This is a genomic window from Planococcus sp. S3-L1 (assembly GCF_030063085.1).
Lineage (GTDB): Bacteria > Bacillota > Bacilli > Bacillales_A > Planococcaceae > Planococcus > Planococcus kocurii.
On the sequence record NZ_JASISN010000002.1, the window covers coordinates 288,358 to 346,028 of the forward strand.

Here is a 57,671-nt window from a genome sequence, read left to right on the forward strand (position 1 = left end):
GCACAATATCCCGCTCCTTTCGTAATTGAAGCTATCGGTGAACCTGAAGTACTGACAGCATCGATGGAATTGACTGGCGGAATTATGGATCAACTGCTCAATGACAACATTATCGTCACATTGGATGAAGGGCAGGTTATTAAAATGGCCGCTTTGCTGACAGAATCGTGAATAAGGGGAGAGTTAGATGAAAAAAAGAATTCTTACCCGATTTACAGTGATTATGTTTGTAATCGGCTTAATGACTGCTATGCAATACAACACGATTAATGAACCTGATGCCCGAGATACGCGAGATGTATGGGAAGTAAGACAAGAACTGTCGAGAGAAAAGCAACTTCACTCACAACTGCTATCAGAAATCAGCACGTTAGATGAGACGTTGAACAAATATGATGTGGACACAAACGCCAGCCCCGAACAAGCTTTGCGGGAAACTGCAGGGGAATTGAGAAATGCAGCTGGTTTAACGGAGACTACGGGACCGGGAATAGAAATTCTCGTTGAACCTTCAATGGAAGCGGTTGCGTTGGGCTTCGAAATAGAAGGGATCTCGCCGGATTTGCTTATTCGGCTAGTCAATGAAATTAATCGTTACAACGGTTTGTATGTTTCAATCGACAATAAGCGAATTATTAATACGACAGCAATACGAGATATAAATGGTCAAACGACGGTTAACGCGAAACCGATAGAACTGCCTCCGTTTTCCATAAAAATAATTTCTGAGTCTATGGAAGACTCAGAAAAGCTGTATAATCATTTATTGTCTTCACGTATTTTAGATGATTTTTATATCGATAATCTAACACTGACCGTTTCGGCTCCTAAAAAAGATCTAATCATCGAAGCGTATGATGAAGTGATAGACACCAAATATTTACAGTCAACAGAGGAGGAATAGCGATGTGGCTGTCCATTTTAGGTTTAATACTTGGTATATCGCTCGGGCTATTGACAGATATCCATATTCCACCTGAATATGCTAACTATTTGTCGATTGCCGTACTGGCATCGCTCGACACATTATTTGGTGGAATTCGTGCCCACTTGCAACAAGTGTACGATGACAAAGTATTTGTTTCAGGATTCTTTTTCAATATCGTCCTTGCAGCAGGTCTTGCTTTTCTTGGTGTTCATTTAGGTGTAGATTTATACTTGGCTGCTATTTTTGCATTCGGTGTTCGACTATTTCAAAACATTGCGGTCATCCGCCGCATTATTTTAGCAAAATGGGCTGAAAAAAAGGCAGTTAGAGAAACAATTTAAACAATTGAAGGAAATTTTTTTAAGTTTCGCGATTTTCTTAGACAAGGTGCACGATTTGCAATAGAATATAAGTACAGCAGTTTAATAAGGAGGTGCCACGAATTGAGTCAATCAGAATTATACGTTAGTCTAGATATCGGTTCGTCATCCATTAAAGTTTTAATTGGAGAAATGGCCAACAATTCACTGAATGTTATTGGCGTTGGAAATGTGAAATCTAATGGAATTAAAAAAGGTGCGATTGTTGACATAGATGCAACGGTGCAATCCATTAAAAAAGCGGTTGATCAAGCAGAACGCATGATCGGTAAGTCAATCCATGAAGTGGTATTAGGAATTCCGGCTAACAAAGCGGTGCTACAGCCTGTTAAAGGAATTGTGGCAGTTAACAGCGAGAATCGGGAAATTACCGATGACGACCTAGATCGTGTATTGGAAGCGGCTCAAGTTATGTCGATTCCACCAGAGCGGGAACTAGTAAACATCATTCCTGAACAATACATCGTTGATCATTTGGGTGAAATCAAAGATCCTCGAGGCATGATTGGTATCCGCCTTGAAATGGATGGTACAATGGTGACAACTTCAAAAACAATTTTACACAATGTACTTCGTTGTGTAGAAAGAGCGGGACTTGAAATCCGCGATATTTATGTACAACCACTTGCAGCAGGAAATTATGCATTGACTGAAGACGAGAAAAATCATGGCACAGCATGTATTGACATCGGTGGAGGATCTACTTCTATTTCCATCTTCCAAGACGGCCACTTGACCGCTTCTTCTGTTATTCCAGTTGGAGGCGACCACGTAACAAAAGATTTGTCCATTATTTTGAAGACACCGACAGATCAAGCTGAAAAAATTAAACTCGAGTATGGCCATGCATTTTTTGAAGATGCTTCAGAAGACGAAGTATTTGAGGTTCCTGTTATTGGATCGGATTCAACAGAACAATATAACCAAAAATACATATCTGAAATAATCGGAGTTCGCCTGGAAGAGCTTTTCGAACTGATTTTAGATGAATTTTATCGTTTGGGCGTTCAAGACCTGCCAGGAGGAGTTGTTTTAACTGGTGGTATGGCTAAATTGGATGGACTTCCAGAACTTGCTCGAAATATTTTGCAAACTCGAGTTCGTCTATTCACACCAGAATTTATCGGCGTACGTGAACCACAGTACACGACAGCGGTTGGTCTAATTCAATATGCATACATGGAAGATGTCTTTTATGGCCGTATTGGAAATGGTGGGGCTGTTGCGGGAACTGCGAAAGTTGAGCACCAAGAAGTGCAGCAACCTAAAAAACAAAAGCAACCAAAGCAAAATTCTGAAGGTGTCGTAACCAAAGCTAAAAAGATGTTTGATCGATTCTTTGAATAAAATCAATGTTGCATCTAGCTTGCAACTATAAAAGCTAAGCAATTTTAGGAGGAAAAAGAATGTTGGAATTTGATACAAATATTGATGCACTGGCCGTAATTAAAGTTATTGGTGTTGGTGGCGGAGGAAACAACGCTGTAAACCGCATGATCGAACATGGAGTACAAGGTGTAGAATTTATTGCAGTAAATACAGATGCTCAAGCTTTGAACCTTTCAAAAGCAGAAGTACGTCTTCAAATCGGAGGGAAATTGACACGCGGACTTGGTGCCGGTGCTAACCCAGATGTGGGGAAAAAAGCTGCAGAAGAAAGCAAAGAGCAAATCGAAGAAGCTTTGCGCGGAGCGGATATGGTATTCGTAACAGCAGGAATGGGCGGCGGAACTGGTACTGGAGCAGCACCAGTTATTGCTGGAATTGCTAAAGAACTTGGCGCTTTAACAGTTGGTGTTGTTACTCGCCCATTTACTTTTGAAGGCCGCAAGCGTTCTACTCAAGCAATCGGCGGTATTTCTTCTATGAAAGAATCTGTTGATACATTGATCGTTATCCCGAATGACCGCTTACTTGAAATCGTTGACAAAAACACACCAATGCTGGAAGCATTCCGTGAAGCGGATAATGTTCTTCGTCAAGGTGTATCGGGTATTTCTGATTTGATCGCCGTTCCTGGATTGATCAACTTAGATTTCGCCGATGTTAAAACAATTATGTCGAATAAAGGTTCTGCATTAATGGGAATCGGTGTATCTTCAGGGGAAAACCGTGCTTCTGAAGCAGCTAAAAAAGCTGTCTCAAGTCCGTTACTTGAAGTTTCAGTTGACGGTGCTAAAGGTGTCTTGATGAATATTACAGGTGGATCTAATCTTAGCCTTTATGAAGTTCAAGAAGCAGCTGATATTGTTGCATCAGCTTCTGATGAAGAAGTAAACATGATTTTCGGTTCTGTTATTAACGATAACTTAAAAGATGAAATCATCGTGACAGTTATTGCGACTGGATTTAACGAAGAGCAACTTCAACCAAGAACACCAAGAGGATCTGGATTGAATTCAAGCCGTGTGCAGTCGATTCAACAACAGACTCCAGCGCCTTCAATTCGTGATGCGCGTCGCGAAGATCAACGCCGTGACGAGCAACGTCGTGAAGAACAACCACCTTACTACAACCAAGAGCCTCAAAGACAAGAAAAACAAAGCGACGATGCACTAGACATCCCGACTTTCTTACGCAATCGTCAAAAGAGACGTTAATCCAAACAGCTGCCGTTGGGCAGCTGTTTTTTTTAGGAAAGAGCTTAATTGATAAATCAGCTGAAACTTGGTACAATGTAGGGGACTTCTATAGAAAAGTTGTGAATATATGAAACCTATTGAACCCGTCTTTAAAGAAATTACCGGACAGTTAAATGCTATTAAAGATAATATACAAATTATTGCTGTGACTAAACAAGTGGATGTGAAACGTACGGAAGAAGCAGTTCACGCTGGAATCCTCCATTTGGGTGAAAATCGCCCAGAAGGATTGGCATCGAAACTTGAAGCAATTGAAGAAGATGTATGTTGGCATTATATCGGCAATTTGCAAACACGAAAAGTAAAAGAAGTTATTAACGAAATTGATTATTTGCATTCTTTGGACCGCTCTAGTTTAGCGAAAGAAATCCAAAAACGTGCAAGTCGCCAAGTGAAATGTTTTGTCCAAATTAACGTATCTGGTGAAGAGTCAAAAAGTGGAATTGATCCTGCAAACGCAATTGATTTTATTGAATCTCTAAAAGACTTCGATAAAATTCAAGTAGTTGGATTGATGACGATGGCGCCAAATACTACAGACGAACAAATTATTCGCGAAGCATTTAAAGGATTAAAATTACTCCAACTCCAAGTATCAGAGAAACACTGGACCCACGCACCGTGTACAGAATGTTCCATGGGCATGTCCAATGATTACTTAATCGCTGCTCAAGAAGGAGCAACTTTTGTCCGAATTGGAACAGCGTTAGTCGGGTCGGAAAGTGAGGCAAAGCGATGAGTATGAAAAACAAATTTAAAAATTTCTTTTACTTAGATGAGTATGAAGAAGAGCAAGTGCACGAACAACCTATGACACAGCAAAAGTCAGCTCCACGTTACGAAAAACCAGCTGCGATGCAAGAACCGAAAAAAGCACCGAAAGAGCGGCGCCAGAAAGTAGAGGAGACCATTGTGCCTAATTTAGTTAGTTTACAAAGTGCTTCAAAATCTTCAAAAGTTAGCTTGGCAGAACCTAGAGTTTATGCAGAAGCACAAGATATAGCGGAAAGTCTAAAAAACAAACAGGCTGTCGTTGTTAATCTCCAACGCATTGAAAAAGATCAAGGTCTACGAATCATCGACTTTTTGAGTGGGACAGTTTACGCTCTTGGTGGAGATATTCAACGTATTGGAACGGATATTTTCTTATGCGTACCAGACACTGTAGAAGTGGATGGCGCCATTTCAGATTATTACTACGACGAGCAACAATAAGAAAGGTGCCTTAAAATAATATGATAATTTTTGTTAATTTATTACTCTCGGCGATTAATATCTATTTCTATATTCTAATTGTTAGTGTATTCATGAGTTGGGTACCGAGCATAAAAGAATCTAGCTTTGGACAAATGATTTCTAAAATTACGGATCCTTATTTGGATATATTCAGACGCTTTATCCCGCCAATCGGTATGATCGACATCTCACCAATTGTTGCGATATTCACTTTGAGTTTAGCTAGTCAAGGCATCATCGTGTTATTTAATTATTTAGCCTAACCCTAAACCTCACGTGATGTGAGGTTTTTTTCTTAAAAACCAATCACATGTGAAGGAGCATTCGTATGGAAGAGATATTTCAACATTTTAGAAAAGAAGAACAGCAGTTTATCGAACAAGCTTCGGGCTGGCTACGGGAAGTTGAAGACCGTTATTCACCAAGATTGACTGATTTTCTCGATCCGCGACAGCGCTTTATTGTTGAAGCAGTCATCGGATCGAGCGACGTGAAAATGATGACGTCTGGCGTTTTTAAAAATGCAGAAAGACAACGAGTGTTACTGTATCCTTCTTATTTTGAACCACAACAGGAAGATTTTAATATTACTGTTTTTGAATTGAAGTATCCATCGAAATTTGTCAACTTGCGTCATCCTGATATATTAGGATCATTAATGTCATTGGGGCTTGACCGCAGTAAATTTGGAGACATTCGCATAGATAACGAACGTGTTCAACTTGCAGTTATGAATGAAATCAGTCCTTATATGCAAAGTAATTTTGTTAGTGCAGCAAAAGTGAAAGTTCAGTTAAACGAAATAACAAACGAAAAAGAATTAATCGAGACGAGCGAAGAATGGATTGAAGAATCGTATACGGTCAGTTCCATGAGATTGGATACGGTAATGAGTTCGGTTTATCACATTTCTCGCCAGAAAGCATCGGCGTTAATCCACGGTGGAAAAGTGAAAGTCAACTGGACTTTGCAAGAGCAGCCGTCATTCGAACTGCACGAATCGGATATGATCTCTTCAAGAGGCTTTGGTCGTGTTCGGTTGATTATGATCGAAGGCCGCACCAAGAAGGATAAGGTTCGACTACAGATTGGCCGCTTAGAAGCAAAAAACTAGACGGTTCGGAAAAAATACGAAATAATACTGAAATTTAGCGCCATGAACTGTATAATAGGAAGATAACATGACAAGTTAAGGAGAGGTTTACTCAATGCCATTATCCCCGTTAGATATACATAACAAAGAATTCAGCCGGGCGTTCCGTGGATATCAAGAAGACGAAGTAAATGAATTTTTGGAACAAATTATGAGAGATTATGAAATTTTGTTAAAAGATAAGGCAACTTTAGAAGAACGGTTACGCACAACCGACGAACGAGTTGGCCATTTCAATACAATCGAGTCAACCTTACAAAAATCAATTTTCGTCGCTCAAGAAGCTTCGGAAGAAGTTCGACGCAACTCTCAGAAAGAAGCAGAGTTGATTGTCAAGGAAGCTGAAAAAAATGCTGATCGTATTGTTAACGAGTCGTTGACAAAAGCACGTCGCATTGCTACTGAAATTGAAGAATTGAAAAAACAATCTCGTATCTTTAAAAATCGTTTCAAAATGCTCGTTGAAGCTCAATTAGATTTAATTGAAACAGATGATTGGGAAACCTTATTAGAATACGATATCGACACACAGAATTTAGAGAAGATTGAGAAGGATAAAGAAGAGTCGAACTCTTGACTCTGAGACTTTCTACTTCTATAATTACGACATACAAAAAAACGCGCTGATAGAGACAGTAGGCTATGTAGGATGATTTAGCGAGTCAGGGACAGTGAGAGCCTGATACGACCTCATAGATGAAAATCACTCTTGAGCAGAATTGGTGAACAACAGTACCCAATTCCGTCTACGCCACGTTACGGTGATCGAGTGGCAGCTATCGAGCTGCAACAAGGGTGGTACCGCGAGTTTAAGCTTCTCGTCCCTTTACCAGGGATGGGGGCTTTTTATTATGCCTATAGGAGGAATGGAAATGGAATACAAAGATACGTTATTAATGCCGAAAACAGATTTTCCGATGCGTGGTAATTTGCCGAACCGGGAACCAGAGATGCAACAAAAATGGGAACAGATGGACATTTACAAGAAAGTGCTAGACCGCACAAAAGGTCGTCCATTCTTCATTCTTCATGACGGACCTCCGTACGCGAACGGCGATTTGCATATGGGTCACGCATTAAACAAAGTACTAAAAGATATGGTCGTTCGTTCTCGTTCAATGATGGGCTTTCATGCACCATACGTTCCGGGCTGGGATACGCACGGATTACCGATTGAACAAGCTTTAACAAACAAAGGCGTTAATCGGAAAGAAATGTCGTTAGCGGAATTCCGCAAGCTATGTGAAGAATATGCTTACCAACAAATCGATAACCAGCGCTCTCAATTCAAACGTATCGGTGTTCGTGGCGATTGGGAAAATCCATATGTCACATTAAAACCAGCATACGAAGCACGTCAAATTGAAGTGTTTGGTAAAATGGCCAACAAAGGCTATATCTATAAAGGATTGAAACCGGTTTATTGGTCTCCATCAAGTGAATCGTCACTTGCTGAAGCAGAAATCGAGTATCATGATAAAAAATCTCCTTCAATCTATGTATCTTTCCCAGTCACTGACGGTAAAGGCGTATTGGCTGAAGGCACAAACTTCGTAATCTGGACGACAACTCCTTGGACAATCCCAGCTAACCTTGGTATTTCTGTACACGCTAAGTTGGATTACGCGGAAGTTTCCGTAAATGGTTCTCTTTATATTGTGGCACAAGAGTTATTAAAAGAAGTGGCTGAGGAATTAGAATGGGTAGACTACGAAGTTGTTCGCTTAGTGCAGGGAGCTGAACTAGAGCATATCCTAACAAAACACCCGTTATATGACCGTACTTCTTTGGTTATGCTCGGAGAACACGTTACGACAGATTCAGGTACTGGTTGCGTTCACACAGCTCCTGGTCACGGTGAAGATGACTTCTTAATCGGTAAGAAATACGGATTGGATGTTCTTTGTCCAGTTGATGAACGTGGAGTCATGACAGACGAAGCGCCTGGGTTTGAAGGCGAGTTTTATGAAAAAGCGAATAAGTCGATCACAGAAGCACTTGATCATGCAGGCGCTCTTGAAAAAATTTCGTTTATTACACACTCGTATCCGCATGACTGGCGGACGAAAAAGCCAGTAATTTATCGGGCGACAGCTCAGTGGTTCGTATCGATCGATGCATTCCGTGACCAAATCTTAAAAGCGATCAAAGAAACTTCGTTCACTCCAGCATGGGGCGAAACGCGTCTTTACAATATGCTACGTGACCGTGGAGATTGGAATATCTCACGTCAACGCGTATGGGGCGTTCCAATTCCTGTGTTTTACGCTGAAAATGGAGATCCCATCATTACAGAAGAAACAATTGCCCACGTGGCTAAGTTGTTCCGCGAAAACGGATCGAACATTTGGTTTGAGCGTTCAGCAGCAGAGTTATTGCCGTCAGGATTCACGCATCCAAGTAGCCCGAATGGCTTGTTCACTAGAGAAACGGATATTATGGATGTTTGGTTTGATTCTGGATCTTCTCACCAAGGTGTTCTTGTGGAGCGAGAAGACTTGCACTATCCGGCTGATCTTTACCTAGAAGGATCCGACCAATACCGCGGTTGGTTCAACTCTTCACTAACAACGAGTGTTGCGATCAATGGTATCGCACCATACAAAGGTATCTTGAGCCACGGCTTTACGCTTGATGGCAACGGCCGCAAAATGAGTAAGTCGCTCGGGAATGTTATTGTTCCTGCAAAAGTTATGAACCAGATGGGAGCGGATATTCTGCGCCTTTGGGTGGCTTCTGTAGATTACACGGCGGACGTTCGTGTTTCCGATGAAAACTTTAAGCAAGTATCGGAAGTATACCGAAAAATCCGTAATACACTGAAATTCCTTCATGGAAATTTAGTTGATTTTAATGAAAAAGAGCATCGTGTCGCATTTGAAGATATGCGTGAAATGGATCAATACATGGTGATGAAATTGCAGAAAATGATAGAAACAGTACGGAAGTCATATGAAACGTATGAGTTCTCAACAATCTACCATGCGTTGAACAATTACTGTGCGAACGATTTAAGCTCGTTTTACTTAGATGTAGCGAAAGATGTTGTTTATATCGAACGTGCAGATCATCCTCATCGTCGTGCGATGCAGACGGTTATGTTTGATTCACTGATGGCGATTTTGAAACTGTCTTCACCAATCATTCCACATACGGCAGATGAATTATGGTCTTACCTAAGCTTTGTAGAAGAAGAAAGTGTTCAATTAACTGACTTCCCAGAAGCTGTTTCCAATCCAGCATTTGAAGGATTGAATGAGAAATGGAGCCGTTTCATGGATGTTCGCGATGATGTCTTAAAAGCATTAGAAGAAGCGCGTGCAGCTAAAACAATCGGTAAATCATTAGAAGCAAAAGTGACAGTTTATGGTGATGAAGAACTTGCGAACTTATTAGCTTCTACTGACGAAAATCTTGCTCAATTATTCATTGTATCGAAATATGAATACGGTGGAACGCAAGAACAAGCACCAGAACATGCAGTGAAATTGAACGAAGTTTCTGTTACAGTTCAAAAAGCTGAAGGTGAAAAATGTGAACGTTGCTGGACAATTTCTGAGGAAATTGGTCAAAGTGAAGCACACCCAACCTTGTGTCTTCGCTGTGCAAGTGTTGTAGAAACGCAGTTTGCTTAATCGAAACTACCGCTAAAAAAGAAAGGGTTTAGAGAGCTGGAATTCGGCTTCTCTAGACCCTTTACTTTTTCCCCTTACATTGTGTTAAAATAGATTGACTGATGAATTGACGGAGGATATGGATGTTTATTTATTATGGAATCGCATTAGTAATCATTGCATTAGATCAATGGACAAAATGGTTGGTCCTTAAAAATATGGAATTGGGTGAAAGGATTTCAGTAATTGATCCTTATCTCGGCTGGTTGTCGCACCGTAATCGCGGCGCTGCTTGGGGCATGCTCGAGGGACAGATGTGGCTGTTTGCCGTCATTACCGTGGCAGTTGTTATCGGAATTCTTTACTATTTTCATAAACATGCAAAAGGGCAACCATTGTTCCAGCTTAGTTTAATGGTTCTTTTGGGTGGAGCGATCGGTAATTTTATCGACCGCATGCTACGCGGGGAAGTTGTCGATTTTGTAGATGTGCTAATTCCCGTGGTCAATTATGATTTCCCGATATTTAATGTTGCAGATGCTGCATTAACGATTGGTGTCGTGTTGATGATTATTTTTATTATTTATGACGAAAAACAACAAAAGAAAAAGGTGTCTTAATGGAAGAATTAACGATTGAAATTACCGAAGAAATGACAGGCGAACGGGTAGACAAAGCTGTGTCATCAATAGATGAAGACTGGTCACGTTCACAGATTAGCAATTGGGTCAAAGAAGGCGCCGTAAAAGTTAACGGCATTAAAGTAAAACCGAATTACAAAGTTCGTTTGCAGGATGTTATCGTTGTCACACCGCCTGAACTTGAAGAATTAGATGTAGTTCCCGAAGATCTTAATTTGGAAATTGTCTATGAAGATGAAGACGTCCTCGTAGTTAACAAACCAAAAGGAATGGTCGTACATCCGGCTCCGGGACACGCTAAAGGCACATTGGTTAATGGCTTAATGCACCACTGTACAGATTTGTCAGGAATCAATGGTGTAGTGCGTCCGGGGATTGTCCATAGAATTGATAAAGATACATCTGGCCTGTTGATGGTGGCCAAAAATGACGCTTCCCATACGTCATTAGTTGATCAATTAGTGAAAAAGACGGTTACGCGTAAATATGTAGCGCTCGTACATGGTCACATTCCTCACGATAAAGGAACGATTCAAGCACCGATTGCTCGTGATCCAAAAGAACGCCAAAACATGGCAATCGTGGATAAAGGAAAACATGCCGTAACACATTTCCGAGTTTTGGAACGTTTTGGTGATTTTACATTAGTAGAATGCCGCCTAGAAACAGGCAGAACGCACCAAATTCGTGTGCACATGAAATACATTGGCTACCCGCTTGTTGGAGATCCAAAGTACGGACCGAAGAAAACAATGGATGTTGGCGGTCAAGCACTTCATGCGGAGGTTATCGGTTTTGATCATCCGAAAACGAACGAATACATGGAGTTCTCTGTAGAGCCACCAGCTGAATTTGCAGAACTTCTAGAATCTCTTCGCGACAAGGATTGACAAAAGGGACCTTCTTTCTTTATACTTAAAAAAACGAATCGAATAATGAACACCTTTAAAAACAGTCCAGAGAGGCTGAAAAGGTATTTACGCAAGCCGGAAGTCTGTCTTCCGTGCTGAATTTTTCTGCGCATCTATCCTCTTGCCTCTCTGGCAAGAGGTTTTTTATTTGCAAAAAAGGAGCGGATCTTATGGTGGAAAAAGCAGATATTTTAGATGAACAGGCAATTAGCCGGGCAATTACACGTATTGCACATGAAATTATCGAACGCAATAAAGGCATCGATGATTGTATATTAGTTGGTATCAAAACGCGCGGTGCATTTATCGCAAAGCGACTGGCCGAAAAAATCGAAAAAATCGAAGGGCGTCCCATTATGAAAGGCGAACTTGATATTACGCTTTATCGAGATGACTTGAGCATCAAAACAAAAAACCAAGAACCGTTAGTTCAACAAGTTGATATTAAACACAGCATACTCGATAAAAAAGTCATCTTAGTAGATGATGTGCTCTATACAGGACGCACTGTACGCGCAGCTATGGATGCCGTTATGGACCTAGGACGACCGGCACAAATTCAACTAGCAGTATTGATTGACCGAGGACATCGTGAATTGCCAATACGCGCGGACTTTGTCGGAAAAAACATTCCAACTTCAAGTGATGAACGAATCATTGTTCAAATGGTTGAAAGCGATCAAGTGGACCGCGTTGCCATTCACGAATAAAGAGTCGGAAACAAAGGAGAATGGAAATTGAGTGAAGCAATTTTAGACGTACAAGATAAACCAAAAACTGGACAATGGATCTCGCTAAGCTTGCAGCACATGTTCGCGATGTTTGGCGCAACAATATTGGTACCGCAATTGGTTGGCTTAAGTCCAGCTATCGCATTGTTAACAAGTGGAATTGCAACAATCATCTTTATCCTCATCACACAATTTAAAGTACCGGCATATCTCGGATCTTCATTCGCTTTTATCTTGCCGATTACCATTGCTACGAAAACTGGCGGGATTGGCTCAGCAATGATTGGCGCCATGTTTGTTTCATTGGTCTACGCAATCGTCGCGTTGATCATTTGGAAAACAGGCTATCACTGGTTGATGAAATTACTTCCACCGATTGTTGTAGGGCCGGTTATCATTGTCATCGGACTGGCTTTATCGGGAACAGCAGTAAATATGGCCATGACCATTCCAGTAGGGAATGCTTCAGAATATAGCTTGCTGCATTTTTCGGCAGCTATTGTTACGCTGCTAACCGCTATCATTTGTAACATTTATTTTAAGAATATCATTTCATTGATGCCAATTTTGATCGGTATTATCGTAGGGTATGGCTACTCAGCTGCCATTGGCATTATTGACTACGGCGTCATTGCTGACGCGAAATGGTTCGCAGTACCAGAATTCTTAATTCCTGGAGTGGATTACTCTTTTCAAGTAACACCAACCTTGTTGTTCGTCATGGTCCCAATTGCCATCGTCACGATTTCTGAACATATCGGTCATCAACTGGTACTAGGCAAGATTGTCAATCGAAATTACATAAAAGACCCAGGCTTACATCGGTCGATACTAGGTGATGGGATTGGAACCTTCATCTCTTCACTAGTTGGCGGCCCGCCAAAGACGACATACGGTGAGAATATTGGGGTACTCGCAATTACGAAAGTGTTTTCAGTCTATGTCATCTTTGGAGCGGCAGTGTTTGCCATCGTCTTTTCGTTCTTTGGCAAATTGATGGCCGTCATCGAGACAATTCCAACGGCTGTTCTAGGCGGAATTTCGATCTTATTGTTCGGTATTATCGCATCTTCTGGTTTGCGTATGCTAGTAGATAACAACATCGACTTTGGCAACAACCGAAATTTAGTGATTTCTTCAGTTATCTTGGTTATCGGGATTGGCGGAGCTAAAATTGAATTTAGTGAAACATTCTCAATCGAAGGAATGGCGCTCGCTGCCATTGTTGGTGTCATTTTGAACTTAGTGCTACCCGGAATGAACAAAGAAGAAGTAGACGACGGAACTGAATAATTACCTTTTAATGAATGTCCAGAGAGGCATGGAAAGGGTTGAAGAATGGGTAAACACTACCCTTTTTTCCTCACACCTTCCTGCCTCTGGGAAGGTGTTTTTTTGTCTGACGAATGAGAGGAGGAGTCAATTTTGCCAAACTTACTATCTATGAACAACTTAGAAAATGACACGATTATGAGTTTGCTTAAGCGTGCTGGAGAATTTCAGCAAGGCAAGAGAGCGCCAATTGATGGCACGGTCGTCAACTTGTTTTTCGAACCAAGCACAAGAACAAAAATGAGTTTTGAAATGGCAGAGCATCATATGGGACTCGCTGTACTACCTTTTGAAACAGCTTTTTCTAGCATCTTAAAAGGTGAAACACTTTACGATACAGTAAAAACGATGGAAGCAATTGGCGTAGGTGCAGTCATTATACGTCATGAAGAAGAAGAGTATTATCAACAACTAGAAGGATGCGACGTTGCTATCATCAATGGTGGAGATGGCTCAGGTCAACATCCAACACAATCTCTTTTAGACTTAATGACCATATATCAAGAGTTTGGACGGATCGAAGGCATTCATATCACCATCGTTGGAGACATTGCTCATAGCCGTGTCGCAAAATCAAATGCAGCGGCACTCAAACAATTAGGAGCAAAAGTGAGTTTTGTGTGCCCGGCGGACTGGAGCGGAGAGTACGAATCTTCCGAGCATTTGGATGACTTTATTGAAACTACAGATGTTGTCATGATGCTTCGCGTTCAGCATGAACGGCATGCAGTATCAGCTCTTTTCTCGAAAGAAAATTACCATGAGCAATATGGCTTAACGATCGAACGCGAAAAGAAAATGAAGGATGGTGCCATTATTATGCATCCTGCGCCAATCAACCGCGGCGTCGAAATTGCAGATTGCTTAGTCGAATGTGAACGTTCACGAATTTTTAAACAAATGGCAAACGGAGTTTTTATTCGGATGGCAGTACTTGAATACGCATTGAAAGGGAGAGATTAACTTGAATTTATTCATTAAAAACGTAAACATGCTGCAAAATGGAGAATTAACCCCTACAACTATTCGTATTAAAGAAGGCAAAATTAAAGAAATCGGTAAAGAGTTACAAGCGGATAATGAGACCCAAATTGACGGCAAAGGCCGGATGATTGCACCAGGATTTGTTGATGTCCATGTTCATTTGCGTGAACCCGGTGGTGAGCAGAAAGAAACCATCGAAAGTGGAACACATTCGGCAGCAAAAGGTGGCTACACCACAATTTGTGCGATGCCAAACACGCGTCCTGTTCCGGATACGAAAGAAAATCTGCAGCTAGTCAACGGATTGATTGAAAAAAATGCGCTTATCCGAGTTTTGCCGTACGCGTCAATCACCATCAGAGAAGCAGGAAAAGAACGTACAAACTTACAAGAACTAAAAGAGAACGGTGCTTTTGCTTTTACGGATGATGGTGTCGGCATTCAAGAAGCGGGAATGATGTACGAAACGATGCAAGAAGCAGCGGAAATTGACATGGCAGTCGTTGCACATTGCGAAGACAATAGCTTGATTTACGATGGGGTCATGCACGAAGGCAAACGCAGTAGAGAACTTGGGCTTAAAGGGATTCCAGCAATTGCGGAATCGGTGCATATTGCACGCGACATTTTACTAGCAGAAGCAGCAGGCGCACATTATCACGTTTGCCACGTCAGCACAAAAGAATCAGTTCGCGTCATTCGCGACGCAAAACGTGCAGGAGTGCGCGTAACAGCTGAAGTTACACCTCATCATTTGCTCTTAACAGAAGATGATATTCCATCGGACGATGCCAATTACAAAATGAATCCACCACTACGTGCAAAAGAAGATTGGCAAGCGTTACACGAAGGCTTGCTTGATGGCACGCTAGACTTTATCGCGACAGACCATGCACCGCACACGGAAGCAGAAAAAACAAATGGCATGAATGGTTCGATGTTTGGAATCGTCGGTTTTGAAACAGCATTTCCACTGCTCTATAGCAACTTTGTCAAAACCGGCACATGGACGTTACAACAACTAATCGACTGGTTGACGATTAAACCGAGCGAAACGTTCAACTTGCCATATGGCACTTTAGAAATTGGGCAAACAGCGGATCTCGTATTATTAGATCTTGAAAAAGAACAACCAATTCAAGTAGAAGAATTTTTATCAAAAGGTAAAAACACACCATTTAATGGTTGGAATTGTACAGGGTGGCCAGTAACAACCATCTTTGGTGGCGAAATCGTATGGCAGGAGGAGAAAAATTAATGAAACGTTATTTAATTTTAGAAGACGGTACGGTATTTGAAGGAACAGCATTCGGAAGCGATAGTGCTTCTGTTGGGGAAATCGTTTTTAATACGAGTATGACGGGTTATCAGGAAATTTTATCGGATCCTTCTTACTGCGGACAAATTGTCACGATGACTTACCCACTAATCGGCAACTATGGCATTAATAGCGACGATTTCGAATCGATTGAACCCGCAGTAAAAGGCATGGTCGTTCGGGAACTTGCTGAGTTCCCTTCCAACTTCAGAAATAATTCAACCTTGGACGAGTTATTTAAAACGAAAGATATTCCTGGAATTTCAGGTATTGATACACGAAAACTGACGCGTTTGATTCGTTCAAAAGGTGCCATCAAAGGTGTCTTAACAGCAGCAGGTGAAGAGGTTCAATTAGCAGCAGTCGTGAAGACGCTTCAAGAAACGATTTTGCCAAGCGACCAAGTGGCGCAAGTTTCAACAGCACGTCCTTATCCAAGCCCTGGTCGTGGCAAACGGGTTGTATTAATTGACTACGGCATGAAGCATGGCATTTTGCGTGAGCTTAATAATCGCGATTGCGACGTCATTGTCGTTCCTTATAACACGACATCAAAAGAAATTCTTGCTTGGGGACCTGACGGCGTTATGCTATCAAACGGCCCTGGAGATCCAAAAGATGTAGAGGAATGTGTAGAAGTGGTACGTGAACTACTTGGTCAAGTTCCAATCTTCGGCATCTGCCTAGGACACCAATTATTCGCAAGAGCTTGCGGTGCGGACACCTTCAAATTGAAATTCGGTCATCGCGGAGGAAATCATCCAGTACGCGACTTAGTTACAGGGAAAATCGAAATCACATCACAAAACCATGGCTACGCTGTGGATGAAGATACTTTGCAAGGAACTCGCCTAAAAGTAACGCATAGCGCATTAAACGATGGTACGAACGAAGGCTTGGCACACTTAGATTACCCAGCATTCACAGTTCAATACCACCCAGAATCATCACCCGGACCAGAAGACTCCAACTACTTATTTGATCGCTTTATTGATGTTATGAACGCAACTCGAAAGGAGCAACAACATGCCTAAAAGACAAGATATTCAAAGTATACTCGTAATCGGATCAGGACCCATCGTAATCGGACAAGCAGCAGAGTTTGACTATGCAGGAACACAAGCGTGTCTTGCGTTAAAAGAAGAAGGCTATCGTGTAATATTAATCAACTCTAATCCCGCAACCATTATGACAGATACAGAAATTGCGGATAAAGTATACATCGAACCGCTTACACTAGAATTTGTTAGCCGAATCTTACGTAAAGAACGCCCCGATGCACTGCTTCCGACACTTGGAGGCCAAACAGGACTGAACATGGCGATTGAACTGGATGAGTCAGGTATTTTAGATGAGTTGAATATTGAAATTTTAGGTACCAAGCTTGAAGCCATCCATAAAGCAGAAGACCGTGACTTGTTCCGAACGTTGATGAACGAACTTGGCGAACCGGTTCCAGATTCAGATATTATTCACAACATGACAGAAGCTGAAAATTTCGTTGACCGTGTGGGTTATCCAGTGATCGTTCGTCCAGCCTTTACACTAGGTGGAACGGGCGGAGGCATTTGCGAGAATTATGATCAACTGAAAGAAATTGTAGCAAGTGGTTTGAAATACAGCCCGGTTACACAATGTTTACTAGAAAAATCAATTGCGGGCTTTAAAGAAATTGAATATGAAGTGATGCGCGATAAAAACGATACGGCGATAGTCGTTTGTAACATGGAAAACATTGATCCAGTTGGCATCCATACAGGTGATTCCATCGTTGTCGCACCAAGCCAAACTTTATCCGACCGCGAATATCAAATGCTGCGCAATGTATCTTTGAAGATTATTCGCGCCTTGAAAATTGAAGGTGGCTGCAACGTACAGTTGGCATTAGATCCATTTAGCTTTAACTACTACATCATTGAAGTAAATCCGCGGGTTAGTCGATCTTCTGCACTAGCATCAAAAGCAACAGGTTATCCAATAGCGAAACTAGCTGCAAAAATTGCTGTCGGTTTAACTTTGGATGAAATGATGAACCCCGTTACTGGACGCACATATGCTGCATTTGAGCCGGCACTTGATTATGTGGTAACGAAAATTCCACGCTGGCCGTTTGATAAATTCGAATCTGCTAAACGCAATTTAGGAACGCAAATGAAAGCAACCGGCGAAGTTATGGCGATGGGTCGTACATTTGAAGAGTCTATTTTAAAAGCTGTCCGTTCATTAGAAACAGGGCAATTCCACTTAGAGCTAAAAAATGCGGATAGCATGAGTGATGAATGGATTCAAAAACGTATTTGTCGAGCGGGAGATGAGCGTTTGTTCTTTATCGGCGAAGCACTTCGCCGCGGTGTATCAATCGAAACCATTAACGAATGGAGCCAAATCGATTTATTCTTCTTGAAGAAATTCGAAAACATCGTAAAATACGAAGAAGATTTGAAAAACGCAGCGTTTGACTACGACGTAGCAAAACGTGCCAAACGTTTAGGCTTTGCAGACCGGACAATCGCCAAACTTTGGAACACAACAGAGCAGCAAGTGTATAACTGGCGCAAAGAACAAAAATTAATGCCGGTCTACAAAATGGTCGATACATGTGCGGCAGAGTTTGAATCGGAAACGCCTTATTTTTACGGCACATATGAAGATGAAAATGAATCAGTAAAAACAGACAAAGAGTCGGTCATCGTTCTCGGTTCAGGCCCAATCCGTATCGGTCAAGGCGTTGAATTCGACTATGCGACGGTGCACTCTGTATGGGCGATTAAAGAAGCGGGTTACGAAGCGATAATCGTCAACAATAATCCGGAAACCGTTTCAACCGATTTCTCGATTTCCGATAAATTGTATTTTGAACCGCTGACAATCGAAGATGTTATGCACATTGTCGATCTGGAGCAGCCAAAAGGAGTTGTCGTTCAATTCGGCGGACAGACGGCCATTAACTTAGCTGAAAAACTTGAGCAAAACGGTGTTAAAATTTTAGGAACTTCACTAGAAGATACAGACAGAGCAGAAAATCGCAATAAATTCGAAGCAGCTTTGCACGAAATCGGCATTCCACAACCTTTAGGAAAAACGGCTGTCAATGCAGACGAAGCCATCATTATCGCTGCGGACATTGGTTATCCGGTACTCGTTCGTCCTTCGTATGTACTTGGAGGACGCGCAATGGAAATCGTCTACAACGAAGAAGACTTGAAATACTACATGGAACACGCAGTAGAAGCAAGTCCAGAACATCCGGTACTCGTTGATCGTTACTTAACAGGAATCGAAATTGAAGTAGATGCCATTTCAGACGGTGAACATGTCTTAATTCCAGGGATTATGGAACATATTGAACGCGCAGGCGTTCACTCAGGTGACTCGATCGCAGTTTACCCAACACAAAACATTTCAACAGAATTACTTGATACACTCGTTGATTACACCACACGATTAGCAAAAGGATTGAACATCATCGGCTTATTGAACATCCAGTATGTTATCTCGAAAGGCGAAGTCTTTGTGATTGAAGTCAATCCAAGATCAAGTCGTACAGTGCCATTCATGAGTAAAATTACATCAATTCCAATGGCTAATATTGCGACAAAAGCAATTTTAGGGCAAAGCATCGTTGACCAAGGCTTTACACCAGGACTTGCACCAATTTCAAAAGGAGTATTCGTCAAAGTACCGGTCTTCTCTTTTGCTAAGCTACGCCGTGTTGACATTACACTCGGACCAGAAATGAAATCTACCGGAGAAGTCATGGGCAAAGACACGACACTTGAAAAAGCCTTGTATAAAGGACTAGCAGCAGCAGGTATGGAAGTGAAAGATCACGGTACGGTGTTATTAACAGTCGCGGATAAAGACAAAGAAGAAGCAATTGGTTTAGCTAAACGCTTTAAAGCAATCGGCTACCAAATCATGGCGACTGGCGGAACGGCAAAAGCTTTTGAAGAAGCAGGAATTGTTGTAGTACCTGTCGGCAAAATTGGTTCAGAAGGAAAAACCTTACTCGATGCGATTCAAAATGGCGATACGCAAATTGTCATCAATACATTGACGAGAGGCAAACAGCCAGAACGTGACGGCTTCCGCATTCGTCGTGAATCGGTTGAAAATGGCATTCCTTGCCTAACTTCACTAGACACGGCAGAAGCGATGCTACGTGTCATCGAATCAATGACCTTCTCAGCGGAGGAAATGGGGGCAGGTATATGATCAAACAAGAACGTATGCAAATTATCAAGCAGCAGCAAATCGCCCATCATATTTTTGAACTAACTGTAAAAGGGGTTCTTGCCATTGAAATGGCAGAGCCTGGACAATTTGTCCATATTCGTGTGGCCGATAGTTTTGAACCGTTGTTGCGGCGCCCAATTTCAGTGGCTTCGATCGATCTAGAAGCTTCGCAATTCACAATGATTTACCGAGCAGAAGGACGCGGTACACAGTTATTGGCTGAAAAAAGAGCCGGTGATACCTTAGACGTACTCGGACCACTCGGACATGGCTTTCCAGTAGAAGAAGCTGTGAAAAAAGCGTATTTAATTGGCGGAGGAATCGGTGTTCCACCGCTATATGAACTCGCCAAACAGTTAAACGCGCGCGGTATCGAAACTGTCCATATCCTCGGATTTGAAAGCAAACAAGCCGTTTTCTACGAAGAAAAATTTCGTGGACTTGGCGATACGCATATTGCGACAGTGGATGGATCTCATGGTACGCAAGGGTTTGTCACGCATATCTTAAATGAATTACCAACTGATTTTGATACGTATTATAGCTGTGGCCCAACGGCGATGCTTGAAGCGGTGCAATGGGCTTATCCACAGAAAAAAGGATTTTTGTCTTATGAACAGCGCATGGGTTGTGGCATTGGAGCTTGCTTCGCTTGCGTTTGCCGGACAACGAAAAGTGAAACGGATTACATCAAAGTATGTTCAGATGGGCCGGTATTTCCAGCAGGAGTGGTGATTTCATGATTGATTTAACAGTTAAACTTCCAGGACTCAACTTAAAAAACCCAATCATGCCAGCTTCTGGCTGTTTCGGTTTTGGTAAAGAGTATGCGCAATTATACGATTTGTCGCAGCTTGGCGCTATCATGATTAAAGCAACGACCGTTGAAATGCGTCTTGGTAATCCGACTCCGCGAGTTGCAGAAACAGCATCGGGTATGCTAAACGCTATCGGTTTACAAAATCCTGGCCTTGAAAAAGTAGCCGGTCAAGAATTACCATGGTTAGAAAAGTACGACGTGCCGATCATTGCCAATGTAGCAGGAACGACGACAGAAGACTATGTCGAAGTCGCGAAAGCTATTTCACAAGCACCAAATGTTCATGCACTGGAAATCAATATTTCGTGTCCAAACGTTAAGCAAGGCGGCATCACGTTCGGTACCGATCCAGACGTAGCACGTGAATTAACACGTGCTGTAAAAGAAGTGTCTGCTGTGCCGGTTTATATTAAATTGTCGCCGAACGTGACGAATATCGTGTCAATCGCCAAAGCAGTCGAAGAAGGTGGTGCGGATGGCATTACGATGATTAATACATTACTCGGCATGCGCATGGATACGAAAACTGGACGTCCGATTATCGCCAATATTACAGGTGGCTTGTCAGGCCCAGCTATTAAACCGGTCGCATTGCGGATGATTTATGAAGTTAGCCAGCATACTAAGCTGCCAATTATCGGTATGGGTGGGGTAACAAATGTGGACGATGTCATCGACTTTTTATCAGCCGGCGCGAGCGCTGTAGCGGTCGGAACAGCCAATTTCGTCAATCCGTTTGTGTGCCCAGAAATCATCGCTCAACTACCCGAACGCTTGCATGAACTTGGATTTGATTCAGTCGAACAACTTGTCGGAAGGAGCCACCGTCTGTGAGTAAACCCATTATTGCTTTAGATTTTGCATCAAAACAACAAGTAGAAGAATTTTTAATGCAGTTTTCTGAGCCGCTTTTTGTCAAAGTAGGCATGGAGCTTTATTACCAAGAAGGGCCTGAGCTAATTCGTTACATCAAATCGCTCGGTCATGAAATTTTCTTAGACTTGAAACTACACGATATTCCTAATACCGTTGAATCTGCTATGCGTGGCTTGTCTAAACTTGGGGTGGACATGGTCAATGTTCATGCTGCAGGAGGATTTGAAATGATGAAAGCAGCTAAACGTGGACTAGCGGATAGTGATACAAAACTGATTGCTGTGACACAATTGACTTCAACTAGTGAAGAACAGATGCACGAAGATCAATTGATTTATGTCAGCCTGGAAGAATCCGTATTGCATTACGCAAAACGTGCGATGCAAGCAGGATTAGACGGTGTGGTTTGTTCCGTACTAGAAGCACAAGCTATAGGAGATGCATGCGGACAAGAATTTTTGCGTGTCACACCAGGCATTCGACCGGCAGGCGTTTTAGCAAACGATCAAAAACGCATCGCGACTCCAGCGCAAGCGCGTGAAAAAGGTTCTAGTCATATTGTGGTCGGTCGAGCCATTACAAAAGCTGACAACCCATCAGAAAGTTACAGCCAGATTGCAACAGAATGGAGTGGACAATAATGAAGTTAAAAGTAGCAAATCATTTACTATCTATTGGTGCAGTCGAATTGCGTCCGCAAGATCCTTTTACTTGGGCATCAGGCGTTAAGTCACCGATTTACTGTGATAACCGATTGACAATGTCTTACCCAAAAGTACGCAAAGACATTGCTGCCAGTCTAGCAGAAACCATTAACGAATATTATCCTGACTGTGAAGTGGTTGCAGGAACTGCCACTGCAGGTATTCCGCATGCGGCTTGGGTTAGTGATATACTCGAACTGCCAATGGTTTACGTACGTTCGAAAGCGAAAGAACACGGTCAAACAAATATGATTGAAGGCAAAATCGAAAAAGGTCAAAAAGTAGTGGTCGTAGAAGATTTGATTTCTAAAGGTGGTTCTGTTTTGCAAGCAGCACAAGCGTTAGAAGCAGCAGGCTTTGACGTACTTGGAATCGTGGCGATTTTCACTTACGATTTACCGCAATCCATCGAGGCCATCACAGGAGCAGGTTACACGTTCCACACGTTAACGGATTTCCCAGCGCTTGTTGAACAGGCGTTGAGTACGGGTGCTATTAGTGAAGACGAACTGCCGATGCTTGCAGATTGGCATGAAAAGTTAAAAGCAGGAACTTTGTAAAGCCGGCCAATTGGTCGGTTTTTTTCTATGTTGAAATTGTTGACATAAATGAGTAAACTGATTACACTATAAACAACTAGTTGGTAATGCAAGGTAGTTATTTTTTTGAAACACTATCTTGTATTGCCGAGTACCGAAGGGAGAGACTGATATGGCTCTTAGAAGCCAATTGCTAAAAGGGGTTTTAGAAGCTTGTGTAATGGCTGTAGTGGAAGAGCAACCGATCTATGGCTATGAACTTTCGCAAAAGCTACAAAGAATTGGGTTGCCGGACATTAGTGATGGCACTATTTATCCCGTGTTACTTCGGCTGCAGAAAAATGGCTTTATCCGCGGTGAAATGAGACCTTCTGCAACCGGGCCGAATCGCAAGTATTATTTTTTGACCGAGGAAGGAAAAGTGGAGCTAGAGCAAATGGCTTTTGAGTGGCTGCAAATTGCCGAGCCGGTCAGTCAATTACTGAAAAGGGGTGGACACGATGAGAGGAACGATTAAACTGATTAAGGAGAATAACGATAAAAGAGAGCTTTTAACTTCTGAAAACGAGAAAGTCTATGAAGATTTATTGCTGTATATACGAACAGATCTTCGAGTTGATGAGCGTGCAGCAGAAGAGCTGTTGATGGATTTATTAGATCACATAATTGAAGGGCAGGAGAATGGCAAAAATGCTACGGATTTGTTTGGTGATTCTCCAGAAGCTTATGCAGATGAACTCATTGCCAATATACCGAAAGAGGATAAACGAAATATTATGTTGCTTGCGACATCATTCATGCTTGGGTTGGCAGGTTGGTTTGCACTTTCATATGGAATCCTAAATGGTGTGATTTCGATTTTTATTCCTGTAGATAATGATTTTGCATTAGGAAGTGTGTTGCTAATTTTACTGGCATTGTTTCTGGTTGGTATTCTAGGTGTATTTATTGTTTTTCGAATTATTCGTTCTTCTGTTTTCAAAAAGGAAATTCAAAACTGGAAAATTTATGTTCAATCCGGATTGTTTGGTATGGCCGGAGTTGCTTTTATAATGGGAGTTGGCTATGTCTTTGAAGGAATTGGTCCAGTCATCCAAATTCAGTGGTGGGTATTTCTATTGATTGGACTGGCTTTATTAGGAGTAACGAAAGGGGTGAGTCACCTTTCAACAAGTTGATGGAAAATTAGCAAGGATGAAATTCTTTAGTGGCTCCTTTATAATGTAATTACTAGACTATTCGAATGAAAGGAGATTTCAAGTTTATGCAACAACAACAAATCAACAGCTGGATCGAACAATATCCAATGCTGAAAAATATGATTAATTTAGAGACAGTTTTTTGGTTAAATTCAAAACGTAAAAAAATGGCGGACATATCTGGGCTTGCCGTGAATTTAGCAGATATGCAACGAGCAGAGCAGCTTTGGCAACGATTTGCGCCGTATTTAGCAACAGAGTTTCCAGATACTGCGGCAGCTAACGGCATTGTAGAATCACCGCTACGTGAAATTCCTATGATGAAACAGCAACTCGATGATCATTACGACGGGGAAATTGAAGGAAAGTTATTTTTGAAATGCGATAATGAATTACCAATTGCTGGATCCATTAAAGCACGTGGCGGTGTTTATGAAGTGCTGCATCATGCAGAGAAATTAGCCATAGCTGCAGGACTGCTGGCAACGGAACAAAGTTATGAGCAGTTCTCATCTCAACAGTTCAAGCAGTTTTTTAGCCACTATTCGATTGGCGTAGGTTCTACCGGGAATCTCGGTCTTAGTATTGGTATTATCAGCGCCAAACTCGGATTCCAAGTTTCCGTCTATATGTCTTCAGACGCGAAACAATGGAAAAAAGACTTACTGCGTGAAAAAGGAGCAACTGTCGTAGAATTTGCAGGAGATTTTAGTGAAGCCATAGCTGCAGGGCGACAGAGAACGCTCGCCAAGTCCGATGCTTATTTTGTTGATGATGAAAAATCTGAACATTTATTTTTAGGGTACAGTGTTGCCGCTTTTCGTCTTAAGCAACAATTAGATGCTGCAGCTATTCAAGTGGATGCTGACCATCCACTTTTTGTCTATTTACCATGTGGAGTAGGCGGAGCACCTGGTGGCATTGCATTTGGAATGCGCCAAATTTTCGGAGATGCGGTTCATTGCTTTTTCGTGGAACCAACGCGTTCTCCTGCCGTGTTGGTCGGATTAATGACAGGTGAAAAAGAAAAGCTCTGCGTCCAAGATTTCGGCATCGATAACGTCACAGAAGGAGACGGACTGGCAGTTGGAAGGCCGTCGAGCTTTGCTTCTGGTATTAGTGAAAAAACCATTAGTGGCATCTATACGATTGAAGATCAGGAGCTATTTAAATTATTGACTCTTCTAGCAGATAGTGAAGAAATCTTCATTGAACCATCTGCTACAGCCGGATTGCTGGGTCCACTGAAAATTAGGGCTTCGGGTTACGCAAAAACCAACCAAGTTTCGATGACTGCAGCTACTCACATTGTTTGGTCAACTGGCGGTGCGTTAGTGCCACAAGAAGAAATGAACGGATTTTATCAACGTGGAAAAGCTTATTTAGGAGGCTGAAAATGGATTTAACGTGGATTAGTATTGTAGTCGGAACAATTCTTATAGCCGGTTATATTGTATATAGCGCGGTAGAGAAACACATTGAAACACTTGAAAACAGAGTCAGTAAAGTTGAGAAACTGCTTAAACAAACAATGCCAGAGATGGCATCGGTAGAACAAAAGGTCAATGAAGAACTTCGCGAACTTTTACAACAAGGTAAAACAATTGAAGCGGTAAAACGCACGCGACAGGAATTCGGCTGGTCGCTGTTAGAAGCAAAACAATATGTAGATAAGCTTAAGGCGGATACCTAATGCAGAAATGCGAAATCTGCCGTACTTCATTTACTTGGAAACAAGTTAGTAAATCTTTGTGGCTTGCTTATAAGCCGATTGCTTGCCAAAATTGTGGAAAGCTTTATAAAGTCCAATTTCTGTCCCGCATTTTAGCTTCCTTACTACTAATAGGACCAATTTTTGCTTTCAATCTTTTATCTTATCCAACTAGCACACAAACATTTATACTGGCTGTGTTAATTATCATTCCTGTAAATAGTCTCATGCTGCCTTATTTGATGCGATATCGGCTAGCTTAAAAGATCCTTTCTGAGGATCTTTTTTTCTTTGCAGGAAGAACAGAAGGCTACAGCGAATAACTAATGTTAAAAAGATAAAAAGAAAAAGGGAGGCAACAGCATGAGTATCCAATCGAGTCACATCTTCGTCAATTTGCCGGTGAAAAACTTAGAGAAGTCGGTCTCTTTTTTCAAGCAACTCGGATTTGAATTTGAAAACAACATGACCAATGATGATGGTGCAGCTTTGATTATTGGGCCCACTAGTTATGTGATGCTCTTGACTGAGGCATATTTTAAAGGGTTCACAAAAAAAGAAATTGCAGATACCTCTAGCCAAAGAGAAGTTATTCTTACTATTTCAGCTCCCAGCAAAGAAAAAGTAGACGAGTTAATCAGTCTGGCATTAACAGCAGGAGCTCAACCAGCAAATGAAAACGTAGACGACGAATTTATGTATTATGGCAGCTTTATAGACTTGGATGGCCATATGTGGGAAGTTCTCTATATGCAAGAAATATAAATGCGATCAATCGAAAGAAGCATCCGGAAGAACACTCTCCGGATGCTTCTTAAATGTAATCGGCGTAACGTTTTTCAAGGTAGTTTTGCAAAATCGTCATAACCGAACAAATTGCCCAGTAAATGAGCGCCACTAAAATCAACATCGTCAGTAAATCGTATTCGCGTGCACCGACAATTCGTGCTTTCTGAAAAATTTCTGGAACGGTAATCATCGCAGCTAATGAAGAAGCTTTGATCAAGTCTAGATAAACATTCGATAAAGGAGGTATCGCAATACGAATAGATTGTGGAAGAATAATACGTCGCATCGATTGCCAGTAGGTCAACCCCAGTGCGGTCGAGGATTCCCATTGCCCTTTATCAACCGATGCCAATGAAGAACGGAAAACTTCCGCAATATAAGCGGCACTGTTAATCGTGAAGCCAATTAAAGCGGCTTGTACAGCTGTAAATTCGATGCCGACGACCGGCAAAGCGAAATACAGCAGAAACAAGATGACGAGTATCGGTACGCCTCTCATAAAGGAAATATAAAGGCGTGCCGGAAATTGCAAGACGAATAATCTAGACGTTCTAGCAAGTGATAAGAAAAAGCCAATAATCATACCGACAATCATGCTAACAACGGAAATCAGCAATGTATAACCGATGCCTTCAAGCACATAGGGCAAAGATTCAATCGCTAAAGCGGGATCGAATAGCAATCCCCATTCAATGTCATTCATCAAATGACCTCCTGTTTAATTTTCTTCAATATCAGGTTTAATAGAGACATCTGCACCACCAAAAAATTCTTTAGAAATTTCTGTAATTGTACCATCTTTCAACATTTCTTCTAGAGCTGTGTCGACATGGTCAGCAAGTTCCGTATTGTCTTTGTTCATGACAAGACCCACTTCTGATGGTGCGTATTTAATATCCGGATGAATGGTGATATTTAGTTCAGGAAAAGCCGCTACTCCAAATGTCGACAAATAATAATCGTTTAAAATAACATCTGTCCGACCGATGGACACGTCTCTTAAGTACACCTCGTTTGAAGCGTTATCATAAGTAACTTCTTCGGCCCCATAATCACGTGCAATTTCCATGTAAATTGAAGTAGAAGCCCCAGCTGCTTTTTTGCCCGGTAAATCTTCTAAACTTGAAATGTCCGATAAATCATCTTTTCGAACAACAGCTGTGCCGTATGAATGTTTAATTGGCGTCGAAAAAATAAATTCTTCGGCACGGTCTTCTGTAATTTCAATATCATTTGCGGCAAGATCTATTTGGCCTGTATTTACGCTCGTCAACATCTCATCAAATCCAAGTTCTTTAAATTCGATATCAAGTTCTAAACGATTACCGAGTTCACGTACAACTTCCACTTCAAAACCGGTTAATTCATCAGATTCAGAATCACGAAAAGATGTTGCTAACAATGTACCAGAAGTAGCGACTGTTAAAGAACCTTTGTCTTGAATTTCGTCCCAAGCTGATGTTTCTTTCGTGGTTGAACTTTCCTCATTACTACATCCAACCAATAACAATGTAGCAAGTACACCGGTTGTTAAAAACGTCTTTTTTTTCAAGAAATATGTATTCATGTAATAAAACCCCCTTAAATTTAAATCTTTTTAGAACATAGCATTTACTCTAAACTAGGGCAATGTTTTAACTTCAAATTGAATTTATTTTTGTGTTAACGGTATTTTAATTATGTGAACTAAATAGCTGGTTGCTCTTAAAGAGAGAGTATGTACTCTCAAATTATTAAACTCCGGCTAATTGCGAGAGCGATGTCCAAAGCTATTGTTTAGACAAACCTCTTAATTTTTACAAAAAAACCAGAAAGCAAAGAGCTTTCCGGCACATAAACTATTTTTTTAACTTAATAACCAGTTCTTCATCAGGCGTTACAAACACGGTTTTTTGTTCGAAATAAATAACAAAACCTGGTTTTGAGCCATTCGGTTTTTTTACTTGTCGTGCCTCGGTGTAATCGACAGGAACAGAAGACGACTCTCTTGCTTTACTGAAATATGCGGCGATTGTGGCTGCTTCAAGTATCGTCGTTTCATCCGGATTGTTATCATGGATAATGACGTGAGACCCTGGAATGTCTTTCGTATGCAGCCATACATCAGACTTGGCTGCTACTTTAAATGTCACGTAATCGTTTTGCTTATTGTTTTTACCGACAGAAATGGGTATTCCCGCAGAAGACACGTAAGACTCCACAGAAGGCTTAGTAGGTTTTTTCTTTTTCTTTGATTTCTGTGCTTTCATAAATCCTTGTTCAGCTAGTTCTTCGCGAATTTCTTCAATATCTGAAATGCCAGCTTGTTGAACTTGAGACATTAAGGTTTCGAAATACTCGACATCTTCTTCTGTCTTACTTATTTGTTCTTGCGTTTTGACAACGGCTGTTTTAGCTTTTTGGTAGCGTGAATAGTAACGCTGTGAATTATCAATTGGTGTTTTACGCGGATCTAACGTAATGGTCACTTTTTCATCATTGTAATAATTATCAACTTCGATTTCCTTCATGCCTTTAGTCATACGGTGAAGATTGGCCATAATTAATTCGCCATTTAACTGAAGAACATCGCGTTTTTCAGCTTGGTCTTGCTCTTTTTTTAGTTTTTTCAGCTTGAGTTTTAGTTTAGAAATCTCATTTTGTAGCCATCTTTCCAAATCACCGGCTTGTTGTTTTACACGATCACGTTCGGCTTTGGCATAATACATTCGGTCGAGTAGTTCACCGAGTGTGCTAAATTCAAGACCGTTTTCTGCGATATGGGTTAATGGGCTGGCAGAAAAGAAGCTTTTTCCTTGGTATTCGACATAATAGCCGGTCGGATCAGCTTTTGAGAAATCAGCAAGAAACGCTTTAGTCGTTTCAGTCTTATCCGCAGAGCTTTCTAGACGAAACGCAAGTTCACGTGCGTTGAGTGGCGAAAAGCCAGAAAACTGACCGACAATTTCAGAGGGTTCAGCTTTGTTCAATTCGTCAATGGATTCAAATGGATCCTTTTTCTCCTGAGCAGGTGGAAAGATATACGGCTGTCCGGGAAGAATGGTCCGAAACGAATTGACGCTTGGCGGCAAGTGCTTCAAGCTGTCGAGAATCATGGTTCGCTCAGCGTCGATTAAAATAACGTTGGAATGTCGTCCCATCATTTCAACGTGTAGCTCACGTTCAATGTCATCGCCGATTTCATTTTTTGCTTTGATTTTCAGCATGATGAGACGGTCCATTCCGTATTGAGAAATTTCTGTGATGACGCCGCCTTCGATATGCTTGCGTAACAACATGCAAAACATCGGTGGTTCAGAAGGGTTGACGTTCGCTGCTGCTGTCAAGTGAATCCGTGAATACGATGGATGAATCGAAATGAGCAATTTATGATTTTTTCCTTGAGCCCGTATATGTAAAAGTAGTTCAAGCTGGTTGGGCTGATGAACTTTTGAAATCCTGCCGGTGACCAGTTGTTGAAGTTCGCCAGTCATCGATTTTGTGAATAATCCATCAAATGCCATTAAATATCCCTCTTTCAAATCGTTTTGTTCCATCTTATCATTTTCACGGTGTATTATGATATAATAAGACAGTTAGTAAGAAAACGAAGAACAACGATTGGTCGTAAATGGCGGCGAAGAGTTTGGTGAGAAACGCAACATTTCTTTTTGTTGATAATTGAAAGCATCTCCGGTCAGCCGAATGGTTTCCATTATCACACTAGACTCACACGTCGGCAAACTAACTGATCTGGGAATCGCGTAGCAAATAGCTATGGATGGGTTTCTATGGTGTTTGCCAAGACCGCGTTCCTGCGTTTAAGTAGAAAATGATGACGAGGTAAATGAGGGATAAAATGAGAAACCAACGTGGACTGCTGATCGTCCTATCAGGGCCTTCGGGTGTTGGCAAAGGCACGGTACGAAAAGAGCTGTTCTCACAGCCGGATACAAATTATGAATACTCTATCTCGATGACGACTAGGTCGCCTCGTGAAGGAGAAGTTGACGAAGAAGATTATTTTTTCAAGACGAAGCGTGAATTTGAAAGATTGATTGAGCAAGATGAGTTGCTAGAGTACGCAGAATTTGTTGGGAACTATTACGGTACACCGCTTGCGTATGTTAACAAAATGCGCGATGCTGGCCGCGATGTGTTCCTAGAAATAGAAGTTCAAGGTGCAGCACAAGTGCGCTCGAAAGTTCCAGATGGCTTGTTTATTTTCTTAGCACCACCAAGTTTATCAGAATTAGAAGAGCGACTTGTCGGACGTGGTACTGAATCGGATGAAGTGATTGCTTCTCGGTTGCAAGCCGCTCGTCAAGAGTTGGAAATGATGAACTTGTACGATTATGTTGTAGAAAACGATGAAGTTGAAAATGCCTGTGATCGAATCAATGCCATCATTATTGCAGAACATTGCAAGCGTGAGCGTGTTGAAAGAAGATACTTTGATATGCTAAAGGAGAATGTCTGATGTTATACCCATCCGTTGATAAACTAAAAAGCCGCATTGATTCAAAATACTCATTGGTGGCACTTGCTTCAAAACGTGCACGTCAATTGCACGAAAACGGTGATGAAAAACTAGATTCATACGTTTCAGTTAAATCGGTTGGAAAAGCGCTTGAAGAAGTAGCAGCTGGCGTTTTAACACAAGAAAAACAAGATGAATTCGCAATATATGAAGATGAAATTTAACCATTAATCGCAACAGACGACTCCCAGAGCAAATTTGTTCTTTGGGAGTTTGTTGTTTAGAAAGGGTGTTTCAGTTGGTGGAGAATCGTAAAATTCTATTATGTGTCAGCGGAGGAATCGCCGTTTATAAAGCGGTGGCACTTGTTAGTAAACTGTCTCAAGCCGGCGCTTCTGTAAAAGTGATGATGACAGAGTCAGCGCAGCAATTTGTGCAACCGCTAACTTTTCAGGTCATGTCGAGAAACGATGTCTACACGGATACGTTTGATGAAAAGGATTCTTCTGTCATTGCGCATATCGATCTTGCGGATTGGGCAGACCTGATTATTGTAGCGCCTGGCACTGCCAATGTTATCGGGAAATTGGCAAATGGCATCGGTGATGATATGGTGACAACGACTTTACTTGCTGCAACTGCACCTATTTGGATTGCACCAGCAATGAATGTCCATATGTATGACCATCCGGCAGTCAAACGCAATATCCAGCAGCTTCATGAAGACGGCATCCGTTTTATCGAGCCATCTGAAGGGTTTCTTGCCTGTGGATATGTTGGGAAAGGTCGTTTAGAAGAACCAGAAAAAATTACAGCATTAATCAACGATTATTTTTCAAGTGAATATATACTGGCTGGTAAAAAAGTAGTTGTAACAGCGGGACCAACTCGTGAACGAATTGATCCGGTTCGTTTTTTGACTAATTTTTCCAGCGGAAAAATGGGCTATGCCATGGCCGCAGCAGCAGCTGAGATGGGTGCTGAAACAATCTTGATTAGTGGTCCGGTTTCATTACCAGTACCGAGTGGCGTAACAAGAATTCTAGTGGAAAGCGCTGAAGACATGTTGCAGGCAGTAGCAGCTCAATACGAGACGGCAAATTATGTTGTTAAAACAGCAGCAGTTGCCGATTATAGACCACAAGCAATTGCCAATCAAAAAATAAAAAAACAACAAGGCAATTCAACCCTTGTTCTAGAACGAACAGTTGATATTCTTCAACATCTTGGTCAGCATAAAACCAATCAAATATTGATTGGTTTTGCAGCTGAAACCAATAATGTAAGTCAATATGCTAAAGATAAGCTAGCGCGTAAAAATGCAGATTACATTATTGCCAATGATGTAACAGAAGTCCAAGCAGGGTTTGAATCGGATACGAATCGAGTTACGATTTATGGGAAAAATGACTTTGAGCAAATTTTTGACATGATGCCCAAGCAGCAATTGGCACGCCAATTGTTTAAGCTGATTACGGATAGAGAAGAATCGCATGATAGCTGAAGTTATCGTAGACGTTGCTGCACATCCAATCGACCGGCCTTTTGACTATGCCATCCCAACCGAAGTGGAAGTTTTGGCAGAGCCAGGGATGCGTGTGAAAGTACCGTTCGGCAACCGTAAAGTGCTAGGATTCATTACGAAAATTAAGTCGTCCTCAGAATTTGATCCGAAACGTCTAAAACCCATCCATGAGCTAATGGACGTAGTACCTGTATTAAATGAAGAATTATTAAAAATGGCACAGTGGATGAAGCAACAAACGGTATGTTTTGAAATTGATGCGCTGCAAGTTATGGTACCGGCAGCCTTGCGTGCAAAATACGAAAAACGCTTTGTGCTGAATGCAGCGCTTGAAGAAATTGCGCCTCCTTTACGCCCTTATTTTGAAAGCCGACCATTCATTCGATTGCAGGATGCAGTCGATGTCTACGGACTATTAAAAAAAGAAATGGAAAAAGGAACCATTATAGCCGATACGGACATTCAGCAGCAAACTGCTGTAAAAAAGGTGCGAATGGTTCATATCTCAAGTAGTTTAGAAGCATTAGAAGCTTTAAACATTCGCGCAAATGCAAAACAACAAGTAAAGCTAATGGAGTATTTCCTGAAAAATGCAGGACGGGCCATCGAATCTTCTCAACTGCAAAAAGAAGCCGGGGTTACCTTGCCAACTATTTATAGTTTGGTTGAAAAAGGCGCAGCTCAGATTTCCAATATGGAATCTTACCGCGATCCAATGCTGTTAACGGCAATTGAACAGAAATCTTTCTTGAAATTGACTCAAGCGCAGCAAGCTGCTTTTGATCGGATTGATAGCGCATTGAATACACCCAAAACCTTCCTATTGCACGGTATTACGGGAAGTGGGAAAACAGAGATTTACTTACAGACAATTGACAAAGTGCTTAAGCAAGGCAAAGAAGCAATTATGCTCGTACCAGAAATTTCACTGACGCCTCAAATGACCATTCGTTTTAAAGAACGATTTGGTGATCAAGTTGCAGTTCTTCATAGTGGCTTGTCGGCTGGTGAAAAATACGACGAATGGCGTAAAATCCAACGAGCTGAAGTGAAAGTGGTTGTCGGGGCGCGTTCGGCTATTTTTGCGCCGTTTCAGAACTTGGGTCTAATTATCCTCGATGAAGAGCACGAATCAAGCTATAAACAAGACGATTCCCCGCGCTATCATGCAAGAGACATGGCAATTTGGCGCAGTGAGTATCATAATTGTCCGGTTATTTTGGGCAGTGCGACACCTTCACTCGAATCATACGCGCGCGCACAAAAAGGCGTCTATGAATTATTAGTGCTGGAAAAACGTGCAAAAAATCAACCTTTGCCTGAAGTTCATATTGTCGACATGCGTGAAGAATTGCGGAATGGCAATCGTTCCATGTTCTCTGTACAATTGGCGGACGCTATTCGTGATCGTTTAGAGAAAAAACAGCAAACTGTGCTGTTTCTTAACAAACGCGGCTATTCATCGTTCGTACTATGCCGTGATTGTGGTACGGTCATGCAATGTCCAAATTGCGATATTTCACTAACGTATCATCGGTCAAGCGAAACGATGAGGTGCCATTATTGCGGCTATGACGAACGTGTACCGAAAACCTGTCCGGAATGTGAAAGTGAGCATATCCGGTTTTTTGGAACCGGTACACAGAAAGTCGAAGAAGAGTTAGCAAAAGTAGTGCCGCAAGCTCGAGTTTTACGAATGGACGTTGACACGACACGTACAAAAGGCGCACATGAAAAAATTCTTTCAGCATTTGGCGAAGGCAAAGCAGATATTTTGCTTGGCACTCAAATGATTGCCAAAGGACTGGACTTTCCCAACATCACATTAGTCGGTGTACTGTCAGCGGATACGACACTTCATTTGCCTGACTTTCGTGCGGCAGAAAAGACCTATCAATTATTAACGCAAGTTAGTGGTCGAGCAGGTCGTGACGTTCTTCCGGGTACTGTTTTTGTTCAGTCGTACACGCCAGAACATTACGCAATTACGTTAGCAAAAGATCAATTGTACGAACCTTTTTACGAGCAAGAAATGGCGATGCGCAGAACAAGCGGTTACCCGCCGTATTATTATGTTGTCAATATCCAGTTTACGCATGAGGATTTAATGACAGTCGCCGAATATGCAGAACAAGCAGTCCGTTATTTGAAGAGTCAGTTGTCCCCTGGAACCTTGATCATCGGACCTTCAGCTTCGCTAATTGCTCGTGTCAACAATAGATATCGCTATCAATGTTTGATAAAATACAAAAAAGAACCGAAACTGACCGAGACGATGCAGCAGTTGATCAAAATGCACCGCGCGGAGTGGCTAAAAAAAGGTGCTACTTTGTCGATTGATATGAACCCGACATCGGTCATGTAAGAGAAAAGAGGAAATGAATATGTCAATCAGACCTGTTATAAAACACCCTAACGAAGTATTAGAGAAAAAATGTATAGCTGTAACTACTTTTGATAAGAACTTAGCGATTCTTTTAGATGACATGCACGACACAATGGTTGAATCAGATGGCGTCGGAATCGCTGCTCCTCAAGTAGGCATCGCAGTCCGAGCAGCCATTGTCGATTTTCGTGAAGGTCAAGAACCGATTGAAATGATTAACCCGGAATTGGTGCTGTTTGAAGGCGCTGAAACGGATATCGAAGGATGCTTAAGTTTTCCAGGAATTTTCGGAGAAGTGGAACGCTACGACCACATAAAAATTAAAGCACAAGAACGTGATGGCTCTTGGTACGAATTAGAGGCAGAAGGCTACGAAGCTCGTGCAATTCAACACGAAATGGATCATTTAGATGGTATCTTGTTTACTAGCAAAATCACCAAATATGTTACACAAGAAGAATTAGATGAAATGATTCGTCAGCAAGAAGCAGAGGAGGAACAGGTTTGACCAAAATTGTCTTTATGGGAACTCCGGCTTTTTCAGCACCAATATTACGTATGCTGGTCGAAGAAGGCTACGATGTAATTTCAGTAGTCACGCAACCTGATCGACCAGTGGGACGTAAAAAAATAATGACACCAACACCTGTAAAAGAAGAGGCGTTGCGTCTTGGCTTACCCGTATATCAACCAGAAAAACTGAAAAACAAAGATGAACTTCAACAGGTGTTAGACTTACAAGCAGACTTAATCGTCACCGCAGCATTTGGACAAATTTTACCAAGTGAATTACTAGAAGCTCCAAAACTTGGCGCAATCAATGTGCATGCTTCTTTACTGCCAGCATACCGTGGTGGTGCTCCGATTCATCAAGCCATTATAGATGGTCAGTCTGAAACTGGTGTGACAATCATGTATATGGTTGACCGACTAGATGCAGGCGACATCATCTCGCAAGTAACTGTGTCAATCGAAGAACAAGATCATACCGGTAGTATGTTCGATAAATTGAGTGTTGCAGGGCGTGATTTGTTACAACAAACGTTACCATCGATAATTGCTGGGACCAATAACCGTATTCCACAAGATGATCAGGCTGTTACTTATGCACGCAATATTTCGCGCGAACAAGAACAAATCGATTGGTCGAAATCGGCTACAGCGATTTACAACCAAGTACGCGGTTTACACCCGTGGCCGGTCGCGTATACGAGTGTTAATGGAGCTACTATGAAAATCTGGTGGACAGAAAAAACTTCGTCAAACGCAAAAGGCCATACGGGTCAAGTAGTCGGCTTAACCGAAGATTCGATTTTGGTGCAAACGGGTGAAGGTGTTTTGGCAATTACTGAGTTGCAACCAGCTGGAAAAAAACGCATGACAGCAAAAGATTATTTAAAAGGACTTAACATCCAGGTAGGAGATTTATTCCAATGAAAAATAAAAAACTTCAAGGCAATGTCCGAGATGCTGCGTTTTCGATTCTTTGGGCTGTTGAAAACAAGCAAGCTTACAGTAACCTATTGCTTCATCAAACTATCGAAAGCTACGGCATCGCAGCTAAAAATAGGGGCTTACTGACAGAAATTACGTACGGTACGTTGCAACACCAAATGACATTGGATTATTATTTAGAGCCTTACTTAAAAGGGAAAATTGAGCCATGGGTCAAAACTTTGTTGAGACTGTCTTTGTATCAAATTGTTTATTTAGATCGAATTCCTGCACACGCCGTCGTTCACGAAGCAGTTGAAATTGCTAAACGTCGCGGGCACGGGGGAGTTGCGTCTGTCATCAACGGCGTATTGCGCTCAGTGCAGCGAAACGGTGTTCGCTCATTCAATACAATCAGCGACCCATTCGAAAAAATCTCCATCGAAACAAGTCATCCCGAATGGATGATTAGACGCTGGGCAGAGCAATTCGGTTTAGAAAAAACACGTGAAATGGCGTTAGAGAATAACAAGACACCAGCACAAACAGTGCGTGTTAATACAGCTCGTGCTTCGGTTGATGAAGTGATTGAAATGCTTCAGTCAGAAGAATTAGAAGCTGTACCGAGCAAACTGATTCCGGAATGTTTAATCGTTACAAATGGCCAACCTGCGAGAACGGCAACATTTGAAAAAGGTTTTATTACGATTCAAGATGAAAGTTCGATGCTTCCAGCTTACGCCTTGCAAGTTGAACCAGGTATGACAGTTCTAGATATGTGTGCAGCACCGGGTGGGAAAACGACTCATATCGCTGAAAAAATGAACAATAGCGGGACTTTGTACGCGCTTGATTTGCATCAGCACAAAGTAAAGCTAATTGATGAAAATGCTGCAAGACTGGGTCACACTGTTATTGAAACAATAGTAGGTGATGGCAAGCAAAGTGTCGAACGTTTTGGCGAAGAGCAATTTGACCGTGTTCTCGTGGATGCACCTTGTAGTGGATTAGGTGTTATTAAGCGCAAACCTGATATTAAGTACACAAAAAAAGAAGCGGACTTTGCGCGGTTACAAGAAATTCAACTCGAATTGCTGGACCAAGCAGCTCGTTTATTAAAAGAGGATGGCATTTTGGTTTATAGCACCTGCACAGTAGATGCTGTTGAAAACAGAGGGACAGCTGAACGGTTTTTGAAAGAACATCCTGAAATGGAGAAGGTTCAGGCAGCTTTGCCAGCAACAATGGGCATTAAACATACAGGTTTTGTTCAAGTGTTTCCGCAGGATTATGGAAGCGATGGTTTTTTCATTGCAGCTTTCAAAAAGACACAAAAGACAGCAATAGCTTAAAGAGAATCGGGGTGTCGTAATTTGTTTCAGTATGTGGTTGAGAGCGATACAGGTAAAATTCGCGTCGTGAACGAAGACAGTGTTGCAGTACTTAAGCGACCAAGTGGACTAATGTTGGCGATCGTAGCAGACGGTATGGGTGGTCACAAGGCTGGTGACGTTGCTAGTCAAATGACTGTTGATCAGTTGAGTCACTACTTTTTAGAAGATGACGACACAGCGTTTTTGACACTAGATAGCAAAAAGGAGTGGCTTTCAGGAAGAATCGATACGATTAATCGTGTAGTGTTTGATCACTCGGTAGCTAATCAAGAATGTAAAGGTATGGGCACGACATTAATCGCCGCGCTAATTGAAGGCGATGAAGGTGTTTTATGTCATATTGGTGACAGCCGTGCGTATCTAATTAACGAGACGATACAGCAAATTACAAGAGATCACTCTTACGTTAACGTACTTGTAGACAGTGGTGAAATTACTCAAGCAGAAGCGGAAGCGCATCCAAAGAAAAATTGGATCGTTCGTGCACTTGGTACTGAATCGGGGATTGAAAGAGAGTTAATCGATTTTTCATTTGCAGATGCTTCGTACCTATTAATTTGTTCAGACGGCTTGAGCAATAAAATTCCGAAAGAAGAACTTGCCTCCATCGTTCGTGCTACGGCTCCTTTATCCCAAAAGGGCCAGGAGCTAGTAAATTTGGCCAACGATCTAGGAGGAGAAGATAATATTTCGTTAATTCTTCTGTCCTCTATGGATAAGGAGGTGTAATTATGTTGATTGGAAAAAGTATCAACGGCCGCTATAAGATCAAGGAATTGATCGGTGGCGGTGGGATGTCCAATGTATATTTAGCACATGACATGATTTTGGACCGGGATATCGCCATCAAGATTTTGCGTTATGATTTCTCTAATGAAGAAGAATTGCGTCGGCGCTTTCAAAGAGAAGCCTTGTCTACGACTAGTTTGGCACATCCCAATATCGTGAACATTTTTGATGTGGGCGAAGATAAGTCGATTCATTACTTGGTCATGGAATACGTTCCAGGAAAAACCTTGAAAGAATACATAATCGAACATTCACCAGTAGCTCCTGAGCGTGCTGTTGAGATTATGAGGCAATTGGCGTCGGCTTTGGCGCATGCCCACCACAACCAAATCGTCCATCGGGACATTAAGCCGCAAAATATTTTGATGGACGCAGAAGGCAATGTAAAAATATCCGATTTCGGAATTGCAATGGCGTTAAGTGCAACATCCTATACGCAAACAAATTCGGTACTAGGAACCGTCCATTATTTGTCGCCAGAACAGGCACGAGGTGGTACAGCCAATAAGAAATCCGATATCTATTCACTCGGAATTGTAATGTACGAATTAATTACTGGTAAGTTACCATTTTCAGGCGAGTCAGCTGTTTCTATTGCATTAAAGCATCTACAAACAGAAACACCTTCACTGCGTGACACGGTTCCTTCTTTGCCACAAAGCTTGGAAAATGTCGTCTTAAAAGCAACTGCTAAAAATGTGCAACATCGTTATCAATCTGCTGACGAAATGGAAGCAGATCTCGCGACTGTTTTGATGCCAGAGCGACTAAACGAACCAAAATTCGTTGTGCCAGTGGACCAAGATGAAACACGTGCCATGCCAGCAATTAAAGACCCGGCAGCTTATGGTAGCGAGGCAAACACAAAAACAATGCCGCTACCTATTAAAAAAGTAGAAGAACAACAAAAAGCTCCTATCAAAAAGAAGAAAAAGAAATGGCCGTGGATTATTGGGGTGTTGTCTTTCTTATTACTAGCTGGTCTGGTGCAAGCAATTGCATTTCCTGGACTGTTTGAGCCGCGACAAGTAGCAGTGCCTGATGTTTCAGAAATGGAACGCACCGAAGCGGTAGAAGAGCTACAAGCAGCTGGCTTTGTTATAGGCGATGAAACCGAAGGGTATTCAGAAGAAATAGCAGAAAATCATGTGATTCGAACAATTCCAGAAGCTGGGAAAATGAGGGACCGTGAAACCAAAGTTCAGTTATTTGTTAGTATTGGGAAAGAAAAAGTCGAAATGGCTGATTTTATCGGCAACACGCTAGAAGAAGCCACAAAATCTCTAAACGACAAAGAGTTTGCTTCAGTAAAACCTACTGAAGAATTTTCTGAAGAACCGGTTGGGACCATTTTGAGTCAACAACCAGCAGCTGGTGAAGAAGTGATTGTCAGTGAAACGGATGTTGAGTTTATAGTGAGTAAAGGTGAAGACCTTCGAAATGTAGAAGATTTAGCTGGATTTACAGAAGCAAATCTGAACGACTATGCTCGGTCTTCAGGGTTTAATATCCGTATTGTTTCAGAACAAGCATCAGATGCAGTAGAAGCTGGAAAAGTTATGTCTCAAAGCCCAGCAGCTGGAGAACAACTCGTAGCGGGTGGAACGATTGAAGTGACATTATCAGCAGGCGAAGCAGAACAGCCACTGAAGACTTACATTCACACGGCAGAAATTCCGTATGAACCGGCCCAGCCTGCTGCTGAAGGTGAAGAACCGGTCAAACAGACCATTCAAGTTTATATTCAAGACAATACACATACAATGGTAGAGCCATTTGAGGAGTTTACCATTACTGAAGATCAATCTCATCGCATTGAGTTGCAAATAGCACAAGGTCAAAGTGCCTCTTACCGAATTGTTCGTGATTCCACAATTATTTTAGAAGAAACCTTTGATTATTCAACTGTAGAATAGCCAATGAAAGGAGTGAAACAATGCCGAAAGGTCAAATCAGAAAAGCATTAAGCGGATTTTATTATGTATTAGACGAGGATGGTGAACGTTACACTCAATGCCGTGGACGAGGAGTTTTTCGCAATCGCCAAATAACACCTTTAGTTGGAGATTACGTCGACTATAAAGCAGATAATGAGTTAGAAGGCACAATTTTACATGTCCATGAACGGAAAAATGAATTGGTACGTCCACCAATTACCAATGTTGACCAAGCAATCTTGGTATTTTCAGCAAAACAACCTGATTTTCATCCATTACTGTTAGATCGCTTTTTAACCGCTATTGAATCACATTCGATTCAACCCATTATTTGTTTAACGAAAATGGATTTGTTAAAGCCAGAAGAACACGCAAAAATCCAATCTTATATTGAAGATTATGAAAAAATCGGTTATGAAGTGATTCCGACGTTCATAGACGATCCGCATTTAAAAGACCGATTGATGCCGGTCCTTGAAGGCAAAATTAGTGTGTTAGCAGGACAATCTGGAGTTGGAAAATCAACGATGCTCAATACGATTTTACCGTCACTAGAATTAAAGACGGACGATATTTCCAAAGCGTTAAACCGAGGCAAACATACAACGCGCCACGTGGAGTTGATCGCCGTTAATAATGGTTTACTAGCTGATACGCCTGGTTTTAGTTCGTTTGACTTTGAAACGATGGAGCGGGAAGAATTGTCTGCGTGCTTCCCTGAATTTGCGGTACGTTCTAACGCATGCAAGTTCCGAGAATGCTTACACATGAATGAACCGAAGTGTGCGATTAAAGCGGCAGTTGAAGCGAAAGAAATTCCAGCATATCGCTACAAGCATTACTTGAAGTTTTTAGAAGAAATTATGAGTCGAAAGCCGAGGTATTCAAATGATTAAAATTGCACCGTCTATTTTAGCAGCAGATTTCGCAAAACTTGGAGAAGAAGTGTTAGAAGTAGAAAAAGCAGGAGCAGATTGGATTCATGTGGATGTTATGGATGGTCATTTTGTGCCGAACATTTCATTTGGAGCAGTCGTCTTAAATGCTATTAAGCCGTTGACTAAATTACCAATGGATGTTCATTTGATGATTGAAAATCCAGATCTTTATATTGAAGAATTTGCAAAAGCGGGAGCTGACTATATTACGGTACATGTAGAAGCATGCCCTCACTTGCACCGGACAATTCAGTTGATTCGCTCGTTTGGTGTTAAACCGGGAGTCGTGTTAAATCCACATACGCCGGTTGAAACCATTCAACACATTCTTGAAGACATCGACCTCGTGTTGTTTATGACAGTCAATCCTGGATTTGGTGGTCAAAAATTCATTCATTCGGTAGTGCCAAAAGTTAAACAATTGGCTGATATAATCAAAGAAAAAGGCTTATCCATCGACATTGAAATTGATGGAGGCATCAATGAAGAAACAATCGTGCCTTGTGCACAAGCAGGTGCCACTGTCTTTGTGGCAGGTTCCGCTATTTATAGCAAAAATGACCGTACACAAGCTCTTCAAGCAATCAAGAAAGCAGGAGAAGAGGCGATTTCTTGAACATCGTTTTAATCGCAGGAGGTCCGGCAGATGAACTGCCGGATTTTTCTTTATTTCCAGAAGCTTTGTATATAGGCGTCGATTCGGGAACACTTACATTGCTCGCCAAAAAAATTCAACCCATTTCGGCTGTCGGTGATTTCGACTCGGTAAGCGTTAAAGAGTACGAACAAATACGGATCGCTTTGCCTGAGTTGTCACGTTCTCCGTCTGAAAAAGATCAGTCTGATACAGAACTCGGACTTGAGGCGGCAATGGGCTATCATCCAAATCTTGTCATAATTTCGGGAGTAACAGGAGGCCGACTCGATCATTACATGAGCGTTTTGCACGTCTTGTTCAAGTATCAACAGCAATTTCCGAAAACTCGCTTTGTGTTGTTGAACAATCAAAACCGGCTCCGTTTTTTAAGTCCTGGGACTCATCGCCTTGAAAAAGATCAGCGTTTCCGCTACGTGTCGTTTTATCCGTTTGCAGAGGAAGTTAAAGGCTTGACGTTAACGGGTTTTAAATATCCTGTAACGGATGAAGACATTTCTTTTGGAACGACACGCTTCGTCAGCAATGAACTTTTTAATGTTGGAAGTGTAACGATCAACAGCGGTTATTGTCTGATGATAGAAAGTTCAGATGCTTAGGGATGGAGTAAACTTTCGATAGAACTACTTATACAGTTTCTCAAATAAAATAGACGGAGAAAAGAATATACCTTTTCTCCGTCTATTTTATTGCTAGTGTAAAGGTGCTTTACCCATGGTGAAAAACGAAAAAATGCCAGGCTGATTAGATCAGCCTGGCATTATCCATGAGCGATTATACGCGCTCAACTTTACCTGATTTCATTGCTCTCGCAGAAACCCATACACGTTTCGGTTTACCGTTTACAAGGATACGAACTTTTTGAAGGTTTGCTCCCCATGTACGTTTTGTCGAATTCATTGCGTGCGAACGGGCATTTCCCGCGCGAGCTTTACGTCCACTAACTGCACATACTTTAGGCATGTAAGTCCCTCCTCACAAGTGAAGCTGAAAATTATGATAGAATTTCAGTTCGTTTTTCGTTTCACATACTTTAATAATTTAACACAGAAATATGGGGTTTGCAACTATATTTGAAGGTCTTTAAAGAAAAAAACCTTTACACCTTAAACGGCGGCTTTTCATCTATAAAGGTTTGAGGTAGAATGGGAAGAGTGAAATAGGACTCAAGGAGGAATTTCAATGTCGATTGAATTAAAGAATGAATATGGTCAAATCGATATTTCCAATGATGTAATTGCTCAAATAGCAGGCGGCGCAGCAATCGAATGCTATGGCATTGTAGGCATGGCAACGAAACACCAAATACGCGATGGCTTGACAGATATACTCCGCAAAGAAAATTTTGCCAAAGGAGTTCTTGTGCGCCAAGAAGATGAAAATTTGGTTATTGATATGTATGTCATCATTAGCTATGGAACGAAAATTTCTGAAGTAGCTTATCAAGTTCAGTCCAAAGTGAAGTACACCATTACTAAAACATTAGGTATGTCTGTAAAAGCAGTCAATATTTTTGTCCAGGGAGTTCGTGTAACGAACCCGTAGGAGGAGGAAGAATCAGTTATGAAGTCATTAAATGGAGTAAAGTTCGCAGAAATGGTACAGATGGGATCTCACCATCTTTTTCAAAATGCGGATTATGTTGATGCATTAAATGTTTTCCCCGTTCCTGATGGAGACACGGGGACCAATATGAATTTGTCAATGACTTCTGGAGCAAAAGAAACAACAGCTCAAGCAGAAGCGCATATTGGCAAGACAGCAGGTGCCTTATCTAAAGGTTTATTGATGGGAGCACGTGGAAATTCGGGTGTTATTCTCTCGCAACTTTTCAGAGGTTTTGGTAAATACATTGCTTCAGAATCAGAATTGACAGCGCTTAAGTTTGCAGAAGCTCTTCAACACGGTGTTGAAACAGCGTATAAAGCGGTTATGAAACCAGTTGAAGGAACAATCTTGACAGTCGCAAAAGATGCGGCTGCTAAAGGCATGGAAGCAGCAAAAACAGAAGAAGACCTCATTGTTTGGTTCGAGGCTGTAGTGACCGAAGCAAAAGCTTCTTTGGAACGGACACCTGACTTACTTCCCGTATTAAAAGAAGTCGGCGTTGTTGATAGCGGCGGACAAGGTCTTGTATATGTTTACGAAGGCTTTCTTGCTTCGCTAAAAGGGGAAGAATTACCTGAAAAACACGCACATCATTCAATGAACGATTTGGTCAGTGCAGAGCATCATAAAAACATTGCTGGCTTTATGGATACCGCCGATATTGAGTTTGGCTACTGTACAGAATTTATGGTGAAGTTCGAAACAGGCAAAAAAGAATTTAATGAGGCTTTATTTCGTTCTGACTTGAGTAGTTACGGGGATTCGCTATTGGTCATCGCAGATGAGGAAGTGGCGAAAATTCATATTCATTCGGAAGAACCTGGAAAAGTTCTTACATATGGTCAGGATTACGGCAGCTTGATCAGTATGAAAATCGAGAATATGCGTCAACAGCATATCGATATTGTTGGCGAAGGCTTCCAAAAAAATGCACCTAAACAACAAGCGACACATCCTTATGCGGTTGTAACAGTTGCCATGGGTGAAGGAATTTCAGAACTGTTGCGTAGTATTGGAGCTTCGTATGTCATTGAAGGCGGGCAGACCATGAATCCATCGACAGAGGATATCGTTAATGCTGTTAAATCGATTGGTGCAGAGCGTGTTTTGATTTTGCCGAATAACAAAAACATTATTATGGCAGCCGAACAAGCGGCTGAACTTTTAGATATTGAAGCGGCTGTAGTGCCTACTAAAGATGTACCTCAAGGAATGGCAGCACTACTCGCTTTCAACCCGGAAGCAACCGTAGAAACCAACCAAGTAGCAATGGCAAGTGCTTCAAAACATGTGAAATCAGGTTCTGTCACATTTGCTGTTCGGGATACATCGATTGATGGCATTGCCATTAAGAAAGATGATTTCATGGGTATTTCCGAAGGGAAAATCATCGTTTCTGATAGCAATCTAGAACGTGTCACTGAAGAGTTGGCTAAAAAGCTAGTAGACAACGAAGCGGAAATTGTCACAATTCTTTATGGAGAAGATGCGACAGCGGCAGATGCTCAGAAATTGGGCGAATTTATTGAGTCTTTAAATAGCGCGGTTGAAGTTGAAATTCATAATGGTAAACAGCCATTGTATCCTTTCATACTTGCTGTAGAATAATTTTTATTTTTGTTTTTTCAATATAGTCAAATGGCTAAGGCGCATACGAATGTATGCGCTTTTTATTTTTGTTAAATAAGTCGAAATCATGTACACTAACAGTATACGTAAATTGAAAGTGAGGGGTTTGAGCCATGAAGTTCAAATCTGTTTTTGATATAATCGGTCCAGTCATGATTGGGCCTTCTTCTTCGCATACTGCGGGAGCAGCCCGCATCGGAAGAGTAGCGAGGGATTTGTTCGGGAGACAACCGGATTGGGCAAAAGTGCACCTTTACGGTTCGTTTGCAGAAACTTATAAAGGGCACAGTACAGACGTTGCCATCATCGGTGGATTATTAGACTATGATACTTTTGATGAACGCATCAAAACGTCGTTTGAAGAAGCGCAAAAAGCCGGGATGACCTATGAGTTTATTCCTGAAACGGGTCATGTTGATCATCCGAATACAGCACGTATCGTCATTGGAGATGAAAAATCTGAAATGTCGATGATGGGCATTTCAATTGGTGGCGGAAAAATCGAAATCACTGAGTTAAATGGCTTCCCGCTTCGTTTATCAGGGAACCATCCGGCAATTTTAGTTGTCCATGAAGATCGTTCAGGGTGTATCGCCAATGTTGCGAATTGCCTCTACAAATACGATATTAACATCGGTCACATGGAAGTTTCTCGGAAAGAAAAAGGACATATGGCATTGATGGTCATCGAAGTAGATCAAAATGTTGATAAAGAAGTGATGGACGAATTGAAAAAACTTCCGAATATCACGCAGGTGACACGAATCGCCGATTAAATTGGAGGCTATGATAATGGAAGCTTTATTCCGTAATGTAAGAGAGTTAGTTGAACGGGCTGAAAAAGAACAGAAATTAATTTCTGAAATTATGATTGAACAAGAAATACTGATGACCAATCGATCGCGTGAAGACATCATGATTCAAATGGATCGTAACTTGACGGTCATGGAAGAAGCGGTAGAAAAAGGATTAAAAGGAGTTCACTCGGTCTCAGGATTAACGGGTGGAGATGCTGTACTATTGCAAGCTTACCGTGAAAAAGGCAATACGCTTTCTGGAGATTTGCTGCTTGACGCAGTTAGTAAAGCGGTTGCGACTAACGAAGTCAATGCAGCGATGGGAACAATTTGTGCGACACCAACAGCGGGATCTGCTGGCGTGGTGCCAGGTACGTTATTTGCTGTGCAAAATAAATTAAATCCAACACGCGAGCAAATGATCCGTTATTTATTTACAGCAGGCGCTTTTGGCTTTGTTGTGGCCAATAATGCATCGATTTCAGGTGCAGCAGGTGGCTGTCAAGCAGAAGTCGGATCAGCCGCTGGTATGGCATCAGCTGCTATTATTGAAATGGCTGGTGGTACGCCTCAGCAAAGCTCAGAAGCATTTGCCATTACGATGAAGAATATGCTCGGTCTAGTCTGCGATCCAGTGGCGGGATTGGTAGAAGTGCCTTGTGTAAAACGTAATGCAATGGGAGCTGCCAATGCAGTAGTAGCGGCAGACATGGCGTTAGCTGGTGTGACTAGCCGTATTCCGTGTGACGAAGTTATTGGTGCGATGTTCGAAATCGGCCAATCGATGCCGAGTGCGCTAAGAGAAACCGCAAAAGGCGGACTTGCCGCAACGCCTACTGGAAAATGGCTTGAATCCAAAATTTTTGGAGGAGCAGTTGTCGGAAGTGGGCAGTAAAGAGTCAGTCGCCACATTAAAAGGAGTAGGGAAGCAAGCAACCGAAACCTTACAGGAAATGAAAATTGAGACATTGCATGACTTGATCATGACATTTCCGTATCGCCATGAGGATTTTCAATTAAAAGATCTGGCCGATACACCTCATAATGAACGCGTAACAGTGGAGGGAAGGGTCGAAAGCGAACCTTCCGTCCTTTTTTTAGGTAAAAATAAATCGCGAACGCAAGTCCGGGTGTTAGTAGGGCGCCATCTGATAAAGGCTATATTTTTCAATCAGCCATATGTTAAAGCGAAATTGCAGTTGGGAGAAATTATTACACTAACGGGTAAATGGGATCGTGGACGTCAAGTCATTACGGTATCAAGTCACACGATTGGACCGAGGACAAATGGAGCGGATTTCGAACCAGTCTACAGCTTAAAAGGCAGCATTCACCAAAAGACATTTCGCAAGCTGATGCGCCAAGCATTGGATTTAGTAAAAGAAGACATGGAAGATTGTTTGCCAAAAAGGTTTGTTGATGCCTATCAATTAGCGCCGGTACAAGATGCTTTAGAATGGGTTCATTTTCCTCCAGATGGTGAAAAAGTCAAACAAGCGCGTCGGCGTTTTGTTTACGAAGAATTATTAGTATTTCAATTAAAGATGCAAGCGCTTCGTAAAAAAAATCGTGAGGAAGAAGGCGGCTCTTTTATCGATTACGATCTCGAACGGTTGAAGGGATTTATTGACTCATTGCCTTTCAATTTGACTGCTGCACAAAAACGAGTGGTCAATGAAATTTGCAAAGATATGAAAGAGCCGTTCCGTATGAATCGACTCCTGCAGGGGGATGTGGGGTCAGGTAAAACAGTAGTAGCGGCAATTGCGTTATATGCAGCTCATACAGCAGGGCTACAAGGTGCGTTAATGGCGCCTACTGAAATTTTGGCGGAACAACATGCTAACACATTGGTGCAGTGGTTCAGTCCGTTTTCAGTGAACATTGCTCTTTTAACAGGCTCAGTAAAAGGAAAGAAACGACAATTGATTTTGGAACAGTTAGCAAATGGGGAAATCGATCTGTTAATTGGAACGCATGCGTTGATTCAGCCAGAAGTACGATTCCACAAGCTCGGTCTTGTTATTACCGATGAGCAGCACCGGTTTGGCGTGGATCAGCGACGTGTGTTAAAGGATAAAGGCTATAATCCTGATGTTCTATTTATGACGGCTACACCAATTCCACGAACGTTGGCGATTTCTGCTTTTGGAGAAATGGATGTATCCGTTATCGATGAAATGCCAGCAGGTCGTAAAGAAATTGAAACCTATTGGATGAAAAAGGAGATGTTCGGCAAAATTGTCGGGCGGATGGAAAAAGAGTTGGCTGCAGGACGACAAGCCTATGTCATCTGTCCACTGATCGAGGAATCCGATAAACTGGATTATCAAAATGCCGTTGATTTGTTTCAGCAGCTATCGATGTATTTCAATGAGCGTTTTACGGTTGGATTGATGCACGGACGCTTGCACTCAGATGAAAAAGAACAGACAATGCGCGAATTTTCAGAAGGACAAATTGCCGTATTAGTGTCAACAACGGTTGTAGAGGTTGGCGTTAATGTACCAAACGCGTCGTTTATGCTTATTTACGACGCCGAACGTTTCGGTTTGTCTCAGTTACACCAATTACGAGGCCGTGTTGGACGTGGCAGTGAACAGTCTTATTGCATCTTGTTGGCAGACCCGAAGACAGAAATTGGTAAAGAGCGTATGACGACGATGACTGAAACCAACGATGGTTTTGTGCTAGCAGAAAAAGATTTGCAGTTAAGAGGTCCGGGTGACTTTTTCGGCCGTAAACAAAGTGGGATTCCAGAATTTAAAATGGCCGATTTGATTCATGATTACCGAGCGCTTGAAGCAGCTAGAAAAGATGCTGAAAAACTAATCAGCAGCGACGAATTTTGGCAAGCGGATGATATGCGTTGTTTACGTCAACAGATAGAACAGTCAGGAATATTAACAGGTGGCCGGTTAGATTGAGAATGCAGGAATCATTATTTTCCTTGCATTCTTTTTTTGTTATTTATATACTCATATTAGTACCAAGTGCTAATAGCGGGCGGTGACACAGTGAAAAGACCAAAAAAACAACGGCAACAAGCGTTAAAAGACTCAATCAAAGAAAATCCTTTTGTCACCGATGAAGAATTGTCGGTAGCATTTGACGTTAGTGTTCAAACCATTCGATTAGATCGAATGGAGCTTGCCATTCCAGAGCTGCGCGAACGCATTAAACACGTAGCCGTGAAAACCTTCGAAGATGAAGTGAAGTCTTTGCCAATCGATGAAGTGATTGGTGAGATTATTGACATTGAACTAGACAAAAGAGCGATTTCGATTTTTGATGTAAAGCCAGAACACGTTTTTCAACGTAATCAGATTGCCAGAGGTCATCATTTATTTGCACAAGCCAATTCGTTGGCCGTGGCAGTAATGAACGAAGAACTGGCATTAACGGTAAAGTCGGAACTGCAATTTTTGCGACCGGTAACTGCCGGGCAACGGATTGTTGCAAAAGCAGAAGTAATCGACAGCCACCCTGAAAAAAACAGGGCGTTTGTTAAAGTAGTTTCATCGGTAGAACAGCAGACGGTTTTTATTGGCACTTTTGAAATGTACCGTATGACAGAGCAAAGGGAAGGTGACAAAGAATGAAAATAGCAGTAGATGCAATGGGTGGAGATCATGCGCCAAAAGAAATTATTGCAGGTGTATATAAAGCTTTAAAAGAATTCGCAGATGTCGAAATTCAGCTATATGGCCATCAAGAAAAGATGCAAGAATTTCTGACGGAACATGACCGGTTAACAATCGTCCATTGTGAAGAAGTAATCACTTCAGAAGATGATCCTGTGCGATCGGTTAAACGAAAAAAAGATGCCTCGATGGTTCGGATGGCACAAGCTGTAAAAGATGGCGAAGCCGACGCTTGCGTATCTGCAGGAAATACAGGGGCTCTTATGTCGGCAGGTTTATTTGTTGTAGGTCGCATTGATGGGGTGGATCGTCCAGCATTAGCCCCAACTTTGCCAACTATTGATGGCAAAGGGTTTGTCATGCTTGATATGGGTGCCAATGCAGAAGCAAAACCGGAACATCTTGTGCAATATGCGATTATGGGCAGCATTTATGCTGAAAAAGTTCGCGGCATTAGCAATCCAACAGTGGGTCTTTTGAATATCGGAACCGAAGAGAAAAAAGGCAATGACTTAACAAAAGCCGCTTTTCCATTATTAAAAGAAGCGCCAGTCCATTTTATTGGCAACGTTGAGTCACGTGATTTATTAAATGGTGTGGCTGATGTTGTGGTGACCGACGGCTTTACTGGCAATATGGTGTTGAAGACCATCGAAGGAACGGCGATGAATGTTTTTGCGATGATGAAAGATGTCTTTATGAGCTCAGTTAAAACAAAAGTTGCGGCTTTTCTTGTGAAAGATGATTTAAAAGGGTTGAAAGGCATGTTGGATTATAGCGAATATGGCGGCGCCGGATTATTCGGTTTAAAAGCACCCGTTATAAAAGCGCATGGTTCGTCAAATGCTAATGCCTTATTCAATGCGATACGCCAAACACGTACGATGGTTGAATTTGATGTAACGGGAACAATTTACAGTACGCTGAAAAAGGAGGCTTTACATGAAGACTAAGATTGCATTTATCTATCCAGGCCAAGGGTCGCAAATGGTTGGAATGGGCGAAAGCTTTTTAACAGACGATACGAGCCGTAATTTCTTTGAAAGTGCCAACCAAACACTTGATTTAGATTTATCTAAGTTGATGCTAGAAGGCCCACAAGAAGAATTGACGTTAACCTATCATGCGCAACCAGCTCTTTTAACAGTTAGTTCAATGATTACAGAACGATTGATTCGAGCAGGGATTAGACCGGATTATACAGCGGGTCATAGCCTTGGCGAATATAGCGCGCTCGTAACTTCGAATGTGTTAGAATTTCCAACAGCGGTTAACATTGTACATAAGCGTGGATTGTTTATGAATACAGCTTTCCCAGCAGGAGAAGGGACAATGGCTGCTATTCTTGGTATGGAAAGTGAAGAACTTGAAAAAGTAACAAATGAAGTGACGGACACGACAGGTGTTGTGCAACTTGCTAACTTGAATTGCCCAGGACAAATCGTTATTTCGGGTACAAAAGCAGGAGTTGAGCAAGCGTGTATCGTCGCTAAAGAGCGTGGAGCTAAGCGTGCCATTCCACTTGATGTCAGCGGACCGTTCCACTCGGAATTGATGCGTTCGGCATCCCAAGATTTAGCGAAAGAACTGAGCGTTTCTTTCTTGTTAGATGCGAAAATACCAGTCGTTTCAAACGTTACAGCAAAAGCGGAAACAAATGCGACACAAATTCAAGATCTTCTTGTTCGTCAATTGTATTCACCAGTTCTTTGGGAACAATCGGTGCGCGAAATGATTGATCTTGGTGTAACCGTATTTATCGAAATTGGCCCTGGGAAAGTATTGAGTGGATTAGTGAAAAAAATTGATCGCTCAGTTAAAACTTTGCCAGTTTATGACTTAGCGTCATTTGAAAAAGCGGTAGAGGAGTTGGCAAAATGACTAAACTTGCAGGGAAAACAGCCATTATTACTGGTGGATCTCGTGGAATTGGAGCAGAAATAGCGCGTAAATTTGCAGCAGACGGTGCAAAAGTAGTTGTCAATTATAGCGGTAGCCAAGAAAAAGCAGAAGCAGTAGTTGCGGATATTGAGGCTAATGGTGGTACTGCAATTGCAGTGAAAGCCAATGTTTCAGATGCCGAATCAGTTAAAGCGATGGTCGATGAAACGATGAAAACGTTTGGATCTGTTGATATTTTAGTGAATAACGCGGGTATCACACGTGATAATTTGATGATGCGTATGAAAGATGACGAATGGGACGATGTCATCAATATTAACTTAAAAGGCGTATTTATTTGCACAAAAGCAGTAACACGCCAAATGATGAAACAGCGCTCTGGCCGAATCGTCAATATTGCCTCAATCGTAGGCGTGATGGGCAACGCTGGACAAGCAAACTATGTTGCAGCAAAAGCGGGTGTCATTGGCTTGACGAAAACGACAGCGCGTGAACTAGCAAGTCGTGGAATTACAGCCAATGCTGTCGCTCCTGGCTTTATCACAACCGATATGACCGAAAAATTGAGTGAAGACGTTCAAAAAGCGATGATGGGACAAATTCCATTAGGTCGTTTTGGTGCACCAGAAGATGTTGCAAAAGCTGCGCTATTCTTAGCTTCGGATGATGCATCCTATATGACGGGCCAAACGCTTCATCTTGACGGCGGCATGGTCATGTAGGTAATTTTTTTGTATACTGATTTGAGGGGAGGTGACGACATTGTCAACAGTATTAGATAGAGTAACGAAAGTAATCGTGGATCGTCTAGGTGTAGAAGAGAACGAAGTGAAACTTGAAGCTTCATTCACAGGTGACCTAGGTGCAGATTCATTGGACGTAGTAGAACTTGTTATGGAACTTGAAGATGAGTTCGATATGGAGATTTCTGACGAAGACGCTGAAAACATGAACACAGTAGGCGACGCAGTAACGTATATCGAGAAAAAACAAGCGTAACCAAGAAAAGCGAAAGCGCCCGTGTAGACTCGACGGGCATAAGACACTCCGGCGAAGCGGCGTACTTTGCCGCATAGCTGGAGAGACTTATGATCCTAGAGTCTGGGCGCTAAACGTTCTACCAGAAAATTATACTTAAAACCATTGACGCACAATTGCTGTTACACTAAGCGATTGTGCGTCAATTCTCTTTTGCACAATCGCTGAAAAAAAGGTAAAATTGAAAGAAGTACACAAAGGAAGGCAGATAAAAATGGCCATGAATAAAAAAGTAAATCACCAAAAGACCAGTACCATAAAAGAAAGTGTCAAAGCGTCATTTGAACAACTGCAAAAAGAACTCAATGTTTCATTTAATAAACCTGCCTTATTGCATCAAGCTTTTACCCATTCATCCTATGTGAATGAGCATCGAAGAAAACAATTTACCGACAACGAACGTTTGGAATTTCTAGGAGATGCGGTATTGGAATTATCCGTTTCGCATTATCTGTATACGAAATACCCACAAATGAGCGAAGGCCAGTTGACAAAGTTGCGTGCAGCAATCGTTTGTGAACCTTCTCTGGTTTTATTTGCCAATGAACTAAAGTTCGGTAAATATATCCTTTTAGGTAAAGGGGAAGAGTTAACAGGTGGAAGAACACGTCCAGCTTTATTGGCAGATGTTTTCGAATCGTATATTGGCGCTCTTTACCTAGACCAAGGATTAGATCCTGTTGTCGCATTTTTGGAAACGGTATTATTTCCAAAAGTGGAAATCGGTGCTTTTTCGCATGTGATGGATTATAAGAGCCAATTACAAGAATTGGTTCAACAAAAAAATACCGGAGCATTGAATTACGAAATTATTGATGAAATCGGACCAGCGCATAGCCGTGTATTTGTGACTCGTGTATCGCTTGCGGATAAGGAACTTGGCGTCGGTAATGGTCGATCGAAAAAAGAAGCGGAACAGCAGGCAGCTCAGCTGGCAATCCGTAAATTGCAAGAATTGGCGGAGGAGTAGTCGTAATGTTTTTGAAGAGATTGGAAATCATGGGGTTCAAATCATTTGCTGATCGTATCGGCATCGACTTTGTACCCGGAGTAACCGCCGTTGTCGGACCAAATGGTAGCGGCAAAAGCAATGTTACCGATGCCATCCGTTGGGTGCTCGGAGAACAATCAGCAAAATCACTACGCGGTGCAAAAATGGAGGACGTTATTTTTGCGGGCAGTGATTCAAGAAAACCGTTAAATTTTGCAGAAGTTACGTTGATTTTAGATAATACGGACGGGCGTGTCCCTCTCGATTACAGCGAAGTTAGCGTAACGAGAAGGGTTTTTCGCAGTGGTGAAAGTGCCTATTTGCTGAATAAGCAAAATTGTCGATTGAAAGATATTACAGACTTGTTTATGGATTCTGGATTGGGTAAAGAAGCCTTTTCCATTATTTCGCAGGGACGAGTAGATGAAATTCTGAATTCAAAAGCAGAAGAACGTCGATCTATATTTGAAGAAGCTGCAGGTGTGTTGAAATACAAGCAGCGGAAGAAAAAAGCTGAAATGAAACTAAATGAAACCGATGAAAACCTTAATCGTGTATTGGATATTTTACATGAATTGGATGGTCGTATGGAGCCGCTTCAAATTCAAGCCTCCACTGCACGCGATTTTTTGGATATGAACGAACAGTTAAAAGATGCCGATATCGCCTTGTTGGCTCATGATGCCAGCAACTTGGAGCAGGAACTCAATCAACTAGCGCAAGAAGCAGCAGTTCACTTAGAAAAAGAGCAGCAAATAGCTGCAGAAATTACGACGAAAGAGCGTGCAGTCGCTGAAATTCGTCAAGCGCTCGCAGAGTTGGATCGCAAAATAGATCAAGCGCAAAATGCTTTAGTTGAAGCGAGTGCCGAAACGGAGAAATGGCAAGGACGCAAACTGTTGATGTCCGAGAAAAAAAGCAATGCTCATCGCCAAGCGCAGCAATTACAAAGTAATTTAGATGCGGAAAAACTAGAAAATATTTTGCTTCAGAAAAAACACAATGAGCAGTTGGTGTTATTAGAAGAACGCAAAATACAGCGTCAAAAAATACGGACGACGATTAAACAACTCGAAGAGCAGTTGAACCGAACTCCGGCCGATATCGACAACGAAATTGAAAATTGCAAGTCGGTCTATATCGATTTGATGAACGAGCAGGCAACAGTCAAAAACGAACTTAAAAATATTGGTTTGCAAGAACAACAACTGTCAGAATCAACCGGACGAATTACTTCGCAACGGGCTGACTTTGAGTTGGAACTATCGAAATTGAAAAGCCAAAAAACGCATGCAGAAAAAAATGTTGCAGACATTCGTACCTTGTTAGAAGACAAGCGTCAGCAATATAAAAACGCGGAAGCTTCTTATCAACTGCAAAAGCAATCATTTGATCAAAAGCAAGCGATGCTGTTTCAAGCCTATCAGTCTGAAAAACAGCTTGCGGCTCGCGTTGGTACTTTACAGGAACTTGAAGCCGATTTCTCAGGGTTTTTTCAAGGTGTCCGTGAAGTATTAATGGCACGTGAAAAAGGCCAGCTAGCAGGCATTAGAGGAGCAGTTGCTGAAATTGCGCAAGTAGAGAAAACTTATGCTAAGGCCATTGAAACGGCATTAGGTGCTTCAAGTCAGCACATTGTTACAGAAAACGAGCAGCATGCTAGAGAAGCCATTGATTTTCTTCGTAAAAAGAGGGCGGGACGTTCTACTTTTTTACCAATGACTGTCATGAAATCGCGAAAGATCCCAGAACATACATTGGCTACTGTGCGGGAGCACCCAGCCTATGTGAATATGGCATGCGAATTAATCGATTACGATGCACAGTATGCGATGATTATCGAAAATTTAATAGGCAATGTCATTATCGCTGAAGACTTGAAAGGCGCGACAGCGATTGCTAAAGCAACCGGCAATCGCTTCCGTGTCGTAACCTTAGATGGCGATATCGTGAACGCCGGTGGATCGATGACAGGCGGTGCTAACAAAACCCAAGCTTCATTCTTCACGCGAAAAGCTGAACTTGAGCAATTGCTTGTGCAATCAGCAGAGTTAAAAGAGACCATCATAAACGCTGAAAAAACAGTAATCAAAGAACAGGCAGAAGTGAAAGTGGCAGAGGAATCCATTCAAGCCTTGAAAAATGAAGGGGAGAAATACCGGGATTCAGAAGCGGAAAGTTCGACCATTCTTCGTGAAATTGAAGCTGTTTTAAAGACAACGTTAGAGCGTTTCCATCTTTTTGAAGCAGAACAAAAAAACAAAGAATATGATTTGACAGCCATTACTGGACGAAAAGAAGTAGCATCTATACGCCGTGAGAGCATCGTAAAAGAATTGGCTGCTATTACCGTGGAAATTGACGAACTCACGCTGTTTAAGCAGCAAAACCAATCAGCACGTGATCAAGTTTTGGAGAAATTAGCAGAACAAAAGTCGTTAGATGCTGTAACAAAAGAACGTCTCAATCAATTAACAGTGAGTGAAGCGGAGCTTTTTGAGCGACTCGAGAAAAGCAATTACAAACTGCAAGAAAATCAAAAAGAGTTGCAATGGATTCAGTCAGAAGAAGCAGTAAAAGTGTATTCAGACAAGGAAATTCTGCAAGAAATTGAGACCTGGTCAACGAAAAAAATGCACATGTTGCAAACGGTTGAGCAGACAAAAAAACAACGCTTAGGACAGCAAGATACCTTAACTGGTTTGGAAGAAGATTTAAAAGAACACCAACGTATTTATAAAGGCTATGTGGAAGCGATTCGAATTTATGAAGTCAAATCAACACGGTTAGAAGTTCAAATTCAAAGTTTTATTACCCAGCTTGACACCAATTATCAGCTGACACTAGAGCAAGCAAAACAGTTTGAAATGATTGATGAAGAAGTCGTTGTTCGTAGAAAAGTTAAATTGCTGAAACAATCTATTGAAGAATTAGGGCCTGTCCATATTGGTGCAATCGAAGAATTTGAACATGTCTCTGACCGCCATGCCTTTTTAACAGAGCAGCGTAACGATTTAAACGAAGCGAAAGAAACATTGCGAACATTAATTCGAGAAATGGACGGAGAAATGACTAGTCGTTTTGACGATACTTTTCATGCCATTCGCAAGCAGTTCCAACGGGTCTTTAAAGAGTTGTTTGGTGGGGGCTCTGCTGACTTAGTATTGACAGATCCGCAAGATATGTTGAGAACAGGTGTAGAGATTATTGCCCAGCCACCTGGTAAAAAGTTGCAAAATTTGAGTTTGCTATCTGGTGGAGAGCGTGCACTTACAGCGATCGCTTTATTATTTGCGATTTTGAATGTGCGTCCTGTACCCTTCTGTGTGCTTGATGAAGTCGAGGCGGCGCTTGATGAATCGAATGTCGTGCGTTACAGTCAATACCTGAAGAAATTCAGCGAAGATACGCAGTTTATCGTCATTACACATCGTAAAGGGACAATGGAAGGTGCCGACGTTTTATATGGCATCACCATGCAAGAATCTGGGATATCGAAACTGGTTTCGGTCAGGCTCGAAGAAAAAACCTGAAAAAGGAGTGGATACACATGAGTTTCTTCAAAAAACTAAAAGATAAATTTGCTGGCAATACCGAAGCTGAAGAATCAACTGAAAAATACAAAGAAGGATTAGCCAAAACTCGTATTGGTTTTACATCAAAAATCAATGATTTGGTAGCGAAATACCGAAAAGTCGATGAAGACTTTTTTGAGGAACTAGAAGAAATTTTGTTGCAAGCGGATGTCGGTTTCGAAACGGTTATTGAGTTAATGGACGACTTGCGTTTTGAAGTGCAACG

At 41.8% G+C, this 57,671-nt stretch carries 58 protein-coding genes and 1 other annotated feature (2 of these 59 only partly in view); of the genes, 54 read left to right on the plus strand and 4 right to left on the minus strand.

Translation table 11 applies throughout. The features are described from left to right. The 29 genes from QMF37_RS03500 to QMF37_RS03640 form a co-directional block, all read left to right on the plus strand. On the plus strand, positions 1–171 hold the 3' portion of the coding sequence (locus QMF37_RS03500) for a DUF881 domain-containing protein (protein WP_071153617.1). The gene continues 555 nt to the left of window position 1, outside the view; the window shows 171 of its 726 coding nt (coding positions 556–726); its start codon lies beyond the left edge, outside the window; it ends in the stop codon at positions 169–171. Positions 172–187: 16 nt separating this feature from the next. Next, the gene (locus tag QMF37_RS03505) at positions 188–904 is read left to right on the plus strand and encodes a DUF881 domain-containing protein (protein WP_071153618.1); all 717 of its coding nucleotides are present in this window, start codon (positions 188–190) and stop codon (positions 902–904) included. A gap of 2 nt (positions 905–906) precedes the next feature. Then, positions 907–1,269, plus strand: coding sequence for a small basic family protein (locus QMF37_RS03510; protein ID WP_071153619.1), 363 nt, complete (start codon positions 907–909; stop codon positions 1,267–1,269). Between the two features lie 102 nt (positions 1,270–1,371). Continuing rightward, entirely contained in the window at positions 1,372–2,655 is a 1,284-nt protein-coding gene (gene ftsA, locus QMF37_RS03515; RefSeq protein ID WP_058384875.1) for a cell division protein FtsA, read from the plus strand. Between the two features lie 59 nt (positions 2,656–2,714). After that, positions 2,715–3,908: a cell division protein FtsZ gene (gene ftsZ, locus QMF37_RS03520; protein WP_071153620.1), complete on the plus strand. Its 1,194-nt coding sequence runs from the start codon at positions 2,715–2,717 to the stop codon at positions 3,906–3,908. A 109-nt stretch (positions 3,909–4,017) separates the two neighbouring features. Continuing rightward, a complete protein-coding gene (locus tag QMF37_RS03525) occupies positions 4,018–4,689 on the plus strand; it encodes a YggS family pyridoxal phosphate-dependent enzyme (RefSeq protein WP_071153621.1) in 672 nt (223 codons plus the stop codon). Continuing rightward, entirely contained in the window at positions 4,686–5,165 is a 480-nt protein-coding gene (locus tag QMF37_RS03530) for a cell division protein SepF (protein ID WP_058384878.1), read from the plus strand. The genes QMF37_RS03525 and QMF37_RS03530 overlap by 4 nt, the downstream gene beginning before the upstream one ends. A 20-nt stretch (positions 5,166–5,185) precedes the next feature. Next, complete coding sequence (locus QMF37_RS03535; protein ID WP_058384879.1) at positions 5,186–5,449, plus strand: YggT family protein; 264 nt, start codon at positions 5,186–5,188, stop codon at positions 5,447–5,449. 65 nt (positions 5,450–5,514) lie between these two features. Further along, positions 5,515–6,300, plus strand: a complete 786-nt coding sequence (locus tag QMF37_RS03540) for a YlmH family RNA-binding protein (RefSeq protein WP_058384880.1) — start codon at positions 5,515–5,517, stop codon at positions 6,298–6,300. A 94-nt stretch (positions 6,301–6,394) separates the two neighbouring features. Beyond that, entirely contained in the window at positions 6,395–6,916 is a 522-nt protein-coding gene (locus QMF37_RS03545; RefSeq protein WP_058384881.1) for a DivIVA domain-containing protein, read from the plus strand. A gap of 37 nt (positions 6,917–6,953) precedes the next feature. Next, positions 6,954–7,168 (plus strand) — a binding site (T-box leader). A 43-nt stretch (positions 7,169–7,211) separates the two neighbouring features. Continuing rightward, positions 7,212–9,974, plus strand: coding sequence for an isoleucine--tRNA ligase (gene ileS / locus QMF37_RS03550; protein ID WP_283476594.1), 2,763 nt, complete (start codon positions 7,212–7,214; stop codon positions 9,972–9,974). A 122-nt stretch (positions 9,975–10,096) separates the two neighbouring features. Continuing rightward, on the plus strand, positions 10,097–10,573 hold the full coding sequence (lspA, locus tag QMF37_RS03555) for a signal peptidase II (RefSeq protein ID WP_078080572.1): 477 nt from the start codon (positions 10,097–10,099) through the stop codon (positions 10,571–10,573). Continuing rightward, positions 10,573–11,484: an RluA family pseudouridine synthase gene (locus QMF37_RS03560; protein WP_058384884.1), complete on the plus strand. Its 912-nt coding sequence runs from the start codon at positions 10,573–10,575 to the stop codon at positions 11,482–11,484. The genes lspA and QMF37_RS03560 overlap by 1 nt, the downstream gene beginning before the upstream one ends. 194 nt (positions 11,485–11,678) lie before the next feature. Next, positions 11,679–12,215 (plus strand): bifunctional pyr operon transcriptional regulator/uracil phosphoribosyltransferase PyrR, encoded by a 537-nt coding sequence (gene pyrR, locus QMF37_RS03565; RefSeq protein ID WP_269465415.1) that lies wholly within the window; start codon positions 11,679–11,681, stop codon positions 12,213–12,215. 27 nt (positions 12,216–12,242) lie between these two features. Then, positions 12,243–13,529: a solute carrier family 23 protein gene (locus tag QMF37_RS03570; RefSeq protein ID WP_078080571.1), complete on the plus strand. Its 1,287-nt coding sequence runs from the start codon at positions 12,243–12,245 to the stop codon at positions 13,527–13,529. 132 nt (positions 13,530–13,661) lie between these two features. Further along, the gene (locus QMF37_RS03575; protein ID WP_283476598.1) at positions 13,662–14,531 is read left to right on the plus strand and encodes an aspartate carbamoyltransferase catalytic subunit; all 870 of its coding nucleotides are present in this window, start codon (positions 13,662–13,664) and stop codon (positions 14,529–14,531) included. Position 14,532: 1 nt separating this feature from the next. Next, on the plus strand, positions 14,533–15,810 hold the full coding sequence (locus QMF37_RS03580) for a dihydroorotase (protein ID WP_078080570.1): 1,278 nt from the start codon (positions 14,533–14,535) through the stop codon (positions 15,808–15,810). Continuing rightward, positions 15,810–16,904: a carbamoyl phosphate synthase small subunit gene (locus tag QMF37_RS03585; RefSeq protein ID WP_281251053.1), complete on the plus strand. Its 1,095-nt coding sequence runs from the start codon at positions 15,810–15,812 to the stop codon at positions 16,902–16,904. The genes QMF37_RS03580 and QMF37_RS03585 overlap by 1 nt, the downstream gene beginning before the upstream one ends. Beyond that, on the plus strand, positions 16,897–20,085 hold the full coding sequence (carB, locus tag QMF37_RS03590) for a carbamoyl-phosphate synthase large subunit (protein ID WP_283476602.1): 3,189 nt from the start codon (positions 16,897–16,899) through the stop codon (positions 20,083–20,085). The genes QMF37_RS03585 and carB overlap by 8 nt, the downstream gene beginning before the upstream one ends. Continuing rightward, a complete protein-coding gene (locus QMF37_RS03595; RefSeq protein WP_283476604.1) occupies positions 20,082–20,849 on the plus strand; it encodes a dihydroorotate dehydrogenase electron transfer subunit in 768 nt (255 codons plus the stop codon). The genes carB and QMF37_RS03595 overlap by 4 nt, the downstream gene beginning before the upstream one ends. Then, complete coding sequence (locus QMF37_RS03600; protein WP_058384891.1) at positions 20,846–21,760, plus strand: dihydroorotate dehydrogenase; 915 nt, start codon at positions 20,846–20,848, stop codon at positions 21,758–21,760. Before QMF37_RS03595 ends, QMF37_RS03600 begins: the two co-directional genes overlap by 4 nt. Next, a complete protein-coding gene (gene pyrF, locus QMF37_RS03605; protein WP_071153625.1) occupies positions 21,757–22,443 on the plus strand; it encodes an orotidine-5'-phosphate decarboxylase in 687 nt (228 codons plus the stop codon). The genes QMF37_RS03600 and pyrF overlap by 4 nt, the downstream gene beginning before the upstream one ends. Then, on the plus strand, positions 22,443–23,066 hold the full coding sequence (gene pyrE / locus QMF37_RS03610; protein ID WP_283476608.1) for an orotate phosphoribosyltransferase: 624 nt from the start codon (positions 22,443–22,445) through the stop codon (positions 23,064–23,066). The genes pyrF and pyrE overlap by 1 nt, the downstream gene beginning before the upstream one ends. 151 nt (positions 23,067–23,217) lie before the next feature. Then, positions 23,218–23,562: a PadR family transcriptional regulator gene (locus QMF37_RS03615; protein ID WP_058384894.1), complete on the plus strand. Its 345-nt coding sequence runs from the start codon at positions 23,218–23,220 to the stop codon at positions 23,560–23,562. Beyond that, on the plus strand, positions 23,546–24,223 hold the full coding sequence (locus QMF37_RS03620; protein ID WP_283476611.1) for a DUF1129 family protein: 678 nt from the start codon (positions 23,546–23,548) through the stop codon (positions 24,221–24,223). The genes QMF37_RS03615 and QMF37_RS03620 overlap by 17 nt, the downstream gene beginning before the upstream one ends. 86 nt (positions 24,224–24,309) lie before the next feature. Continuing rightward, a complete protein-coding gene (locus tag QMF37_RS03625) occupies positions 24,310–25,638 on the plus strand; it encodes a D-serine ammonia-lyase (protein ID WP_283476612.1) in 1,329 nt (442 codons plus the stop codon). A 2-nt stretch (positions 25,639–25,640) separates the two neighbouring features. Beyond that, positions 25,641–25,937, plus strand: coding sequence for a hypothetical protein (locus tag QMF37_RS03630; RefSeq protein WP_283476712.1), 297 nt, complete (start codon positions 25,641–25,643; stop codon positions 25,935–25,937). Continuing rightward, positions 25,937–26,218 (plus strand): TIGR04104 family putative zinc finger protein, encoded by a 282-nt coding sequence (locus QMF37_RS03635; protein ID WP_283476614.1) that lies wholly within the window; start codon positions 25,937–25,939, stop codon positions 26,216–26,218. Before QMF37_RS03630 ends, QMF37_RS03635 begins: the two co-directional genes overlap by 1 nt. A gap of 100 nt (positions 26,219–26,318) precedes the next feature. Further along, positions 26,319–26,720, plus strand: a complete 402-nt coding sequence (locus QMF37_RS03640) for a VOC family protein (RefSeq protein WP_283476616.1) — start codon at positions 26,319–26,321, stop codon at positions 26,718–26,720. A 49-nt stretch (positions 26,721–26,769) separates the two neighbouring features. Here QMF37_RS03640 and QMF37_RS03645 read toward each other — a convergent pair whose 3' ends face one another. From QMF37_RS03645 to QMF37_RS03655, 3 genes are all read right to left on the minus strand, one after another. Further along, a complete protein-coding gene (locus QMF37_RS03645) occupies positions 26,770–27,450 on the minus strand; it encodes an amino acid ABC transporter permease (protein ID WP_058384899.1) in 681 nt (226 codons plus the stop codon). 12 nt (positions 27,451–27,462) lie between these two features. Further along, the gene (locus QMF37_RS03650; RefSeq protein WP_071153632.1) at positions 27,463–28,311 is read right to left on the minus strand and encodes a transporter substrate-binding domain-containing protein; all 849 of its coding nucleotides are present in this window, start codon (positions 28,309–28,311) and stop codon (positions 27,463–27,465) included. A gap of 271 nt (positions 28,312–28,582) precedes the next feature. After that, positions 28,583–30,247, minus strand: coding sequence for an Rqc2 family fibronectin-binding protein (locus QMF37_RS03655; RefSeq protein WP_078080566.1), 1,665 nt, complete (start codon positions 30,245–30,247; stop codon positions 28,583–28,585). A 335-nt stretch (positions 30,248–30,582) separates the two neighbouring features. Here QMF37_RS03655 and gmk point away from each other — a divergent pair, with 335 nt between their 5' ends. From gmk to QMF37_RS03715, 12 genes are all read left to right on the plus strand, one after another. Beyond that, positions 30,583–31,203 (plus strand): guanylate kinase, encoded by a 621-nt coding sequence (gene gmk / locus QMF37_RS03660; protein WP_058384902.1) that lies wholly within the window; start codon positions 30,583–30,585, stop codon positions 31,201–31,203. Then, on the plus strand, positions 31,203–31,427 hold the full coding sequence (gene rpoZ, locus QMF37_RS03665) for a DNA-directed RNA polymerase subunit omega (protein WP_058384903.1): 225 nt from the start codon (positions 31,203–31,205) through the stop codon (positions 31,425–31,427). The genes gmk and rpoZ overlap by 1 nt, the downstream gene beginning before the upstream one ends. 74 nt (positions 31,428–31,501) lie before the next feature. Continuing rightward, positions 31,502–32,707 carry a bifunctional phosphopantothenoylcysteine decarboxylase/phosphopantothenate--cysteine ligase CoaBC gene (gene coaBC / locus QMF37_RS03670; protein WP_283476620.1) on the plus strand — a complete coding sequence of 402 codons (1,206 nt, stop codon included), beginning with the start codon at positions 31,502–31,504 and terminating at the stop codon, positions 32,705–32,707. Then, on the plus strand, positions 32,697–35,093 hold the full coding sequence (gene priA, locus QMF37_RS03675; protein WP_283476622.1) for a primosomal protein N': 2,397 nt from the start codon (positions 32,697–32,699) through the stop codon (positions 35,091–35,093). Before coaBC ends, priA begins: the two co-directional genes overlap by 11 nt. Before the next feature lie 19 nt (positions 35,094–35,112). After that, entirely contained in the window at positions 35,113–35,622 is a 510-nt protein-coding gene (gene def / locus QMF37_RS03680; RefSeq protein WP_283476624.1) for a peptide deformylase, read from the plus strand. Next, on the plus strand, positions 35,619–36,551 hold the full coding sequence (fmt, locus tag QMF37_RS03685; protein WP_283476626.1) for a methionyl-tRNA formyltransferase: 933 nt from the start codon (positions 35,619–35,621) through the stop codon (positions 36,549–36,551). Before def ends, fmt begins: the two co-directional genes overlap by 4 nt. Continuing rightward, entirely contained in the window at positions 36,548–37,900 is a 1,353-nt protein-coding gene (rsmB, locus tag QMF37_RS03690) for a 16S rRNA (cytosine(967)-C(5))-methyltransferase RsmB (protein WP_071153636.1), read from the plus strand. The genes fmt and rsmB overlap by 4 nt, the downstream gene beginning before the upstream one ends. A 21-nt stretch (positions 37,901–37,921) precedes the next feature. Then, on the plus strand, positions 37,922–38,671 hold the full coding sequence (locus QMF37_RS03695) for a Stp1/IreP family PP2C-type Ser/Thr phosphatase (protein WP_283476629.1): 750 nt from the start codon (positions 37,922–37,924) through the stop codon (positions 38,669–38,671). 2 nt (positions 38,672–38,673) lie between these two features. Further along, positions 38,674–40,647 carry a Stk1 family PASTA domain-containing Ser/Thr kinase gene (gene pknB, locus QMF37_RS03700; protein ID WP_078080565.1) on the plus strand — a complete coding sequence of 658 codons (1,974 nt, stop codon included), beginning with the start codon at positions 38,674–38,676 and terminating at the stop codon, positions 40,645–40,647. A 20-nt stretch (positions 40,648–40,667) separates the two neighbouring features. Next, complete coding sequence (gene rsgA, locus QMF37_RS03705) at positions 40,668–41,564, plus strand: ribosome small subunit-dependent GTPase A (protein WP_058384911.1); 897 nt, start codon at positions 40,668–40,670, stop codon at positions 41,562–41,564. Beyond that, positions 41,557–42,222: a ribulose-phosphate 3-epimerase gene (rpe, locus tag QMF37_RS03710; RefSeq protein WP_071153638.1), complete on the plus strand. Its 666-nt coding sequence runs from the start codon at positions 41,557–41,559 to the stop codon at positions 42,220–42,222. Before rsgA ends, rpe begins: the two co-directional genes overlap by 8 nt. Next, the gene (locus tag QMF37_RS03715) at positions 42,219–42,860 is read left to right on the plus strand and encodes a thiamine diphosphokinase (RefSeq protein ID WP_283476634.1); all 642 of its coding nucleotides are present in this window, start codon (positions 42,219–42,221) and stop codon (positions 42,858–42,860) included. Before rpe ends, QMF37_RS03715 begins: the two co-directional genes overlap by 4 nt. A gap of 175 nt (positions 42,861–43,035) precedes the next feature. Here QMF37_RS03715 and rpmB read toward each other — a convergent pair whose 3' ends face one another. Beyond that, on the minus strand, positions 43,036–43,224 hold the full coding sequence (rpmB, locus tag QMF37_RS03720) for a 50S ribosomal protein L28 (protein WP_058384914.1): 189 nt from the start codon (positions 43,222–43,224) through the stop codon (positions 43,036–43,038). Between the two features lie 219 nt (positions 43,225–43,443). Between rpmB and QMF37_RS03725 the strand changes: the two genes are divergently transcribed. From QMF37_RS03725 to ftsY, 13 genes are all read left to right on the plus strand, one after another. Then, the gene (locus QMF37_RS03725) at positions 43,444–43,806 is read left to right on the plus strand and encodes an Asp23/Gls24 family envelope stress response protein (RefSeq protein WP_058384915.1); all 363 of its coding nucleotides are present in this window, start codon (positions 43,444–43,446) and stop codon (positions 43,804–43,806) included. An 18-nt stretch (positions 43,807–43,824) separates the two neighbouring features. Then, positions 43,825–45,477, plus strand: coding sequence for a DAK2 domain-containing protein (locus tag QMF37_RS03730; protein WP_071153640.1), 1,653 nt, complete (start codon positions 43,825–43,827; stop codon positions 45,475–45,477). A gap of 134 nt (positions 45,478–45,611) precedes the next feature. Beyond that, positions 45,612–46,274 carry an L-serine ammonia-lyase, iron-sulfur-dependent subunit beta gene (sdaAB, locus tag QMF37_RS03735; protein ID WP_058384917.1) on the plus strand — a complete coding sequence of 221 codons (663 nt, stop codon included), beginning with the start codon at positions 45,612–45,614 and terminating at the stop codon, positions 46,272–46,274. Between the two features lie 16 nt (positions 46,275–46,290). After that, entirely contained in the window at positions 46,291–47,190 is a 900-nt protein-coding gene (gene sdaAA / locus QMF37_RS03740) for an L-serine ammonia-lyase, iron-sulfur-dependent, subunit alpha (RefSeq protein ID WP_058384918.1), read from the plus strand. Further along, positions 47,180–49,222, plus strand: coding sequence for an ATP-dependent DNA helicase RecG (gene recG / locus QMF37_RS03745; protein ID WP_071153650.1), 2,043 nt, complete (start codon positions 47,180–47,182; stop codon positions 49,220–49,222). The genes sdaAA and recG overlap by 11 nt, the downstream gene beginning before the upstream one ends. Before the next feature lie 90 nt (positions 49,223–49,312). Continuing rightward, the gene (gene fapR / locus QMF37_RS03750) at positions 49,313–49,897 is read left to right on the plus strand and encodes a transcription factor FapR (protein ID WP_283476641.1); all 585 of its coding nucleotides are present in this window, start codon (positions 49,313–49,315) and stop codon (positions 49,895–49,897) included. Then, positions 49,894–50,892 carry a phosphate acyltransferase PlsX gene (gene plsX / locus QMF37_RS03755; protein ID WP_071153643.1) on the plus strand — a complete coding sequence of 333 codons (999 nt, stop codon included), beginning with the start codon at positions 49,894–49,896 and terminating at the stop codon, positions 50,890–50,892. Before fapR ends, plsX begins: the two co-directional genes overlap by 4 nt. Next, the gene (gene fabD / locus QMF37_RS03760) at positions 50,882–51,820 is read left to right on the plus strand and encodes an ACP S-malonyltransferase (RefSeq protein ID WP_078080564.1); all 939 of its coding nucleotides are present in this window, start codon (positions 50,882–50,884) and stop codon (positions 51,818–51,820) included. Before plsX ends, fabD begins: the two co-directional genes overlap by 11 nt. Continuing rightward, positions 51,817–52,563: a 3-oxoacyl-[acyl-carrier-protein] reductase gene (fabG, locus tag QMF37_RS03765; RefSeq protein ID WP_071153644.1), complete on the plus strand. Its 747-nt coding sequence runs from the start codon at positions 51,817–51,819 to the stop codon at positions 52,561–52,563. The genes fabD and fabG overlap by 4 nt, the downstream gene beginning before the upstream one ends. 40 nt (positions 52,564–52,603) lie before the next feature. Then, positions 52,604–52,840, plus strand: coding sequence for an acyl carrier protein (locus QMF37_RS03770; protein ID WP_058384923.1), 237 nt, complete (start codon positions 52,604–52,606; stop codon positions 52,838–52,840). 253 nt (positions 52,841–53,093) lie between these two features. Continuing rightward, entirely contained in the window at positions 53,094–53,849 is a 756-nt protein-coding gene (gene rnc, locus QMF37_RS03775; RefSeq protein ID WP_078080563.1) for a ribonuclease III, read from the plus strand. A gap of 5 nt (positions 53,850–53,854) precedes the next feature. Then, positions 53,855–57,403 carry a chromosome segregation protein SMC gene (gene smc, locus QMF37_RS03780; protein ID WP_283476647.1) on the plus strand — a complete coding sequence of 1,183 codons (3,549 nt, stop codon included), beginning with the start codon at positions 53,855–53,857 and terminating at the stop codon, positions 57,401–57,403. Positions 57,404–57,420: 17 nt separating this feature from the next. Further along, on the plus strand, positions 57,421–57,671 hold the beginning of the coding sequence (gene ftsY / locus QMF37_RS03785; RefSeq protein ID WP_058384926.1) for a signal recognition particle-docking protein FtsY. Its footprint extends 766 nt past the window's final position; 251 of the gene's 1,017 nt are visible here — the first part of the coding sequence; the start codon lies at positions 57,421–57,423; the stop codon falls past the right edge of the window.

Excerpts from the sequence above, each read along its gene's own strand:
- QMF37_RS03730 (WP_071153640.1), top strand. The coding sequence starts at position 43,825 with ATGAAGTCATTAAATGGAGTAAAGTTCGCAGAAATGGTACAGATGGGA.
- rsgA (WP_058384911.1), top strand. The coding sequence starts at position 40,668 with ATGCCGAAAGGTCAAATCAGAAAAGCATTAAGCGGATTTTATTATGTA.
- rpoZ (WP_058384903.1), top strand. The coding sequence starts at position 31,203 with ATGTTATACCCATCCGTTGATAAACTAAAAAGCCGCATTGATTCAAAA.
- QMF37_RS03625 (WP_283476612.1), top strand. The coding sequence starts at position 24,310 with ATGCAACAACAACAAATCAACAGCTGGATCGAACAATATCCAATGCTG.
- smc (WP_283476647.1), top strand. The coding sequence starts at position 53,855 with ATGTTTTTGAAGAGATTGGAAATCATGGGGTTCAAATCATTTGCTGAT.
- rpe (WP_071153638.1), top strand. The coding sequence starts at position 41,557 with ATGATTAAAATTGCACCGTCTATTTTAGCAGCAGATTTCGCAAAACTT.
- QMF37_RS03545 (WP_058384881.1), top strand. The coding sequence starts at position 6,395 with ATGCCATTATCCCCGTTAGATATACATAACAAAGAATTCAGCCGGGCG.
- ileS (WP_283476594.1), top strand. The coding sequence starts at position 7,212 with ATGGAATACAAAGATACGTTATTAATGCCGAAAACAGATTTTCCGATG.
- QMF37_RS03650 (WP_071153632.1), bottom strand. The coding sequence starts at position 28,311 with ATGAATACATATTTCTTGAAAAAAAAGACGTTTTTAACAACCGGTGTA.
- gmk (WP_058384902.1), top strand. The coding sequence starts at position 30,583 with ATGAGAAACCAACGTGGACTGCTGATCGTCCTATCAGGGCCTTCGGGT.
- carB (WP_283476602.1), top strand. The coding sequence starts at position 16,897 with ATGCCTAAAAGACAAGATATTCAAAGTATACTCGTAATCGGATCAGGA.
- QMF37_RS03615 (WP_058384894.1), top strand. The coding sequence starts at position 23,218 with ATGGCTCTTAGAAGCCAATTGCTAAAAGGGGTTTTAGAAGCTTGTGTA.
- QMF37_RS03655 (WP_078080566.1), bottom strand. The coding sequence starts at position 30,247 with ATGGCATTTGATGGATTATTCACAAAATCGATGACTGGCGAACTTCAA.
- fabD (WP_078080564.1), top strand. The coding sequence starts at position 50,882 with ATGAAGACTAAGATTGCATTTATCTATCCAGGCCAAGGGTCGCAAATG.
- QMF37_RS03540 (WP_058384880.1), top strand. The coding sequence starts at position 5,515 with ATGGAAGAGATATTTCAACATTTTAGAAAAGAAGAACAGCAGTTTATC.
- QMF37_RS03530 (WP_058384878.1), top strand. The coding sequence starts at position 4,686 with ATGAGTATGAAAAACAAATTTAAAAATTTCTTTTACTTAGATGAGTAT.
- QMF37_RS03640 (WP_283476616.1), top strand. The coding sequence starts at position 26,319 with ATGAGTATCCAATCGAGTCACATCTTCGTCAATTTGCCGGTGAAAAAC.
- QMF37_RS03600 (WP_058384891.1), top strand. The coding sequence starts at position 20,846 with ATGATTGATTTAACAGTTAAACTTCCAGGACTCAACTTAAAAAACCCA.
- QMF37_RS03560 (WP_058384884.1), top strand. The coding sequence starts at position 10,573 with ATGGAAGAATTAACGATTGAAATTACCGAAGAAATGACAGGCGAACGG.
- QMF37_RS03630 (WP_283476712.1), top strand. The coding sequence starts at position 25,641 with ATGGATTTAACGTGGATTAGTATTGTAGTCGGAACAATTCTTATAGCC.
- QMF37_RS03595 (WP_283476604.1), top strand. The coding sequence starts at position 20,082 with ATGATCAAACAAGAACGTATGCAAATTATCAAGCAGCAGCAAATCGCC.
- plsX (WP_071153643.1), top strand. The coding sequence starts at position 49,894 with ATGAAAATAGCAGTAGATGCAATGGGTGGAGATCATGCGCCAAAAGAA.
- priA (WP_283476622.1), top strand. The coding sequence starts at position 32,697 with ATGATAGCTGAAGTTATCGTAGACGTTGCTGCACATCCAATCGACCGG.
- QMF37_RS03510 (WP_071153619.1), top strand. The coding sequence starts at position 907 with ATGTGGCTGTCCATTTTAGGTTTAATACTTGGTATATCGCTCGGGCTA.
- pknB (WP_078080565.1), top strand. The coding sequence starts at position 38,674 with ATGTTGATTGGAAAAAGTATCAACGGCCGCTATAAGATCAAGGAATTG.
- QMF37_RS03635 (WP_283476614.1), top strand. The coding sequence starts at position 25,937 with ATGCAGAAATGCGAAATCTGCCGTACTTCATTTACTTGGAAACAAGTT.
- lspA (WP_078080572.1), top strand. The coding sequence starts at position 10,097 with ATGTTTATTTATTATGGAATCGCATTAGTAATCATTGCATTAGATCAA.
- QMF37_RS03525 (WP_071153621.1), top strand. The coding sequence starts at position 4,018 with ATGAAACCTATTGAACCCGTCTTTAAAGAAATTACCGGACAGTTAAAT.
- QMF37_RS03725 (WP_058384915.1), top strand. The coding sequence starts at position 43,444 with ATGTCGATTGAATTAAAGAATGAATATGGTCAAATCGATATTTCCAAT.
- def (WP_283476624.1), top strand. The coding sequence starts at position 35,113 with ATGTCAATCAGACCTGTTATAAAACACCCTAACGAAGTATTAGAGAAA.
- sdaAB (WP_058384917.1), top strand. The coding sequence starts at position 45,612 with ATGAAGTTCAAATCTGTTTTTGATATAATCGGTCCAGTCATGATTGGG.
- rpmB (WP_058384914.1), bottom strand. The coding sequence starts at position 43,224 with ATGCCTAAAGTATGTGCAGTTAGTGGACGTAAAGCTCGCGCGGGAAAT.
- rsmB (WP_071153636.1), top strand. The coding sequence starts at position 36,548 with ATGAAAAATAAAAAACTTCAAGGCAATGTCCGAGATGCTGCGTTTTCG.
- fabG (WP_071153644.1), top strand. The coding sequence starts at position 51,817 with ATGACTAAACTTGCAGGGAAAACAGCCATTATTACTGGTGGATCTCGT.
- QMF37_RS03505 (WP_071153618.1), top strand. The coding sequence starts at position 188 with ATGAAAAAAAGAATTCTTACCCGATTTACAGTGATTATGTTTGTAATC.
- sdaAA (WP_058384918.1), top strand. The coding sequence starts at position 46,291 with ATGGAAGCTTTATTCCGTAATGTAAGAGAGTTAGTTGAACGGGCTGAA.
- ftsZ (WP_071153620.1), top strand. The coding sequence starts at position 2,715 with ATGTTGGAATTTGATACAAATATTGATGCACTGGCCGTAATTAAAGTT.
- rnc (WP_078080563.1), top strand. The coding sequence starts at position 53,094 with ATGGCCATGAATAAAAAAGTAAATCACCAAAAGACCAGTACCATAAAA.
- QMF37_RS03620 (WP_283476611.1), top strand. The coding sequence starts at position 23,546 with ATGAGAGGAACGATTAAACTGATTAAGGAGAATAACGATAAAAGAGAG.
- pyrE (WP_283476608.1), top strand. The coding sequence starts at position 22,443 with ATGAAGTTAAAAGTAGCAAATCATTTACTATCTATTGGTGCAGTCGAA.
- QMF37_RS03535 (WP_058384879.1), top strand. The coding sequence starts at position 5,186 with ATGATAATTTTTGTTAATTTATTACTCTCGGCGATTAATATCTATTTC.
- QMF37_RS03585 (WP_281251053.1), top strand. The coding sequence starts at position 15,810 with ATGAAACGTTATTTAATTTTAGAAGACGGTACGGTATTTGAAGGAACA.